The organism is Pseudomonas sp. Colony2 (assembly GCF_019382755.1).
Taxonomy (GTDB): Bacteria; Pseudomonadota; Gammaproteobacteria; order Pseudomonadales; family Pseudomonadaceae; genus Aquipseudomonas.
Window position 1 is genome coordinate 1800847 of the sequence record NZ_CP080030.1, and the last position, 57001, is coordinate 1857847.

52 protein-coding genes and 1 other RNA gene (2 of these 53 running past the window's edge) are annotated in these 57001 nt (G+C 61.4%); 23 read left to right on the plus strand and 30 right to left on the minus strand.

The genetic code is table 11. The features are described from left to right. Nucleotides 1-1279, minus strand: the 5' portion of a protein-coding gene (xdhA, locus tag JV201_RS07705) for a xanthine dehydrogenase small subunit (protein WP_219406704.1). 170 nt of this gene lie to the left of the window's left edge; 1279 of the gene's 1449 nt are visible here — the first part of the coding sequence; the start codon lies at nt 1277-1279; its stop codon lies off the left edge, out of view. A 280-nt stretch (nt 1280-1559) separates the two neighbouring features. On the opposite strand from xdhA, the gene JV201_RS07710 reads away from it, so the two are divergent. From JV201_RS07710 to ffs, 6 genes are all read left to right on the plus strand, one after another. Beyond that, a complete protein-coding gene (locus JV201_RS07710) occupies nt 1560-2219 on the plus strand; it encodes a GntR family transcriptional regulator (RefSeq protein WP_003219085.1) in 660 nt (219 codons plus the stop codon). Nucleotides 2220-2221: 2 nt separating this feature from the next. Continuing rightward, the gene (smc, locus tag JV201_RS07715) at nt 2222-5710 is read left to right on the plus strand and encodes a chromosome segregation protein SMC (RefSeq protein ID WP_003219082.1); all 3489 of its coding nucleotides are present in this window, start codon (nt 2222-2224) and stop codon (nt 5708-5710) included. A 259-nt stretch (nt 5711-5969) separates the two neighbouring features. After that, the gene (zipA, locus tag JV201_RS07720; protein ID WP_219406705.1) at nt 5970-6821 is read left to right on the plus strand and encodes a cell division protein ZipA; all 852 of its coding nucleotides are present in this window, start codon (nt 5970-5972) and stop codon (nt 6819-6821) included. Nucleotides 6822-6908: 87 nt separating this feature from the next. Further along, on the plus strand, nt 6909-9266 hold the full coding sequence (gene ligA / locus JV201_RS07725; protein WP_008437559.1) for an NAD-dependent DNA ligase LigA: 2358 nt from the start codon (nt 6909-6911) through the stop codon (nt 9264-9266). 161 nt (nt 9267-9427) lie between these two features. Beyond that, a complete protein-coding gene (locus JV201_RS07730; RefSeq protein WP_003219075.1) occupies nt 9428-10591 on the plus strand; it encodes a putative zinc-binding metallopeptidase in 1164 nt (387 codons plus the stop codon). 132 nt (nt 10592-10723) lie between these two features. Continuing rightward, nucleotides 10724-10820, plus strand: an RNA gene (gene ffs, locus JV201_RS07735) — signal recognition particle sRNA small type. 104 nt (nt 10821-10924) lie between these two features. Here ffs and JV201_RS07740 read toward each other — a convergent pair. Both JV201_RS07740 and JV201_RS07745 read right to left on the minus strand, forming a co-directional pair. Continuing rightward, nucleotides 10925-11512, minus strand: a complete 588-nt coding sequence (locus JV201_RS07740) for a hypothetical protein (protein WP_087694831.1) — start codon at nt 11510-11512, stop codon at nt 10925-10927. A 14-nt stretch (nt 11513-11526) separates the two neighbouring features. After that, nucleotides 11527-12060 carry a hypothetical protein gene (locus JV201_RS07745; RefSeq protein ID WP_003219072.1) on the minus strand — a complete coding sequence of 178 codons (534 nt, stop codon included), beginning with the start codon at nt 12058-12060 and terminating at the stop codon, nt 11527-11529. Between the two features lie 283 nt (nt 12061-12343). Between JV201_RS07745 and JV201_RS07750 the strand changes: the two genes are divergently transcribed. Both JV201_RS07750 and JV201_RS07755 read left to right on the plus strand, forming a co-directional pair. Then, complete coding sequence (locus JV201_RS07750) at nt 12344-13390, plus strand: N-acetylmuramidase family protein (RefSeq protein ID WP_219406706.1); 1047 nt, start codon at nt 12344-12346, stop codon at nt 13388-13390. Between the two features lies 1 nt (nt 13391). Then, complete coding sequence (locus tag JV201_RS07755; RefSeq protein WP_177028708.1) at nt 13392-14006, plus strand: hypothetical protein; 615 nt, start codon at nt 13392-13394, stop codon at nt 14004-14006. A gap of 39 nt (nt 14007-14045) precedes the next feature. Here the strand turns inward: JV201_RS07755 and JV201_RS07760 are convergent, their stop codons facing one another. Beyond that, nucleotides 14046-14909 carry a LysR family transcriptional regulator gene (locus JV201_RS07760; protein ID WP_003219067.1) on the minus strand — a complete coding sequence of 288 codons (864 nt, stop codon included), beginning with the start codon at nt 14907-14909 and terminating at the stop codon, nt 14046-14048. A gap of 97 nt (nt 14910-15006) precedes the next feature. Here JV201_RS07760 and JV201_RS07765 point away from each other — a divergent pair, with 97 nt between their 5' ends. Further along, nucleotides 15007-15975: a DMT family transporter gene (locus JV201_RS07765; protein WP_102368374.1), complete on the plus strand. Its 969-nt coding sequence runs from the start codon at nt 15007-15009 to the stop codon at nt 15973-15975. On the opposite strand, the gene JV201_RS07770 is transcribed toward JV201_RS07765, so the two are convergent. Continuing rightward, nucleotides 15889-16260 (minus strand): VOC family protein, encoded by a 372-nt coding sequence (locus tag JV201_RS07770; protein ID WP_003219063.1) that lies wholly within the window; start codon nt 16258-16260, stop codon nt 15889-15891. The genes JV201_RS07765 and JV201_RS07770 overlap by 87 nt on opposite strands. 151 nt (nt 16261-16411) lie before the next feature. Continuing rightward, complete coding sequence (locus tag JV201_RS07775) at nt 16412-16726, minus strand: helix-turn-helix domain-containing protein (RefSeq protein ID WP_003219061.1); 315 nt, start codon at nt 16724-16726, stop codon at nt 16412-16414. A gap of 460 nt (nt 16727-17186) precedes the next feature. On the opposite strand from JV201_RS07775, the gene JV201_RS07780 reads away from it, so the two are divergent. After that, complete coding sequence (locus JV201_RS07780; RefSeq protein ID WP_177019535.1) at nt 17187-18752, plus strand: PAS domain-containing methyl-accepting chemotaxis protein; 1566 nt, start codon at nt 17187-17189, stop codon at nt 18750-18752. An 18-nt stretch (nt 18753-18770) separates the two neighbouring features. Next, nucleotides 18771-20462, plus strand: a complete 1692-nt coding sequence (locus JV201_RS07785) for a bifunctional diguanylate cyclase/phosphodiesterase (protein WP_219406707.1) — start codon at nt 18771-18773, stop codon at nt 20460-20462. Between the two features lie 171 nt (nt 20463-20633). On the opposite strand, the gene JV201_RS07790 is transcribed toward JV201_RS07785, so the two are convergent. Further along, nucleotides 20634-21383 carry an ABC transporter substrate-binding protein gene (locus tag JV201_RS07790; protein WP_219406708.1) on the minus strand — a complete coding sequence of 250 codons (750 nt, stop codon included), beginning with the start codon at nt 21381-21383 and terminating at the stop codon, nt 20634-20636. A gap of 133 nt (nt 21384-21516) precedes the next feature. Between JV201_RS07790 and dnaX the strand changes: the two genes are divergently transcribed. The 5 genes from dnaX (at nt 21517) to JV201_RS07815 (ending at nt 27285) form a co-directional block, all read left to right on the plus strand. Beyond that, nucleotides 21517-23580: a DNA polymerase III subunit gamma/tau gene (gene dnaX, locus JV201_RS07795; protein ID WP_008430186.1), complete on the plus strand. Its 2064-nt coding sequence runs from the start codon at nt 21517-21519 to the stop codon at nt 23578-23580. Between the two features lie 43 nt (nt 23581-23623). Further along, complete coding sequence (locus JV201_RS07800; protein WP_003193199.1) at nt 23624-23962, plus strand: YbaB/EbfC family nucleoid-associated protein; 339 nt, start codon at nt 23624-23626, stop codon at nt 23960-23962. 271 nt (nt 23963-24233) lie between these two features. Further along, nucleotides 24234-25268, plus strand: coding sequence for an NADP-dependent oxidoreductase (locus tag JV201_RS07805; RefSeq protein WP_003219050.1), 1035 nt, complete (start codon nt 24234-24236; stop codon nt 25266-25268). A 65-nt stretch (nt 25269-25333) separates the two neighbouring features. Then, nucleotides 25334-25936, plus strand: a complete 603-nt coding sequence (gene recR / locus JV201_RS07810; protein ID WP_003219049.1) for a recombination mediator RecR — start codon at nt 25334-25336, stop codon at nt 25934-25936. Between the two features lie 200 nt (nt 25937-26136). Next, nucleotides 26137-27285 carry an acyl-CoA dehydrogenase family protein gene (locus JV201_RS07815; protein ID WP_219406709.1) on the plus strand — a complete coding sequence of 383 codons (1149 nt, stop codon included), beginning with the start codon at nt 26137-26139 and terminating at the stop codon, nt 27283-27285. Between the two features lie 131 nt (nt 27286-27416). Here JV201_RS07815 and JV201_RS07820 read toward each other — a convergent pair whose 3' ends face one another. Then, complete coding sequence (locus tag JV201_RS07820) at nt 27417-27965, minus strand: adenine phosphoribosyltransferase (RefSeq protein WP_219406710.1); 549 nt, start codon at nt 27963-27965, stop codon at nt 27417-27419. Between the two features lie 80 nt (nt 27966-28045). Next, nucleotides 28046-28780: a fumarate/nitrate reduction transcriptional regulator Fnr gene (gene fnr / locus JV201_RS07825; RefSeq protein ID WP_003219044.1), complete on the minus strand. Its 735-nt coding sequence runs from the start codon at nt 28778-28780 to the stop codon at nt 28046-28048. 154 nt (nt 28781-28934) lie between these two features. On the opposite strand from fnr, the gene JV201_RS07830 reads away from it, so the two are divergent. After that, nucleotides 28935-29411, plus strand: a complete 477-nt coding sequence (locus tag JV201_RS07830; protein ID WP_003219041.1) for a hypothetical protein — start codon at nt 28935-28937, stop codon at nt 29409-29411. Nucleotides 29412-29418: 7 nt separating this feature from the next. Here JV201_RS07830 and hemN read toward each other — a convergent pair whose 3' ends face one another. The 8 genes from hemN to JV201_RS07870 form a co-directional block, all read right to left on the minus strand. After that, nucleotides 29419-30801 carry an oxygen-independent coproporphyrinogen III oxidase gene (hemN, locus tag JV201_RS07835; protein WP_177028711.1) on the minus strand — a complete coding sequence of 461 codons (1383 nt, stop codon included), beginning with the start codon at nt 30799-30801 and terminating at the stop codon, nt 29419-29421. A 103-nt stretch (nt 30802-30904) separates the two neighbouring features. Further along, nucleotides 30905-31588: a sulfite exporter TauE/SafE family protein gene (locus tag JV201_RS07840; protein WP_177049212.1), complete on the minus strand. Its 684-nt coding sequence runs from the start codon at nt 31586-31588 to the stop codon at nt 30905-30907. Further along, the gene (gene ccoS, locus JV201_RS07845) at nt 31581-31799 is read right to left on the minus strand and encodes a cbb3-type cytochrome oxidase assembly protein CcoS (RefSeq protein ID WP_003219033.1); all 219 of its coding nucleotides are present in this window, start codon (nt 31797-31799) and stop codon (nt 31581-31583) included. The genes JV201_RS07840 and ccoS overlap by 8 nt, the downstream gene beginning before the upstream one ends. 22 nt (nt 31800-31821) lie before the next feature. Next, nucleotides 31822-34272, minus strand: coding sequence for a heavy metal translocating P-type ATPase (locus JV201_RS07850; RefSeq protein ID WP_219406711.1), 2451 nt, complete (start codon nt 34270-34272; stop codon nt 31822-31824). Between the two features lie 135 nt (nt 34273-34407). Then, on the minus strand, nt 34408-34947 hold the full coding sequence (locus tag JV201_RS07855) for a FixH family protein (protein ID WP_008437568.1): 540 nt from the start codon (nt 34945-34947) through the stop codon (nt 34408-34410). Nucleotides 34948-34961: 14 nt separating this feature from the next. Then, nucleotides 34962-36377, minus strand: coding sequence for a cytochrome c oxidase accessory protein CcoG (gene ccoG, locus JV201_RS07860; protein WP_003219028.1), 1416 nt, complete (start codon nt 36375-36377; stop codon nt 34962-34964). A 207-nt stretch (nt 36378-36584) separates the two neighbouring features. Beyond that, complete coding sequence (locus JV201_RS07865; protein WP_003219026.1) at nt 36585-36995, minus strand: type II toxin-antitoxin system VapC family toxin; 411 nt, start codon at nt 36993-36995, stop codon at nt 36585-36587. Then, nucleotides 36995-37249, minus strand: coding sequence for a type II toxin-antitoxin system Phd/YefM family antitoxin (locus tag JV201_RS07870; protein WP_003219024.1), 255 nt, complete (start codon nt 37247-37249; stop codon nt 36995-36997). The genes JV201_RS07865 and JV201_RS07870 overlap by 1 nt, the downstream gene beginning before the upstream one ends. A 634-nt stretch (nt 37250-37883) precedes the next feature. Between JV201_RS07870 and JV201_RS07875 the strand changes: the two genes are divergently transcribed. Next, nucleotides 37884-38564 (plus strand): hypothetical protein, encoded by a 681-nt coding sequence (locus JV201_RS07875; protein WP_023659084.1) that lies wholly within the window; start codon nt 37884-37886, stop codon nt 38562-38564. 93 nt (nt 38565-38657) lie between these two features. On the opposite strand, the gene ccoP (JV201_RS07880) is transcribed toward JV201_RS07875, so the two are convergent. The 8 genes from ccoP (JV201_RS07880) to ccoN (JV201_RS07915) all read right to left on the minus strand — a co-directional run bounded on the left by ccoP (JV201_RS07880) (nt 38658) and on the right by ccoN (JV201_RS07915) (nt 45543). Further along, nucleotides 38658-39635, minus strand: coding sequence for a cytochrome-c oxidase, cbb3-type subunit III (gene ccoP / locus JV201_RS07880; protein WP_003219020.1), 978 nt, complete (start codon nt 39633-39635; stop codon nt 38658-38660). Beyond that, nucleotides 39632-39817 carry a CcoQ/FixQ family Cbb3-type cytochrome c oxidase assembly chaperone gene (locus JV201_RS07885; RefSeq protein ID WP_008437575.1) on the minus strand — a complete coding sequence of 62 codons (186 nt, stop codon included), beginning with the start codon at nt 39815-39817 and terminating at the stop codon, nt 39632-39634. Before JV201_RS07885 ends, ccoP (JV201_RS07880) begins: the two co-directional genes overlap by 4 nt. A 5-nt stretch (nt 39818-39822) precedes the next feature. Then, a complete protein-coding gene (ccoO, locus tag JV201_RS07890; RefSeq protein WP_003193167.1) occupies nt 39823-40431 on the minus strand; it encodes a cytochrome-c oxidase, cbb3-type subunit II in 609 nt (202 codons plus the stop codon). After that, nucleotides 40431-41873 (minus strand): cytochrome-c oxidase, cbb3-type subunit I, encoded by a 1443-nt coding sequence (gene ccoN, locus JV201_RS07895; RefSeq protein ID WP_003219015.1) that lies wholly within the window; start codon nt 41871-41873, stop codon nt 40431-40433. Before ccoN (JV201_RS07895) ends, ccoO (JV201_RS07890) begins: the two co-directional genes overlap by 1 nt. Nucleotides 41874-42345: 472 nt before the next feature. Then, entirely contained in the window at nt 42346-43293 is a 948-nt protein-coding gene (gene ccoP / locus JV201_RS07900; protein WP_177008125.1) for a cytochrome-c oxidase, cbb3-type subunit III, read from the minus strand. Beyond that, the gene (locus tag JV201_RS07905) at nt 43290-43496 is read right to left on the minus strand and encodes a cbb3-type cytochrome c oxidase subunit 3 (protein ID WP_003219012.1); all 207 of its coding nucleotides are present in this window, start codon (nt 43494-43496) and stop codon (nt 43290-43292) included. Before JV201_RS07905 ends, ccoP (JV201_RS07900) begins: the two co-directional genes overlap by 4 nt. A gap of 3 nt (nt 43497-43499) precedes the next feature. Beyond that, nucleotides 43500-44108, minus strand: a complete 609-nt coding sequence (ccoO, locus tag JV201_RS07910; RefSeq protein ID WP_003219010.1) for a cytochrome-c oxidase, cbb3-type subunit II — start codon at nt 44106-44108, stop codon at nt 43500-43502. A gap of 10 nt (nt 44109-44118) precedes the next feature. Beyond that, nucleotides 44119-45543, minus strand: a complete 1425-nt coding sequence (gene ccoN / locus JV201_RS07915; RefSeq protein ID WP_003219009.1) for a cytochrome-c oxidase, cbb3-type subunit I — start codon at nt 45541-45543, stop codon at nt 44119-44121. 79 nt (nt 45544-45622) lie between these two features. Here ccoN (JV201_RS07915) and JV201_RS07920 point away from each other — a divergent pair, with 79 nt between their 5' ends. Continuing rightward, nucleotides 45623-46312, plus strand: a complete 690-nt coding sequence (locus tag JV201_RS07920) for an alpha/beta family hydrolase (RefSeq protein ID WP_219406712.1) — start codon at nt 45623-45625, stop codon at nt 46310-46312. Nucleotides 46313-46393: 81 nt separating this feature from the next. Here JV201_RS07920 and JV201_RS07925 read toward each other — a convergent pair whose 3' ends face one another. The 3 genes from JV201_RS07925 to acnA form a co-directional block, all read right to left on the minus strand. Continuing rightward, entirely contained in the window at nt 46394-47959 is a 1566-nt protein-coding gene (locus tag JV201_RS07925) for a PAS domain-containing methyl-accepting chemotaxis protein (RefSeq protein ID WP_003219005.1), read from the minus strand. Between the two features lie 85 nt (nt 47960-48044). Next, entirely contained in the window at nt 48045-48836 is a 792-nt protein-coding gene (locus JV201_RS07930) for a CPBP family intramembrane glutamic endopeptidase (protein WP_003219003.1), read from the minus strand. 111 nt (nt 48837-48947) lie between these two features. After that, complete coding sequence (gene acnA, locus JV201_RS07935; RefSeq protein ID WP_219406713.1) at nt 48948-51689, minus strand: aconitate hydratase AcnA; 2742 nt, start codon at nt 51687-51689, stop codon at nt 48948-48950. A 191-nt stretch (nt 51690-51880) separates the two neighbouring features. On the opposite strand from acnA, the gene rlmM reads away from it, so the two are divergent. Beyond that, nucleotides 51881-52954: a 23S rRNA (cytidine(2498)-2'-O)-methyltransferase RlmM gene (gene rlmM / locus JV201_RS07940; RefSeq protein WP_003219000.1), complete on the plus strand. Its 1074-nt coding sequence runs from the start codon at nt 51881-51883 to the stop codon at nt 52952-52954. Nucleotides 52955-53062: 108 nt separating this feature from the next. Further along, the gene (gene tusA / locus JV201_RS07945; protein WP_003218998.1) at nt 53063-53314 is read left to right on the plus strand and encodes a sulfurtransferase TusA; all 252 of its coding nucleotides are present in this window, start codon (nt 53063-53065) and stop codon (nt 53312-53314) included. On the opposite strand, the gene JV201_RS07950 is transcribed toward tusA, so the two are convergent. Next, nucleotides 53311-54699: an MATE family efflux transporter gene (locus JV201_RS07950; RefSeq protein WP_032899660.1), complete on the minus strand. Its 1389-nt coding sequence runs from the start codon at nt 54697-54699 to the stop codon at nt 53311-53313. The genes tusA and JV201_RS07950 overlap by 4 nt on opposite strands. A 327-nt stretch (nt 54700-55026) precedes the next feature. Between JV201_RS07950 and pdxB the strand changes: the two genes are divergently transcribed. After that, complete coding sequence (gene pdxB / locus JV201_RS07955; RefSeq protein ID WP_087694847.1) at nt 55027-56169, plus strand: 4-phosphoerythronate dehydrogenase PdxB; 1143 nt, start codon at nt 55027-55029, stop codon at nt 56167-56169. A gap of 51 nt (nt 56170-56220) precedes the next feature. Here pdxB and JV201_RS07960 read toward each other — a convergent pair whose 3' ends face one another. Then, nucleotides 56221-56394, minus strand: coding sequence for a PA1571 family protein (locus JV201_RS07960; RefSeq protein WP_003218992.1), 174 nt, complete (start codon nt 56392-56394; stop codon nt 56221-56223). A gap of 216 nt (nt 56395-56610) precedes the next feature. Between JV201_RS07960 and JV201_RS07965 the strand changes: the two genes are divergently transcribed. Continuing rightward, a protein-coding gene (locus tag JV201_RS07965) for an ABC transporter transmembrane domain-containing protein (protein ID WP_219406714.1) crosses the window boundary here: on the plus strand, nt 56611-57001 show its 5' portion. It continues 1418 nt past the right edge of the window; 391 of the gene's 1809 nt are visible here — the first part of the coding sequence; it begins with the start codon at nt 56611-56613; its stop codon lies beyond the right edge, outside the window.

The window sequence follows — 57001 nt, forward strand, 5'->3', positions numbered from 1 at the left end:
AGTTCCAGGTGGCGCCGTTCAGTACGGCTTCGCAGTTCTTCGCGCGTTTCGGGGTGGCGGCCATGCCGCCGAACGCCACGCGGGCATCGTCGATCACACCGTTAGTGATCTTCAGGTTGAAGGCCGCGCAGACGGCAGAGATGTCATCGTCCAGGCGCTTGGAAACCTTGTAGGCGCGGAACAGCGGCACGCCTTTGGGCACGATGATTTTCTCGATGAATTCGCTGTCCTGGCGGGCAGTGACGCGGTAGTCGATGAAGTAGTCTTCCAGCGCCAGGGTACGGCGGGTGTTGCCCTTGCACAGCACGATCTGCGCGCCGAGGGCGATCAGCAGTGGCGGCGAATCACCGATGGGCGAGGCGTTGCCGATATTGCCGCCCAGGGTGCCCTGGTTGCGGATCTGCAACGAGGCGAAGCGGTGAAGCAATTCGCCGAAGTCCGGGTATTCGTTGTTGAGTGCGGTGTAGCAGTCGGAGAGTGAGGTGGCGGCGCCGATTTCCAGGCGGTCGTCGAAGCTTTCGATGCGCTTCATCTCTTCGATATTGCCGACGTAGATCATCACCGGTAGCGTGCGGTGGAACTGGGTGACTTCCAGCGCCAGGTCGGTGCCGCCGGCCAGCAGCCGGGCTTGTGGGTAAGCGTCGTAAAGGTCCGCCAGGTCGGCGACGGTCAGCGGCACCAGGCAGCGTTTGTCGCCGCTGTTCAACTCGCCGGTTTGCGTCGGGGCGATGGCTTTCAGGCGGGCGATGGTGTCGGCCTGGCGACTGTCGAACTGGTCCTGGGGCTTGTTGCAGCAGGCCTGTTCGGCGGCGGCAAGAATCGGGCGATAGCCGGTGCAGCGGCAGAGGTTGCCAGCCAGGGCTTCGTGGGCCTTTTGGCTGTCGGGTGCATCACTGTTCTTTTGCAGGGCGAACAGCGACATCACAAAGCCCGGGGTGCAGAAGCCGCATTGCGAGCCGTGGCACTCCACCATGGCCTGTTGCACGCTGTGGAGTTGGCCCTGGTGCTTGAGGTCTTCGACGCTGATCAGTTGTTTACCGTGCAGGGACGAGACAAACGTCAGGCACGAATTGAGGCTGCGATAGCGAATCTGCTCGGCGCCCTGATCGTCGGTGTGCAACTCGCCGACTACCACGGTGCAGGCGCCACAGTCGCCGCTGGCGCAGCCTTCCTTGGTGCCGGATTTGCCCAGGTGCTCACGCAAATAGTTGAGCACGGTCAGGTTCGGGTCCAGGGCGTGCTCGCTACGGAGCTCCTGGTTTAGTAAAAACTGGATCACGGAAGGCCTCGCAGACTCATTATTGTTGTTAACCGCTTTGCGCCGAATCTAGTCATGTCTGACTTTTCGGTCAACGATTTTCTGACCGAAAGGTCAAGAAAATGCGATATCAACATCCTTAATTATGGTCCAGTTCTCTGGAACCGCCGTTTTTGGGGGCTTCTGGACTTTAATGGCTGCTTATTTCATGCCAAATTCCGCTCTGTGGGCCGTACGCCATCAACCGGCAAGTGCGCTACACTGCCGCGCTTGTACCGATAGAAGATTTTGAAGGGAAAACATGACGTTCAAGGCGCCGGATAGTCTTGCCGAGCAAATCGCTCACCACCTCGCCGAACGTATCATTCGCGGCGATCTCAAGCCTGGGGAGCGGATCCAGGAGCAGAAGGTCACACTGGCGCTGAATGTCAGTCGTGGTTCCGTGCGCGAAGCCTTGCTGATCCTCGAGCGCCGGCACCTGATTGCGATCCTGCCGCGCCGTGGCGCCCACGTCACCGAGCTGACTGCCCACAAGGTGCAAAGCCTGTGCACGCTGATGGGCGAGCTGTACATCCTGCTGGGCAATGCGGTCGCCGCCGGCTGGCAGACCCAGGCCGACATGGCGCCGTTCGTGCAAATCCAGCAGCGCCTGATCGCCAGCTTCGAACGCCAGGACATCCGCGCCTTCGTCGAAGAGAGCTTCAACGTGATGCGTGCCGCCTATCCGTTCGCCAACAACCCGTACCTGCAGGAAACCGTCGAGAACCTGCAGCCGGCGATGAACCGCGCCTATTACCTGGCGCTGGATCAGCGCAAGGCGTCCATGAGCGAGTACCTGGTGCTGTTCGAGCAATTGCTCGCCGCCGTGCTGGCCCGTGACCTGCCGCAGATTCGCCTGGTGCTCTCGGCCTACGGCGAGCGCAGTTGCTCGCTGGTCATTGCTGCGTTGGCGGAAGCCTAAGCGTGCGGCTCAAGTGCATCAAACTGGCGGGGTTCAAATCCTTCGTCGACCCGACCACGGTGAACTTCCCCAGTAACATGGCGGCAGTGGTCGGGCCCAATGGCTGCGGCAAGTCGAACATCATCGACGCCGTACGCTGGGTGATGGGCGAGAGCTCCGCAAAAAACCTGCGTGGCGAGTCGATGACCGACGTCATCTTCAACGGCTCCACCAGCCGCAAGCCGGTGAGCCAGGCCAGCATCGAACTGGTGTTCGACAATTCCGACGGCACCCTGGTGGGCGAGTACGCGGCCTATGCGGAAATCTCCATTCGCCGCAAAGTGACCCGCGACAGCCAGAACAGCTACTTCCTCAACGGCACCAAGTGTCGCCGCCGGGACATCACCGACATCTTCCTCGGTACCGGCCTGGGCCCGCGCAGCTATTCGATCATCGAACAGGGGATGATCTCCAAGCTGATCGAAGCCAAGCCCGAAGACCTGCGTAACTTTATCGAGGAAGCGGCCGGCATCTCCAAGTACAAGGAGCGCCGCCGCGAGACCGAAAACCGTATCCGCCGTACCCATGAAAACCTTGCCCGCCTGACTGACCTGCGTGAAGAGCTGGAGCGCCAGCTGGAGCGCCTGCACCGCCAGGCCCAGGCCGCCGAGAAGTATCAGGAATACAAGGGCGAGGAGCGTCAGCTTAAGGCGCAACTGTCGGCCCTGCGCTGGCAGGCGTTGAATGACCAGGTGGGCCAGCGCGAAGCAATCATCGGCACCCAGGAAATCAGCTTCGAAGCCCTGGTGGCCGAGCAGCGCAATGCCGACGCCAGCATCGAACGCCTGCGGGACGGTCACCATGACCTGTCCGAGCGCTTCAATCTGGTGCAGGGGCGCTTCTATTCGGTGGGCGGCGATATCGCCCGGGTCGAGCAGAGCATCCAGCACGGCCAGCAGCGTTTGCGCCAGTTGCAGGACGACTTGAAAGAAGCCGAGCGTGCGCGCCTGGAAACCGAATCGCACCTGGGCCACGACCGCACCTTGCTGCTGACCCTTGGGGAGGAGCTGGACATGCTCACTCCCGAGCAGGAAGTCACCAGCGCCGCTGCCGAGGAAGCCGCTGCGGCCCTGGAAGAATCCGAAACCACCATGCACGCCTGGCAGGAGCAGTGGGACACGTTCAACCTGCAATCTGCCGAGCCGCGCCGCCAGGCTGAGGTGCAGCAGTCACGCATCCAGCAACTGGAAACCAGCATGGAGCGCCTGGCCGAGCGTCAGCGGCGCCTGGTGGAAGAGCGCGTGCTGCTCGCTGCCGACCCGGAAGATGCAGCGATCCTCGAACTGAGCGAGAAACTCGCCGAAAGCGAAATGACGCTGGAAGAGCTGGAAGCCAGCGAAGAACAACAAGTGGAGCGCCTCGAGCAATTGCGTCAGCAACTGCAGCAGGCGACCCAGGCACAGCAGCAGGCCCAGGGCGATTTGCAGCGGCTCAACGGCCGGTTGGCTTCCCTGGAAGCCTTGCAGCAAGCGGCGCTTGACCCGGGCACCGGCACGGCTGAATGGCTGCGTGACCAACACCTGGCCGAGCGTCCGCGCCTGGCCGAAGGCCTGAAGGTTGAAGCCGGTTGGGAGCTGGCGGTGGAAACCGTGCTCGGCGCCGACCTGCAAGCGGTGCTGGTGGATGATTTTGGCGGGTTTGACCTGGCGGGTTTTGCCCAGGGCGATCTGCGTTTGCTCAGCCCGGCGGCGGACGGCACTCGCGTGCCGGGCAGCCTGCTGGATAAAGTGGAGGCGGCGATTGACCTGTCGCCCTGGCTCGGCCAGGTCAAGCCGGTCGACAGCCTTGAGCAGGCCCTGGCCCAGCGCGGGCAGTTGGCCGCCGGGCAAAGCCTGATCAGCCGTGATGGCTTTTGGGTCGGCCGGCACTTTTTGCGGGTACGGCGTGCCAGCGAAGCGGAAAGCGGCGTATTGGCCCGTGGCCAGGAAATCGTCAACCTGACCGCCGAGCGCGAAGAGCGCGAAGCCACACTCGAGTCCCTGGAAAACCAGCTGCAAACCCTGCGCGCCACCCAGCGCCAGCAAGAGACCGGCCGCGAACACCTGCGCCGGCTGTTGCAGGACGAAGCGCGCCAGCAGGGCGAATTGAAAGCCCAGCTCTCGGCGAGCAAGGCCAAGGTCGAGCAACTGACCCTGCGCCGCACCCGGCTCGACGAAGAAGTGGCCGAGATGGGCGAGCAACGCGCCCTCGAACACGAACAAGTCGGCGAAGCACGCCTGCAATTGCAGGAAGCCCTCGACAGCATGGCCCTGGACACCGAGCAGCGCGAGTTGCTGCTGGCCCAGCGCGACAGCTTGCGCGAGCGCCTCGACCGGGTGCGCCAGGAAGCTCGCCAGCACAAGGATCACGCCCATCAATTGGCCGTGCGCCTCGGCTCCCTGCGGGCGCAGCACGACTCCACGCGCCAGGCCCTTGAGCGCCTGGAAATGCAGTCCGAACGCCTGACCGAAAAACGCGAGCAACTGAGCCTCAACCTGGAGGAGGGCGAGGCCCCGCTGGAAGAGCTGCGCCTGAAGCTTGAAGAGTTGCTCGACAAGCGCATGACCGTCGACGAAGAGCTCAAGACCGCCCAGATCGCCCTGGAAGACGCCGACCGCGAACTGCGCGACGCAGAAAAACGCCGGACCCAGGCCGAGCAACAGTCGCAACTGATCCGAGGCCAGCTCGAACAGCAGCGCATGGAATGGCAGGCCCTGACGGTGCGCCGCAAAACCCTGCAAGACCAGTTGCTGGAAGACGGCTACGACCTGCACGGCGTGCTCAATACCCTGACCGCCGAGGCCAACGAGAAAGAAGCCGAAGAAGAACTTGAGCGGATTGCCGCGCGCATTCAACGACTCGGCGCGATCAACCTCGCGGCCATCGACGAGTACCAGCAGCAGTCCGAGCGCAAACGTTATCTGGATGCGCAGAACGCCGATCTTGTCGAAGCGCTGGACACCCTGGAGAACGTGATCCGCAAGATCGACAAGGAAACCCGTAATCGCTTCAAAGATACCTTTGATCAGATTAATGGCGGTTTACAGGCGTTATTCCCGAAAGTTTTCGGTGGTGGCAGCGCTTACTTGGAACTGACGGGCGAAGATCTACTCGATACAGGGGTAACGATCATGGCGCGGCCTCCGGGCAAGAAGAACAGCACCATCCATTTGTTGTCTGGTGGCGAGAAGGCACTGACCGCATTGGCCCTGGTATTTGCGATCTTCAAGTTGAACCCGGCGCCGTTTTGCATGCTCGACGAAGTTGACGCCCCGCTGGATGACGCTAACGTTGGACGGTACGCCCGACTGGTTAAAGAGATGTCCCAGACGGTGCAGTTCATCTATATCACCCACAACAAGATCGCCATGGAAATGGCCGATCAATTGATGGGCGTGACGATGCACGAGCCGGGCTGTTCGCGATTGGTGGCGGTGGATGTCGAAGAGGCGATGGCGCTGGTGGAATCCTGAGCCGCAGGTCGAAGGAGGATTTTCAGCAGGACGTAAGGTGATTTACCGGTCTGGGAAAAGTGGCAAATGGACATATTTGTTCAAGGCATTTTGACAGACGGTGTAAAGTTATCTTTGGTCGTGCTAGTTTAATGTCAAATTTTCGTATGCGTGGGCAAAACGTCATTCAGAACATAGAGTTGGCGCCACGTTTTAAAGCGGTTTGCACGGTGCTAAACCCCTTATTTTTCAGCATTTTTTATTAGAGGCACGGGATTACATGGAAATCGGTCTGCGCGAGTGGCTGATCGTCATCGGCATTATTGTCATTGCCGGTATTCTTTTTGATGGCTGGCGCCGGATGCGTGGCGGCAAGGGCAAGTTGAAATTTCGCCTGGACCGCAACCTGTCCAATTTGCCGGACGACGACGGCAGCGCCGAGCTGCTGGGGCCACCGCGTGTCCTGGACAACCATAAAGAACCGCACCTGGACGAGCACGACCTGCCGTCGATGAGCGCACCGGTGCGTGAAGCCCGTGAACCCAAGCGCGGCAAGCGCAGCGCGGCCAGCGAGCCATCCCAGGGCGACCTGAACCTGGACCTGGAAGAAGGCCCGAGCTTCAGCAGCCGTGATGACGACTTCCCGGATGAGTCCCCGGCCAAGGGCGCCCATAAAGAATCCGTCAAGGACCAGCCGGCTGCCGAAGAGGTGCTGGTGATCAGCGTGATCTGCCGTGACGCCGCCGGCTTCAAGGGCCCGGCCCTGCTGCAGAATATTCTGGAAAGCGGCCTGCGCTTTGGCGAGATGGATATTTTCCATCGCCACGAAAGCATGGCCGGCAACGGTGAAGTCCTGTTCTCCATGGCCAATGCGGTCAAGCCGGGCATCTTCGATCTGGACGACATCGACCATTTCAGCACTCCGGCGGTGAGCTTCTTCCTCGGCTTGCCGGGCCCGCGTCACCCGAAACAAGCGTTCGACGTGATGGTGGCGGCAGCTCGCAAGCTGTCCCAGGAACTCAACGGCGAACTCAAGGACGATCAACGCAGCGTCCTGACCGCCCAGACCATCGAGCATTACCGTCAGCGCATCGTCGAGTTCGAGCGTCGTGCCCTGACACAGAAGCGCTAAGGTCCAAGCTTAAGCGTTGCCTGTAGAATCCATGCACTAACATATTGAGCAGCTTCGGCTGCTCTTTTGCTTTATGAGAGAACACCCATGACCGCCGCCCACACCCGCATCCTCGAACTGCGCGCTGAACTGGATCAGCACAACTACCGTTACCACGTCCTCGACGAGCCGAGCATTCCGGACGCCGAGTACGACCGTTTGTTCCACGAGCTCAAGGCGCTTGAAGCCGAGCACCCGGAGCTGGTAACCCGTGATTCACCGACGCAGCGGGTCGGCAGTGCGGCATTGTCTGCGTTCACTCAGGTACGCCACGAAATCCCGATGCTCAGCCTCGGCAACGCCTTCGATGAAAGTACCATGCTGGAATTTGATCGCCGGGTGACCGAAGGCCTGGATCTGCCGGTGGGAGACTTGTTTGGCGGCGGCGCGGCGGTGGAATACAGCTGTGAGCCGAAGCTCGATGGCCTGGCGGTCAGCCTGCTGTATCAGGACGGTGAGCTGGTGCGTGGCGCCACCCGCGGCGATGGCACCACTGGCGAAGACATCAGCGTCAACGTGCGTACCGTACGCAACATTCCTTTGAAACTGCACGGCACCGGCTGGCCGGCGACCCTCGAAGTGCGCGGCGAAGTATTCATGTCCAAGGCCGGTTTCGAGCGGCTGAACGCCACCCAGCTGGAAGTTGGCGGCAAGACCTTCGCCAACCCGCGCAACGCGGCGGCGGGTAGCCTGCGTCAGCTGGACTCGAAGATCACCGCCAGCCGTCCGCTGGAGTTCTGCTGCTATGGCGTGACCACGGATATCAGCGACACCCACATCGGCAACCTGCAACAGCTGAAGAAGTGGGGCATGCCCATCAGCCATGAGCTGAAGCTGGCCAAGGGGATTCAGGATTGCCTCGACTACTACCGCGATATCGGTGAGCGCCGCAACGCCTTGCCCTATGAAATCGACGGCGTGGTGTTCAAGGTCAACAGCATTGCCTACCAGCGGGAGCTGGGCTTTCGTGCCCGCGAGCCGCGCTGGGCAATTGCCCATAAATTCCCGGCCATGGAAGAGCTGACCGAGCTGCTTGACGTTGAATTCCAGGTCGGCCGCACCGGCGCTGTGACACCCGTGGCACGCTTGAAACCTGTCAAGGTCGCGGGTGTGACCGTGTCCAACGCCACACTGCACAACATGGACGAGGTGGCACGCCTGGGCCTGATGATCGGCGACACGGTGATCATCCGCCGTGCCGGTGATGTGATTCCGCAGGTGGTGTCGGTTGTCACCGAGCGTCGCCCGGAAAACGCCCGTGCGGTGCAGATCCCCGAGAGTTGCCCGGTGTGCGGTTCCCACGTTGAGCGTACGCAACTGGTCAAGCGCAGCAAGGGCAAGGAAACCGTCAGTGAAGGCGCGGTGTACCGCTGCGTCGGGCGTCTGGCCTGTGGTGCGCAGCTCAAGCAGGCGATCATCCATTTCGTTTCGCGCCGGGCCATGGACATCGATGGCCTGGGCGACAAGACCATCGAGCAACTGGTGGACGAAAAACTCATCGGCTCGCCGGCGGATCTCTACAAGCTCAAGTACGAACAGATCATCGACCTGGAAGGTTTTGCCGACGTTTCCAGCAAGAAGCTGATTGCCTCTATTGAAAACAGCAAGACGCCAACCCTCGCACGGTTTATCTACGCTCTGGGCATTCCCGATGTGGGCGAGGAGACGGCCAAGGTGCTGGCGCGCTCGCTGGCATCCCTGGAGCGCGTGCAGCAGGCCTTGCCGGAAGTGCTGACGTACTTGCCGGACGTTGGCCTGGAAGTGGCCCACGAGATTCACAGCTTCTTTGAAGACAGCCATAACCAGGATGTGATTGGCGCCCTGATCTCGAAGGACGAGTGCGGCCTGGAGTTGCAGGAACAGGGCGACCTGAGCGCCGAGTTTGCGGCCAGCACCACGTTGGGCGGCTTGCTCGACAAGCTGCACGTGCCGTCCGTGGGCCCGGGCGCCGCGCAGAAACTCGCCGACAAATTCGGCTCCCTCGAAGGCGTGATCAAGGCCGACTGGCTCGACATGCGCCAGGCTTTGCCGGAGAAGCAGGCCAAGGCCGTCCGGGACTTTTTCGATATTGAAGAAAACGCCCGGCGTGCGCTGGCCATCGAGCAACAGCTCAAGGACTTCGGCATGCACTGGCAGAGTGAGAAGAAAGTCGTCGAAGGCTTGCCCGAGGCCGGTCACACCTGGGTGCTCACCGGCTCCCTGGAACTGATGAGCCGCGATGTTGCCAAGGAAAAACTCGAAAGCCTGGGCGCCAAGGTCGCGGGCTCGGTGTCGGCGAAAACCCATTGCGTGGTCGCCGGGCCGGGCGCGGGGTCGAAGCTGGCCAAGGCCACTGAGCTGGGCTTGAAAGTGCTGGATGAAGAGGCGTTCGTGGCATTTTTGGCCAAGCACAACATCACGGTCTGATGATCGTTCCCACGCTCTGCGTGGGAACGCCGCCCTGGACGCTCTGCGTCCGCTCTAAAGGTGCGACGCGGAGCGTCACTGGATGCATTCCCACGCAGAGCGTGGGAACGATCTCTCTCGGGCAATGCTCTAGTATTGGCAAGCCTCCCGGAGAGATCGCCATGTACCGCTTCTTCGAACAACTCAGTTCGCGCATCGCCGCACCGTTCATGGCCGAGACCTCGCGCAACAGCAAGGTCTGGCAGTGCCGCTGTGGGCAATCGCTGTTCTTTCGCAACAGCCAGTGCCTGGCCTGCTCGGCGCTGCTGGGCTATCAGCCGGAGCAGAGTCGCCTGTCCTCCCTGCAGCCCGGCCCGTATGCCGATACCTGGCTGCTGGACGCCGACCCTGAAGCCGGTGCCTTTCGCCGCTGCGCCAACCTCGACACGCCGGCCGCCTGCAACTGGCTGCTGCCCGCCGACAACGGCCAGGTCTTGTGCGTGGCCTGCAGCCTGAACCGCACCATTCCCGACCTGTCGATCCCCGAAAACCCCGAACGCTGGCGCAAGGTCGAAACCGCCAAGCGTCGTCTGGTGGCCCAACTCATCAGCCTGGGCTTGCAGGTGATTCCCAAGACGGTCGATGAAGACACCGGCCTGGCCTTCGATTTTGTCGGCATCGACCTGGAAGGCAACGCGCCCACCACCGGCCACGCCAATGGCCTGATCACCCTCGACATCAAGGAAGCCGACGACGCCCACCGTGAGAAAATTCGCGTACAGATGCGCGAGCCTTACCGCACCTTGCTCGGTCACTTCCGTCACGAGGTCGGCCATTACTACTGGGACCGCCTGATCGCCAACAGCCATTGGCTGGAGCCGTTCCGCACGCTGTTCGGTGACGAGCGCGCCAGCTACGCCGACGCCCTGGAGCAGCACTACCAGAACGGCCCGCGCCCGGACTGGCAGCAAACCTGCGTCAGCGCCTACGCCACCATGCACCCGTGGGAAGACTGGGCGGAAACCTGGGCGCATTACCTGCACATGATGGACGCCGTCGACACCGCGCTGGGCTTCGGCATGAGCGCCCGGGAGATGGACCTGGATTACCAGCCGTTCCCCCTCAGCACCCTCTACGACCCCGGGCATCCCGGCGGCACGGCGTTCCTGTCATTCGTCAATGCGTGGATCGAACTGGCCGGCATGCTCAACGAACTGTCCCGCAGCATGGGCCAGCCGGATTTCTATCCGTTCGTCCTGCCGCCGGCGGTGATTGCCAAGCTGCACTTCATTCACCTGGTGATCCAGCAAGAGGGCGGTCGGGCGGACGAGGTCGTGCTTTTGTAGGAGCAAGCTTGCTCCTACGGCCAAGTACTTGAACCATCAGATATTTTTAATCCCGCGCCAACGGTTGTAACTTCCGATGAGATCGGTACAATGGCGCGGCTTGCCGAGAGGCGAGCGTCGTTATGGTGACCCCATCGGTCCCCCCGCAACGATTACCCGTGAACCTGGTCAGAGCCGGAAGGCAGCAGCCACAGCGGGAACATTGTGTGCCGGGGTGTGGCTGGTGGGGTTGCCTCCATAACGCAACCCTCCTTGATTCAAAAAATACTTTTATGAAGCCCTTCGCTGACAATCGTCATCTGCGAAGCGATTTCTGCTGTTCGCTCATCAGGGTTACTGACGGTACAGCGGGAACTCTCCCATGGCCGGAATCACTTCTGCGCGCAACCTCGCCATGTGCCCGGGCAACTCCTGTCGTGCGGCAGGCGTGTCGGACGGGATGTTCTTGGCAAAATGGAAGCTGATGATTTGGCCGGTCCCGTTGTCCTTGTAGTATTTGAAGATATTGAACTCAAAGAAGCTGCCGTCCTTGCGTGTGGAGGTCGGATAAAACAGCAGCACGTAGATCGCATCGGTTTTCTCGTCTGAAAACATCTCCACCGGAAGGTTGGGGTATTCCTGTTTGTGGGCCTGCGCGGTCAGGTTGGCAAGATCCCGGGGCTCGTTGCCGGTGGTCTGGGGCGGCGCGAGGCGAAAATCCACCAGTTCGCTCCAGGCGTTGACGCTTTCTGGTGCGAGGAAATATTCCCAGAGCGGAACGTTGCCCCGGGCCTGGTATTTCAGGACGTATGTTTTCCCTGCAAACACCACCGACTTTGTCTCGGCGATCGACGGGCGGGACAGGTCCGGCGGCGCCACAGGCGGTTTGGATGCACAGCCGAACAGCAGCAGGACAGTCGATACCACGATTAGCCAACGCATGGGCACCTCCTGTGTCACGGCTTAGTGCTGTTGATGTGGTCGGCGATGCTGGCGAGCGTTGCGCTCCATTGTGCAACGGTTTGTTCTGAAGGCATTTCTCTCCAGGTCCTGGAGACCTTGTACGTGTCGCCCCCCAATTGATAGGCAAAATGCCTCAAGGTCATGACGTTGCCGTTCGCCTGTGTGCAGATCACCGACCAGCCCATATACGGGGTGCTGGTATCTCCCATGTCAGTCTGGCTGATATGTGTTTTGCAGTTCTTCTCGGCGGCCCGGGTATCGGAATCACGGGCCGCGCTTGGCGGTTGATTCTGGCCCGGCAACACAAACAGGGTGATCTCGTCTTTTCCGGTGTCGGCAGACCACTTGTATCGTTTTACCCCGGCATTCGCGAACGCTGATGCCATCTCGTCATCGTTTTTGGTTTGCCATTGCGGACCTTTTGGCGTTACCGCCTTGAGCAAGTAGCCCGCAAAATCTTCTGCGTGGGTGTTTGGCGAGACGAAGAGCAATCCGCTGATGGCACAGGCAATAAAGGTCGATTTCATGTCAGTCCCTGGACGTCATTGTTAGATGTCAGGACGACAATGCATCCTGCGAAACAGACAGTAGCGCAGGTGGTGGCAAAGTGCCCAGTCCGTTTAAAAATTATTCCCAGGGACGACGTCAGTGAGGGATTGCTCACATCCTTAAACCTTGCGCTGGACAAGCCAAATTCGCCTTGTTAGTTTGCGCCAGCGGCATATTTCTAAATATGTCGGTGGCACATGGATGATATTAAAGTGATGGCGCTTTATGGCTCATCTACTCCAACTAACAAGGATGTCAGTAATGAAAAGCCTGCAAGGGTTGCCCACTCTCATCAGCGCTTCCGTCGGTGCGCCGGGCAAAGCCCGCAACTTGCCCGCCGATGTTCAATGCATCCAGTATTTATTCAACTTGATCATTCCCAAGTTGGGTTTCCCCCTGGCGGAAAATGGCAAATGCGACGGCCAGTTGGTGCAGTGCATCAGCCAGTATCAGTTCCGCCACCTTAAATACGCGCATCCCGATGGTGTTATCGACCCCACCGGGCGCACCTTCAATAGCCTGATCGAAGAGGCGGTGAAGGTGCCGGTCAAGCCGAACCCGACCCTGCGTATTCCGACGTTCCTCAATGTGTTCGGCAACACCGGCACGGACATGGTCCAGGCCACGGTCGACCACTATCTGGACCGCATGCGGGCAATGATCGAGGCTGAGCGGCGCAACCGGCAGATGATGCTCCAGGCCACGTGCGACGGCGGCACGACGCTGACGGATACGGACTTCCAGAACGCTGCCGCGCAGTTGGGTAACGGGATTTCGGTCAATATCATCAAGGCCTTCGCCACGGTGGAGTCGGGCGGGCGCTCCGGGTTCGGCCCGGCCAAGTTGCCGGTGATCGCCTTTGAAGGGCACCATTTTCGCAAGTACACCAAGAGTAAATACGACCAGACCCACCCGCTGTTGTCGTACCCCTACGTGAAGAAGGCCGGGCCCCAGTGGAAGGCCAATAACAAGGACCAGACCAAGGCCTGGGAAACCATGGCCATCGCCTTTGCGCTGGATCAGGAAGCGGCCTTGAAGTCGGCCTCCTGGGGCATGTTTCAGATAATGGGCTCCAACTTCACGGCATGCGGTTATAAAACGGTGTTTGAATTTGTGGTGGCCATGAAGATTAATGCCGGGCATCAACTAAAGGCCTTCCTTGGTTTTTGCAGCCAGAGCCCGGCCCTGGTCAAGGCCATGAAGAACAAGGATTACGCCGCCATGGCGCTGAACTATAACGGCAAGGATTATGGCGACTATGACCAACGCATCAAAAAAGCCTACGAAGCACTTGAAGGGAAAAAATAGAATGCCGTTCAAACGTTGCGTGTCCCGATTGCTGGTTGCCTCTTTCGTGTGTGTTGCTGCAGGTGCGCCGGCGTTTGCCGCTACGCTGCACTCGGGCAAGTACGAAGGGCTGATGCTGGCCGTGACGCCCGAGCATCAGGTGGAGGGGTTTTATGCCGAGGAAATGGGCGAGGGCGTGACCCGCTCATGCACGTTCTTCCTGCAGGGCAAGGTCGACGGTGCGAAGGCATCGGTGTCGACATGGCTGGATGAGGCCTATCCGGGTACCGTCGCGGCTTCCTCGGACGGTGTGACGCTGACCGTGGAGAAGGGCCGCGAACATCCCGGCTGCATCAACGTGTTGATGCCGGAAATTGCCACCGGCCTGGACCTGACCCAAACCGCTGCCAAGAAGTGGATCGGCCTGGTGACCGTTTCGTCCGACAAGGCCTTCCTGCAGAAGACCCCGGACGCCAAGGCCAGTCATCGTGCCTACGTGGTCAAGGACGATGTGGTCGCGGTACTGGCGTTCAAGGATGGCTGGGCCCAGGTCGAGTTCATCAATGGCGAAGGCCGCTCTTCCAAGGGCTGGATCAGCCAGGACCAGTACGCCAGGCTGGCCCCCGCAAAAGGCTGAAGATGCTGCTGCGCCCGCGCACAGCGGGGCGAAAACCGGTTAGCCGAAAGTTTCCCGCAACAGCCCCGCAAAGGCATCCCGCGCCAGATGGCGTTGGGTGTCTTTGTGCCAGAACAGCAGGTTATCCACCGCCGCCAATTCGTCGAAGCGGTAGGACGTCAATTGGTTGGCCTGCTCGTAGCGCGCCAGGATGCCTTCCGGCGCCAGTGCCACGCCAATCCCCGCGCTGACGCAGCCAATGATCGTGCCCCAACTGGCATAACTTGCGATGGCAGGCTTGATGTCGTGGGGCTTGAGCCAGTTCTCCAGGGCTGCGCGATACGGGCAGCCGGGCGGCCACACCAGCAGCGTGCGGCCGGCCAGGTCCCGGGCGTCCTCGATGGGTGCGCTGGAGGCGCTGGTAATCAGCACCAGGCGCTCGCTGTAGACCACGCTTTGTTCGAGCTTCGGGCGTTTGCCGCCGGCGGCCACCAGCGCGGCGTCGATGCGGTGATGTTGCAGGTCATCGAGTAACTGCGCCCAGGCACCGGTCACCAGTTCCAGCTCCACTTGTGGATAACGTCGATGGTATTCGGCCAGCAGCGGCGGCAGGCGGCCACTGGCGCTGGATTCCACTGCGCCGATGCGCAGCTTGCCGCGGGGAATCGCGTTGCTGTCGACGGCACGCTTGGACTCTTCCACCAGCGCGAGGATGCGCTCGCAGTAGTCGAGAAACACTTCCCCTGCGGCACTGATCGCCAACCCGCGCCCGGCGCGAATGAACAGCGGGGTACCCAACTCGCTTTCCAGTTGCTTAATGCGTGTGGTGATGTTGGACGGCACGCAGTGCAGTTGCAGGGCGGCCTGGGCCACGCTGCCGGTTTGTGCCACGGCTTTCACCATTTTCAGTTGGGCCAGTTCCATCGCTCAGTTCCAGTGATTACAGAAGTCAGAAACGGTTAATTGTCCTGCGCCTTGCCGGGGCCAAGACTGACGGCATTCCCACTGCTGGACGCCGTTCATGAAAGCCCCGTCACCTGTAAAGCTTACGCTAGTCACTGCCAGCGTCATCCTCTGTTGGGCGTATTCGCCGATTGGCGTGCATCTGGCCTTGCACAGCTACAGCCCTGGCCAGTTGGCCTTGGGGCGGTTCCTGATTGCTTCGGTATTGATGGCCGGCGTCGCGTTGGTCATGAGGATCGAGCGGCCACGTCTGCGGGACCTGCCGTGGTTGCTGGTGCTGGGCTTCTTCGGGATTTTCCTGCATCACCTGACGATCAATTTCGGCCAGCAATTTGTCACGGCCGCTGCCTCCAGTGTGCTGGCGCAGTCGGTTCCGCTATTTACGGTGCTGGTGGCGTTTTTCGGCTTGAAGGAGCGAGTTACCGGCTGGCGCTGGGGTTGCGTGCTGCTGGGCTTGAGCGGGGTGCTGGTGGTGATCTGGGGCGAGCATGGCCTGGGGCAGATTGATCCCCGTGGACTGATGATCCTGCTGGCGGCGTTGTCGTGGAGCCTTTATTTCACCATCCAGAAACACTATTCCCGGCGCTACAGCCCGCTGACCACGGTGTGCTACACCGTGTGGTCGGGCACCTTGCTGTTGTGTGTGTATTTGCCGGGTTTGCCGGCGGTGGTGTCGCAATCATCAACCCAAGCCAACTGGGCGGTGTTGTTGCTCGGCGCCTTTCCCAGCGCCCTGGCGTACCTGGCCTGGGCCTATGTGTTGCGGCATGTCGAGGTCAGCCGCGCGTCAGTGGCGTTGTACCTGGTGCCGCCGGTGGCGATGGTGATGGCCGCCACGCTGCTGGGCGAGCAGGTTTCGCTGCGCGTGGTGCTGGGTGGCCTGATCGTGCTGGCCAGTGTCGGCGCCATCAGCCTCGAAGGGCGCTGGCGCCGCAAGCCGTTACGGGTTCACGGTGAACACCCGCAGGCGGTGACCGTCGGGGTCCTGGGCGACAAAGGTGTAGCCGAAGTCCGCCTCGACCGGTGACTGGATGATGCTCATCCCGAGTTGCACCCAGCGTGTGTGCAAATCGTCGACCGTTGCGATATCAGCGACGCAGAAACCCGCCTCGCTACCGCCAACCGAGGCTTGGGCCGCAGGCTCCACGGTATGGCGCGACCACAGGCCGAGTTTCACCCCGTTGTCGAGGATGAACAGCGCAAAGGTCGGCCCCAGCTCCACCGGCGGCTTGTCCAGCAGTCGGCTGTAGAGGTTGGCGCTGGTGGCCGGGCTGTCGACGTACAACAAAAAGTAATGGGCAATGCTATTCATGATGACTCCGTGGAATGACGCAGCAATGGCGCGGCTCAGTCCCTAGTCTAAGGGGCTGTCCTGTCAGTTCATGTCAGGAGTCATCAAGCAAAGAGCAGACAGTCAATCTGGCTGTCTGCTCTTTTTATTGCGTGCACGTGTGTTGCGAGCTCTAAGGCTTGGACAAGGCCTGGTCTACCGCTGCGATCAGCTTTCCCAGATCCTTCGGGGTGGCTTTGTGAATGACACCGAACAGATAAGCGCGCTGTTCCTCCTCGTCGACCAGGTCTGCGAAAAAGACTTTCAGCTTCACTCCCAGCGCCTCTGCGAACAAGAACAGTGCCTCGACGCTGGGTGTATAGGTGCCGGTTTCGAAGCGGCTGATGGTTTTAGGGTCAAAACCGGTTTTTTCACCTAGTTCAGCCTGAGTAAGCCCTGCGACCTTGCGGTAACGTCTGATGGCTGGACCCAAACTTGAAATGTGCATCGCTCAATTCCCATTTAGAATCAAGAACTTAACGATAAATCTTAAAATTAGACAACCGCATGTACCATCACCTTTTCTTGCAAAATGTGATGTAATTCGTAGAATCGGCATCTAGGACAAGTATTTGGTGGTCTCGTTTCAGAAGGCAGGTTTATGAAACAGGAAATCATTGCTCTCTCCTTACTCTCATAAATGTGCCCATAAAACGGACGCCTGGCAGGGACTGAAATGTCGCTCGTCAGTGCCACGCTTCATTGCGCCTCACGTGCCGGATACCCGAATTCAAGCCTAGTTGATCATCACTGAATGGATGATGAATTGCTGTGCAAAATCGTGGGTTTGCGTACCTTTGCGGCCAACCAGCCGATCGACGGCGCAGCCCGACTGGAAATACGAATCCGCCTGTCCTGCCTACCCGGTGGTCGAGAGGGCGATCGAATGCTGTCCATGGAGCTTTAACGTGCGTCTCAATTTGCCGGTCACTGCTGTTGAACAGACTTTTGGGGAGCAGCAACGGCTAATTTCCGCAACTGACGTCAACAGCCATATTACCTACTGCAACGCCGAGTTTGCCGCCATGAGCGGCTTTACCCAGGCCGAGCTGATCGGCAGCACCCACAACCTGGTGCGCCACCCGGACATGCCGCCTGCCGTGTTCCAGCTGATGTGGAGCTACCTCAAGGCCGGGCAGAGCTGGATGGGTGTGGTGAAGAACCGCTGCAAGAACGGCAACTATTATTGGGTCAGCGCCTATGTGACGCCGATTCTCGAAGACGGGCGGCTGATGGGCTACGAGTCGGTGCGGGTCAAGCCCACCCGCGAACAGGTGCGCCGCGCAGAAGCGCTGTACGCGCGGTTGCAGGCAGGTGGTGCGGCGGTCTCGCCGGTGCGGCGTGTGGCGTCTGTGTCCCGGGCCATGGCGTTGCCACTGGCGGCTGCCGTTGCCAGTGTCGCCGCCTTCCAATGGGTTCCGGGTGTATGGGCCCAGGCGTTGACTGTCGGCTTGTTTCTCGGCCTGGGCGTCTGGGGGCATCAACGCTTGGGGCTGCAGCTCAAGCAGATTGTGCAGAACACGCCCAATACCTTTTCCGACCCCATCAGCGCCATGACCTACAGCGACGCGCTGGGGCCGACCGCGCAGCTCGAAATGATCCTGATCAGCGAAGAGGCGCGACTTAAAACCGCCCTGACGCGCCTCAGCGACCTGGCCAACCAGATGGCCGAAGCAGCCGCCCATTCCAGCGTGTTGTCGAGCACCACCGAATCGGCGTTGCTGGAACAGCGCGCCGAGACCGACATGACCGCCGCCGCCATGACCGAGATGGCTGCGTCCATCGCCGAAGTGGCGGTGCACGTGCAGCAAACCGCCAGCGAAGCTCACACCGCCAACACCCTCGCCGAGCAGGGCAGCCAGGTGGCCGGCACGTCCCGCGAGGCGATCCAGCTGCTGGCCGGCACCGTCACCCAGATCAACCAGGCGGTGGGCAACCTGGCCGGGCAGACCCAGCAAATCCAGGTGGCCGCGAGCATGATCCAGGCAATCGCCGACCAGACCAACCTGCTGGCCCTCAACGCGGCCATTGAAGCGGCCCGCGCCGGCGAGCAGGGCCGTGGCTTTGCCGTGGTGGCCGACGAGGTGCGCGCCCTGGCGGGCAAGACGCGGGAGTCGACCCAGCAGATCCAGGGCATCATCCAGAACCTGCGGGCCGGCGCCGATGAGGCGGTCGAGATCGCGAGCCTGGGCATTCACGAGGCCGAGCAGGGCGTGCAGCAAGTACTTGAGGCGCAGCAGGCGCTGCAAGGTATTCGCCACGCGGTGGAGCGTATTACCGGTATGAGTCAGCAAATGGCTGCTGCCTCACAGGAACAATCCCACGTCGCCGAGGAAGTTTCACAGCAGATCAATAACGTTGCCGCCACGGTGCAAAAGACAGCGGGCAATGCCAACGCTGCAGTCACCCGTGGCCGGGAACTCGAAAGCATCTCTTCCGGGTTGCGCGCCCTGGTCGAGCGGTTCAACCGCTAGCCACAGTGAGCCTGACTCATGGACGAGAAATACCGCAGGGCCGTGGATGCAGCCGCCATTTTCTCCGAGACTGACCTGGCGGGCTGCATCACTTACGTCAATGACCAGTTCTGCGGCATGTCCGGCTACGGGCGTGACGAGTTGCTGGGGCAAAATCACCGCATTCTGAGCTCGGGACTGCACCCTGCGGGGTTCTTCCAGGGCATGTGGCAAGCCATCAGCGAAGGCCGGGTGTGGCGTGGGGAAATCTGCAACCGGGCCAAGGATGGGACGTTGTATTGGGTGGACAGCACCATGGTGCCGCTGCTCGATGAGAAGACCGGGCGCGTGCAGAAGTACGTGTCGATCCGCTTTGATGTCAGCGAAAAGCGCCAGCTGTTGCACACCCTGCAATGGCGGGTCGGCCACGATGTGCTGACCGGCTTGCCGAACCGCGCCTATCTGTCCGAGTTGCTTAACCAGTCCCTGGAGTTCTCCCGCAGCGAAGACATCCCGTTGGCGTTGTGCATGCTCGACCTGGACGGCTTCAAGGCGGTCAACGACGGGTATGGGCATGCCTGTGGGGATCTGTTGTTGGTGGAAGTGGCCACTCGGTTGCGGGAGATCATCCGCGGCGAGGACGTGGTCGCCCGGCTCGCCGGTGACGAATTTGTACTGATCCTGCGTTATGTGCGCGATATCGACGAGCTGAACGGCGCCTTGCTGCGCATCCTTAAGGCGATTTCCGAGCCGTACTCGATCCAGGGGGCGGAGCTGAATGTGTTCGCCAGCATCGGCGTCACGCTGTTCCCCCTGGACGACGAGGACGCCGACACCTTGCTGCGCCATGCCGACCAGGCGATGTATGTGGCCAAGCAGAGCGGGCGCAACCGCTACCAGTTGTTTGATGTATCCCTGGAACAGGAGGTCAAGGCCAGCCACCAGACCGTGGAGCAGATCCGCCAGGCCCTGGCGGCGGGCCAGTTGTGCCTGCATTACCAGCCCAAGGTCAACTTGCGCTGCGGCACGGTGGTGGGGTTCGAAGCATTGTTACGCTGGCAGCACCCCGAGCGTGGCCTGGTGAAGCCGGGGGATTTCCTGCCACTGATCGAGCAGACCGACCTGATTGTCGATATCGGCGAATGGGTGATCGCCCAGGTGTTGGGCCAGATGCATCGCTGGCAGGTGCATGGGCATTGGTGGTCGGTGAGCGTGAACATCGCGGCGCGGCACTTCCAGCGCGAGGATTTTGTCGAGCGCCTGCGAGACTTGCTGGCGCAATACCCGCAGGTGGAGCCGCACCGGCTGGACCTGGAGATCGCCGAGTCGGTGGCCATCGACAATATCCAGCGTGTCACCCAGCACCTGGAGGCCTGCCAGGCCTTGGGCGTGCAGTTCTCCCTGGATGATTTTGGCACCGGCTATTCCTCCCTGAGCTACCTCAAGCGCCTGCCGACCCAGACCATCAAGATCGACAAGTCGTTCGTGCGCGACATCCTGCACGACAAGGACGACCTGGCGCTGACCAAGGCCGTGATCGGCCTGGCCCGTGCGTTTGGCCGCGAAGTGATTGCCGAAGGCCTGGAAACCCTGGAGCACGGCCAGCTGTTGATGCGCATGGGCTGCGAAGTGGCCCAAGGCTATTTCATCGCCCGGCCGATGCCTGCAGAAGACGTGCCGGGTTGGGTCGAGGAATTTGCACCGCCGCCGCAGTGGCAAAAGCTTGAGTGATGTTTATTGTGGCGAGGGAGCTTGCTGTGGCGAGGGAGCTTGCTCCCGCTGGGCTGCGTAGCGGCCCCAAGATCTTTGGGAGCGCTGCGCACTCCAGCGGGAGCAAGCTCCCTCGCCACAGCAAGCTCCCTGGCCAGCAAGCTCCCTCGCCACAAGGACAATCAGGTGATCTTAAGAGGCAGGGGCGCTGTTCCCGATATACAGCTGGATGATTTCATCAATCTCCCCGGACATTTTCATCCGCAGCAACGTGCGCAGGATCTGCTGCCCCGGCACCTGCGGGTCGTTGCGCACATAGCAGCCCAGGCGTTGCTCCTCGATCACGGCCACCGTATGCAGGCGCTGTGTGGGCGGTAATTGCTGATTGAAGCGGTCAAGGATCCATTCGTTGATCACTGCATAGTTGAAGCGTCCGGCCACCAGTTTTTGCAGCACTTGCTCTTCACTGCGGCTGTCGTCGCGGCTGAACTGGCCGCTGGCGAAGCGCGCCTCCAGGGTCGGGTAGCTGTAGCCGAGTACCGTGCCGATGTGTTGCGGCGCAAGGCTGTCCAGTGCCACTGACGTTGAGGGCACGCGCCCGGCGGCCAGCACATTGCGCTGGACCAGCAGCGGGATGCTCCAGGTGTAGTCCCCCGACAGGTTGTTCAGCCACGCCGGTGTCACGTAGCAGCGCACGTCCACATCCCCGCGCTCCATGGCGGTGTCGATGCGCGCACGCGGCAGCACATGGAATTTCGCAGGACGGCCGACCTGGGTGGCCAGGCTCAACATCAGGTCATACAAAATCCCCTGGGTCGGCTGGCCCTGGTCAAGTTGCACCATGGGCATGGTCCAGCTGTCGGAAATGGAGAATCGCAGAGGTGCGGGTGCCGCCAGGCTGACCGTGGCAATCATCCACAAGGCGCCCAGGACTGCGCGCATAAATTCTCCGGGTTCAGCCTTTTACAGGCTTGGTCAGACCAGCTTAGTCAGATTAGACGAGCGTGCCGGATGCAATTTCCCCCTTGCTCCGCTAGCATTACCCGCTTCCGCTTCCCAGTTGCGACGGTTTTCGATGAGTTATCAGGTTCTTGCACGTAAATGGCGTCCGCGCTCGTTCCGCGAAATGGTCGGCCAGACCCATGTGCTCAAGGCTCTGATCAATGCCTTGGACAGCCAGCGGCTGCACCACGCTTACCTGTTCACCGGTACCCGCGGGGTGGGCAAGACCACCATTGCCCGCATCATTGCCAAGTGCCTGAACTGTGAAACCGGCATCACCTCGACGCCGTGCGGTACCTGCTCGGTGTGCCGGGAAATCGACGAAGGGCGTTTTGTCGACCTGATCGAGATCGACGCCGCGAGCCGCACCAAGGTCGAAGACACCCGCGAGCTGCTCGACAACGTGCAGTACGCACCGAGCCGTGGCCGCTTCAAGGTCTACCTGATCGACGAAGTGCACATGCTGTCCAGCCACTCCTTCAACGCCTTGTTGAAGACCCTGGAAGAGCCGCCGCCCTACGTCAAATTCATCCTGGCCACCACCGACCCGCAGAAACTTCCTGCAACGATTTTGTCGCGGTGCCTGCAGTTCTCCCTGAAAAACATGACCCCGGAGCGTGTGGTCGAGCATTTGACCCACGTGCTGGGTGTCGAGAACGTACCGTTCGAAGACGACGCCCTGTGGTTGCTGGGGCGTGCCGCCGACGGCTCGATGCGTGATGCCATGAGCCTTACCGATCAGGCCATCGCCTTCGGTGAAGGCAAGGTGCTGGCCGCCGACGTGCGGGCGATGCTCGGCACCCTGGACCACGGCCAGGTGTTCGACGTGCTGCACGCGCTGATCGAAGGCGACGCCAAGGCGTTGCTCGAAGCCGTGCGCCACCTGTCCGAGCAAGGCCCGGACTGGAATGGCGTGCTGTCGGAAATCCTCAATGTGCTGCACCGCGTCGCCATCGCCCAGGCCCTGCCCGAAGGTGTCGACAACGGCCACGGCGACCGCGACCGCGTGTTGGCCCTGGCCCAGGCGCTGCCGGCCGAAGACGTACAGTTCTACTACCAGATGGGCCTGATTGGGCGACGTGACCTGCCGTTGGCACCCGATCCGCGGGGCGGCTTCGAAATGGTCCTGCTGCGGATGCTGGCCTTCAGGCCCGCCGACACGGCGGATGCGCCGAGACAGCCGCTAAAGCCAGTGGGGATCAGCCAGGCCACAGTTGATTCCGCCAAACCAGTGGCTGGCCCGGCTGTTGTCGCGCCAGTGGTTGCGCCGCCTGCGCCGGTTGCACAGGCCGCCGCCCCGGTTGTCGCCGAGCCCGTGGCGCCTGTGGTGGTGCCGGAGCCGGTGGTTGAGCCTGCGCCCGTGCCTGAAGTCGATCTGCCGTGGAACGACCCGGTAGAGGTCGAGGTCGAGGTCGAGCTGCAGCCTGCCGTCGAGCCGGTGCTGGAAACCACCAGCGAGCAGCCTGAACTGACACCCATGCCCGCGCCGACCCCGGACAGCGTGGTGCCGGACGCCCCCGAGTGGGTTTCGGCCCCGGTGCCGGAGCCGACCGTTGCGCAAGTGGACGCCGCCACCCCGGGCACCGACCTCGACGACGAGCCACCGCTGGACGAAGATTACATCGAGCCGGACATGGATTCGGCCTACAGCTACCTGGACGACCTGGCCAGCGAACACACCGCCGAGCCTGCCCCGGAGCCTGAACCCGAACCTGCCGCGATGCCGGCCACCGGCCTGGCGTTGCAATGGCTGGAGCTGTTCCCGAAACTGCCGATCTCCGGCATGACCGGCAGCATCGCCGCCAACTGCACCCTGATTGCCGTTGATGGCGACCACTGGCTGCTGCACCTGGACCCGGCCCACAGCGCCCTGTTCAACGCGACCCAGCAGCGCCGGCTCAACGATGCCCTGAACCAGTTCCACGGGCGCACGCTGACCATCAGCATCGAGCTGATCAAGCCCGAGCAGGAAACCCCGGCCCAGGCGGCGTCCCGTCGCCGGGTCAACCGCCAGCGCGAGGCTGAAGAGTCGATCCACGGTGATCCGCTCATCCAGCAGATGATGCAGCAGTTTGGCGCGGTGGTGCGGCACGATACTATTGAACCTGTAGAAGCCCCGGTACCCCAAGCGTCATAACCCGGGGCCAATAATTGATCCACGTACTTTTGAGGTGATTCCCATGATGAAAGGTGGCATGGCCGGCCTGATGAAGCAGGCGCAGCAGATGCAGGAAAAGATGGCCAAGATGCAGGAAGAACTGGCCAACGCCGAAGTCACCGGTAAAGCCGGTGGCGATATGGTCAGCGTGGTGATGACCGGTCGTCACGACATCAAGCGCGTGAGCATCGACCCAAGCGTATTGCCGGGCGTCGGCGAAGACGACCTGGAAATGCTCGAGGCGCTGTTTGCCGCGGCCGTCAACGACGCCGTGCGCAAGATCGAAGCCAACAGCCAGGACAAGATGTCTGGCGTGACCGCTGGCATGCAACTGCCACCGGGTATGAAGCTGCCGTTCTGATCGGCAAGCGCAGCACCGAAAATGCCAGGCCCCGCGCCTGGCATTTTTTTGTCCGGCTATTTTCCATACCCGTAGCAGCTGTCGAGCGCCAGCGAGGCTGCGTCGGCAGCGACTCGGTCCCACGTCTGGCATGAAAGCAGCGGTGCGGCTAACGTAGCCTCGCTGGCGCTCGACAACGGCTACTGCGAGAGTTTTGTCGAACCCTGGACCCTGTGTTGGGGTCTGCACCCTATACCGTTGAATTCAATCACCGATAGAAGGAGCCTCGCTGATGTCCGAAGCATTGACCCTCAACCAGCGCATTGTGCTGGTCTCACGCCCCCACGGCGCACCGGTGCCGGAAAACTTTCGCCTGGAGCGCGTCGCGCTGCCGGAACTGGCCGACGGCCAGGTTTTGCTGAAGACCCTTTACCTGTCCCTGGATCCCTACATGCGCGGGCGCATGAGTGATGCGCCGTCCTACGCTGCGCCGGTAGAAATCGACGAAGTGATGACCGGTGGCGCTGTCAGCCGCATCGAACAGTCCCGCAATCCGAAGTTCGAGGTGGGTGACCTGGTGGTCGGTTCCACCGGCTGGCAGAGCCACAGCATCTCCGATGGGCGCAACCTGATCCCGGTACCGAAGGGACTGGCCAGCCCGTCCATGGCCCTGGGTGTGCTGGGTATGCCCGGCATGACCGCCTATATGGGCCTCACCGATATCGGCCAGCCCAAGTCCGGGGAAACCCTGGTGGTGGCGGCCGCTTCCGGTGCGGTGGGCTCGGTGGTGGGCCAGGTGGCGAAGATCAAGGGCCTGCGGGTGGTCGGTGTGGCGGGCGGCGCCGACAAGTGCCGCTATGTGGTGGACGAGCTGGGCTTTGATGCCTGTGTCGATCACAAGAGCGACAACTTTGCCGAGGAGCTTGCCCAGGCCTGCCCCAAGGGCATCGATATCTACTTTGAAAACGTCGGCGGCAAGGTATTCGACGCGGTCGTGCCGCTGCTGAATGCCAAGGCGCGCATTCCCTTGTGTGGCCTGATCGCCGGCTATAACGCCCACGAAGCGCCCAGCGGTCCCGACCGGCTGCCGGCGTTGCAACGTACCTTGCTGACCAAGCGTGTGCGGATCCAGGGCTTTATCGTGTTCGACGACTATGGCGACCGCCAACCGGAATTCCTCAGTGCCATGGCGCCGTGGGTGCGGGACGGCAAGATCAAGTTCCGCGAGGACGTGGTGGAAGGCCTGGAGCAGGCACCTGAAGCCTTTATCGGTTTGCTGGAGGGGCGCAACTTCGGCAAGTTGGTGGTGCGGGTCGCACAAGATTGAGCATTTGACGCTAATCCGAGGCGCGGGTATAAACCGCGTCTCGTTGTTTTGTCGGACCTTTCCCCATGAGCTTCAGCCCCCTGATTCGTCAACTGATCGACGCCCTGCGCACTTTGCCGGGCGTGGGCCAGAAAACCGCCCAGCGCATGGCGCTGCAACTGCTGGAGCGTGATCGCAGCGGCGGCTCCCGACTGGCCCAGGCCCTGAGCCAGGCGATGGAAGGGGTCGGCCACTGCCGCCAGTGCCGCACCCTGACCGAGGAAGAGCTGTGCCCGCAATGCGCCGACCCGCGTCGCGACGACACGCTGCTGTGCGTGGTCGAAGGGCCGATGGATGTCTACGCGGTGGAGCAGACCGGTTACCGCGGGCGCTACTTTGTGCTCAAGGGCCACCTGTCGCCGCTGGACGGGCTGGGGCCGGAGGCGATTGGTATTCCGCAACTGGTGACGCGAATCGAGGAGCAGGGCACGTTCGTCGAGGTGATCCTGGCCACCAACCCTACGGTGGAAGGCGAAGCGACGGCCCATTACATCGCCCAGTTGCTGACCAACAAAGGCCTGATTACCTCGCGCATCGCCCACGGCGTGCCGTTGGGTGGCGAGCTGGAACTGGTGGATGGCGGGACCCTGGCGCATTCGTTTGCCGGGCGTAAGCCGATCGCCCTATAACAAACACCGCAGAACAAAATGTGGGAGCGGGCTTGCTCGCGAATGCGGTGGTTCAGTCAATGCATCTGGCGACTGATACACCGCATTCGCGAGCAAGCCCGCTCCCACATTTGTTTTGTGGCGTTCACGAGTCTTTCCTCTTGCTTGATAACCAAGCAAGCGCTTGGTAAGTTCGCTCTACCGTCCCGTGGAGCTTGCCGATGTCTGCCTATCAGGAATACTTCGACCCCAGCCACCAATTGGTCCGCGACAGCGTGCGTCGTTTCGTCGAGCGCGAGATGTTGCCGGGCATCGAGCAGTGGGAAGAAGCGGAAAGCTTCCCCCGGGAGCTGTACCTCAAGGCCGGCACGGCGGGGATCCTGGGGATCGGTTACCCCGAAGCCCTTGGAGGCAGCCACGAAGGTGACCTGTTCGCCAAGGTCGCCGCCAGCGAAGAACTGATGCGCTGCGGCTCCGGCGGGGTAGTGGCAGGGTTGGGCTCGCTGGATATCGGCTTGCCGCCCATCGTCAAATGGGCCCGGCCCGAGGTGCGCGATCGTGTGGCGCCGCAGGTGTTATCCGGCGAGAAGATCGCCGCCCTGGCCGTCACCGAGCCCGGTGGCGGCTCCGATGTCGCCAGCCTGCAGACCCGTGCTGTGCGCGACGGCGACCATTACCGCGTCAGCGGCAGCAAAACCTTTATCACCAGCGGCCAGCGTGCCGACTTCTACACCGTCGCCGTGCGTACCGGTGGGCCGGGCTTTGCCGGCATCAGCCTGTTGTTGATCGAAAAGGGCACGCCTAGTTTCACCACCGGTACACCGCTGAAGAAAATGGGCTGGTGGGCGTCGGACACTGCCGAATTATTCTTCGATGATTGCCGCGTACCCGTAGGCAATCTGATCGGCGCCGAGAACATGGGTTTCGCCTGCATCATGGGCAACTTCCAGAGCGAGCGCCTGGCCCTGGCCCTGATGGCCAATATGACTGCGCAGATGGCCCTGGAGGAAAGCCTGAAGTGGGCGGCCCAGCGCGAGGCCTTCGGCAAACCCATCGGCAAGTTCCAGGTGCTCAAGCATCGCCTGGCGGAAATGGCCACGGCGGTGGAGGTCTCGCGGGAATTCACCTACCGCCAGGCCGCCAAGATGGCCGCGGGCAAGAGTGTGATCAAGGAGATTTCGATGGCCAAGAACCTCGCCACCGACACCGCCGACCGCGTGACCTTTGATGCCGTGCAGATCCTCGGCGGCCAGGGCTACATGCGCGGAAACCTGGTGGAGCGGCTGTATCGCGACAACCGCATCCTGTCCATCGGTGGCGGGACTCGGGAAGTGATGAACGAAATCATCAGCAAGCAGATGGGCTTGTAGAAAGCGCTTTTGTGGCGAGGGAGCTGTGGCGAGGGAGCTTGCTCCCGCTGGGCTGCGTAGCGGCCCCAAGATCTTTGGGAGCGCTGCGCACTCCAGCGGGAGCAAGCTCACTCGCCACACGAGTCCCGGGGTTATTGGTCTGTCAGGGCAAACTGCGTCAGGCAGAACGTCGCAATGCCCATGTCTTCCAGGCGCTGGGAACCACCCAGCTCCGGCAGGTCAATGATCGCCGCCGCTTCGAAAATCCGTGCGCCCATGCGCCGGGCCAGGTTGGCCGCCGCGATCAGCGTGCCGCCGGTGGCGATCAGGTCATCGAACATCAGCACCGAGTCACCTTCGCACAGGCTGTCGGCGTGCACTTCCAGGAGGGCTTCGCCGTATTCGGTCTGGTAACTCTCGGTCAGCACGTCAGCCGGCAATTTGCCTTGCTTGCGGAACAGGATCAGCGGTTTGTTCAGCTGATAGGCAATGATCGAACCGATCAAGAAGCCTCGGGCATCCATTGCGCCGATGTGGGTGAAGTCGGCTTCGACGTAGCGGTGTACGAAGGTGTCGGCCACCAGGCGCAAGGCCTTGGGCGACTGGAACAGCGGCGTGATATCGCGAAAGATCACCCCAGGCTTGGGGAAGTCGATGACTGGGCGAATCAGGGATTTGATGTCGAACGAATCGAAGACCATCGTCGAGGAGTCCTGGGGAGGAAAGCGGACTCGAAGTATACCTGCGGCCCAGCCGATTGGCTCGGCCGCAAGCGTCTGGATCAACCGTCGAGCGAACCGCCAGCCAATGCGCAGAGCTGGATCGGGTCGAGGATATGCACTTCCTTGCCTTCGGCCGCAATCAACTCGTTCTGCTGGAAGCGGGTGAATACCCGGGACACGGTTTCCACCGCCAGGCCCAGGTAGTTGCCGATTTCGTTGCGCGACATGCTCAGGCGGAACTGGTTGGCCGAGAAACCCCGCGCGCGGAAACGTGCGGAAAGGTTGACCAGGAAAGTGGCAATACGCTCGTCGGCGGTTTTCTTCGACAACAACAGCATCATCTGTTGGTCGTCGCGGATTTCCCGGCTCATCACGCGCATCAACTGGCGACGCAATTGCGGCAGCTGCAGGGCCAGTTCATCCAGGCGTTCGAACGGGATTTCACACACCGATGTGGTTTCCAGGGCCTGGGCCGACACGGGGTGAATCTCAGTGTCCATGCCCGACAGTCCGACCAGTTCGCTCGGCAGGTGGAAGCCGGTGATCTGTTCTTCGCCGCCATCGCTCAGGCTGAAGGTTTTCAGCGCGCCAGAACGTACTGCATAAACGGAGTCAAACTTGTCGCCCTGGCGAAACAGGAACTCGCCTTTTTTCAGTGGGCGACCGCGTTTAACGATCTCGTCCAGCGCTTCCATGTCTTCCAGATTCAACGAAAGTGGCAGGCAGAGGGGGGCCAGGCTGCAATCCTTGCAATGAGCCTGGCTATGAGCGCGCAGTTTAACTGGCTCGGACATTTCTTAAATCCTTGTGGGAAAACACACATAAGACGTAAGGGTAACGCACCGGGGGGCAATCAGGCCAGCGTGTACAGAAAAGCAGCAGCGGTATAAAGAATTTTGTATCGAGGTCGATACAAGATTGTCACTCCTAGAGCTGGAGGCTCAGATCATGCTTTCCATTGGCGCAACCAACCCTGCCATTGTTTCTTCGCTAACCGTGCCTGATGCGAAAAAAGACCCCGCTGCAGACGATAAAGACCAAGCGTCTTCTACCGATCGGGCCACTGACACCAAGCCCCAAGGACTGGTGGTGGATATCTCGGGGGCGGGGCTGAAAGCCTCCAAGGCCAGCACCAACTCCAACAAGGACATTGACGACAGCAACCTGAAAGACAACATCAAGCAGCTGTTGAAAATGATTCGCGAGATGAGAAAACAGCTCGCCGAGAAGATGGCTCAGCTCTCAGCTGCCATGTCCGACGCCTCAAAGACCCCGCAGGCAAGGCAGGCCAGAGTGGCCGCCTTGCAGAGTGATATCGCGACATTGCAGGCCGGCTTGATGACGGCCCAATCGCAGTTGACCAAGGCCTTGAAGGACGAGTCTCCCGAGTCGCAGCTGGAAGCGATGGCCCTGCTGGCGAAGTAGGACAGGTTCAGATTACCCGCGAAAATCGTTGCCGATTCTGGTGCTCCAGATAGGCATCGAACACCATGCACACCGAGCGTACCAGCAGGCGTCCCGCCGGCAATACGCGGATGCCCTGTGGGTCGAGTTCGATCAGTCCGTCCTCGGTCATCGCCTCCAGTTGCGGCCAGAGCTCGTCGAAATAGCCGCGAAAATCGATGTTGAAGGCCTGTTCGATCTTCTCGAAATTCAGGCTGAATGTGCAGATGAGCTGCTGGATCACTTCCCGTCGCAACCGGTCATCCGTGGTGCATAACAACCCACGGCTGGTGGCCAGTTGCGCGCCGGCGAGGGCGTTCTGGTAGTGGTTCAGGTCGCTGCTGTTCTGGCAGTACAGGTCGCCGATCTGGCTGATCGCCGACACCCCAAGCCCGATCAAATCGCAATGCCCGTGGGTCGTGTAGCCCTGGAAGTTGCGTTGCAGCGTGCCTTCTTCCTGGGCGACGGCCAATTCGTCGTCCGGCAGGGCAAAGTGGTCCATGCCGATGTAGCGGTAGCCCGCCCGGGTCAACTGCTCGATGGTGGTTTGCAGCATCAGCAGTTTTTCCGCCGGGGAGGGCAGGTCGTCGGTGTTGATCCGTCGCTGGGGCATGAACCGTTCCGGCAGGTGTGCGTAGTTGAACACCGAGAGGCGGTCCGGTTGCAGGCTGATGACTTCTTCCACGGTGCGTGCGAAATTCATCGGTGTCTGCTTGGGCAAACCGTAGATCAGGTCGATATTGATCGAACGAAACTGCAGGGTGCGCGCTGCGTCGATCACTGCGCGGGTTTCTTCCAGGCTTTGCAGGCGGTTCACCGCACGCTGCACTTCGGGGTCCAGGTCCTGCAGGCCGATACTGACGCGGTTGAACCCCAGTTCACGCAGCAGGCCCATGGTCGCCCAATCGGCTTCCCGCGGGTCGATTTCAATCCCGTAGTCGCCGGAGTCATCGTCCAGCAGGTTGAAGTGCTGGCGCAGGCGGCCCATGACCTGACGCAGCTCGTCATGGCTGAGAAAGGTCGGGGTGCCGCCGCCGAAGTGCAGCTGCTCCACCGGCTGTTTGGGGTCGAGGTGGCACGCCACCAACTGGATTTCCTGCTCCAGGCGTTGCAGATAGGCGTGAGCCCGGCCGCGATCCTTGGTGATGACCTTGTTGCAGGCGCAGTAGTAGCAAATGTTGGCGCAAAACGGCACATGCACATACAGCGACAGGGGCCGTACGGCCTTGCGGCTGTCGCGCAGGGCGTGGAGCAGGTCGAAGGTGCCGACCTGGCTGTCGAATTGTACGGCGGTGGGGTACGAGGTGTAGCGTGGCCCCGCCAGGTCGTAGCGGTGAATCAGATCAGTGTCCCAACGAATGGCGTCGAGCATGCGGGCGTTCCCCCGGATAGGCTAGTGGGCCGAGTCTAGGGGCTGGGTGGGGAAGCCATCTTGATTTGCATCAACGGGGAGCGGCGCTATGCCACATGGCGATCTAGTGGCCCATCAGCCAGTGCTGGTGCGGCCCGGGCAAGGTCCAGATGCCGAACAGCATGACCAGCAGGCCACCGGCCATCCGCACGCTGCGTTTGCGCAATAACGCGGTGACTCGATCAGCGGCTAAGCCCGTGGCCAGCAGTACCGGCCAGGTGCCAAGGCCGAACGCGAGCATCAGCACCGCACTGTCCAGCGCATTGCCCTGGCTGGCCGCCCACAGCAACGTGCTGTAGACCAACCCGCACGGCAACCAGCCCCAGAGCGCACCCAGCAGCAACGCCCGGGGCAGGCTGGACACCGGCAGCAAACGGTTGGCAACCGGCTGGATATGCCGCCACAGGCCGCGCCCGAGGCTTTCGATACGGGTCAGGCCGCTCCACCAGCCAGCCAGGTACAAGCCCATGCAGATCAGCAACAGCCCGGCGACGATGCGCATGAACATCGCTGCCGGACTGTTGGCCACGGCCCAGCCGGCCAGGCCGATCAGCAAGCCGGCGGTGGCGTAGCTGAGGATGCGCCCCAGGTTGTAGGCCAGCAGCAGGCGAAAGCGCCGACTGCGTTGCTCCTTGGGAATCGCCAGGGTCAGCGCGCCCATCAGGCCGCCACACATACCCAGGCAATGGCCGCCGCCCAGCAGGCCGAGGATCACCGCCGAGACCAGCAGGGGCGCCAGTTCAAGCATGGGGCGGATCTTTCGGCTTGGGCGGTTGTTCAGGGCCGTTGGCTTCATCGACGGCCGCCAGGTGGTTCGGGTCCTGGTCATCGAACAGCACGCTGTGGGCCGGGCCATCGAGGTCGTCGTACTGGCCGCTGTCCACCGCCCAGAAGAAGATGTAAATGGCGATGGCCACGATCAACAGCGCCGCCGGGATCATCACGTAAAGAGCTGGCATCTGCACTCCATGCCCGCGCGACTCAAGCCGGCAGCGGGCGGGTTACGGGGGCGGGGCTCACGGCTGGCGTGCTCGGCATGCGAGTCAGGCGCAGGGCATTGAGCACCACGGTCAACGAACTGAGGGACATGCCGATCGCCGCCCAGATGGGAGTGATCCAGCCGAGGGCGGCAAACGGCAACATCAGGCCATTGTACAGCCCGGCCCACAGCAGGTTTTCAATGATTACCCGGCGGGTGCGCCGGGCCAGGGTAAAGGCTTGCACCAGGGCGTCGAGGCGGTTCGACAGCAACACCGCGTCGGCGCTGGTCTTGGCCAGGTCGGTGGCCGAGCCCATGGCCACGCTGATATCGGCGGCGGCCAGCACCGGCACATCGTTGACGCCATCGCCGAGCATCAGCACCTTGCGGCCTTCCTTGTGCAGCTGTTGCAGCATTTGCAGCTTGTCATCGGGGCGCAGGCCGCCATGGGCTTCGTCGATGCCCAGCTCGGCGGCGACACTGGCAACCATCGGCGAGCTGTCTCCCGACAGCAGCAACGTGCGCCAGCCGCGTGCCTTGCAGGCGGCGAGCAAGGCGGGCGCGTCGCTGCGCAGGCGGTCATCCAGGACAAACCAGGCCAGGGCGCCGTCGGTGTCGCCCAGCAGCAGCCATTGGCCGGCTTCCTTCGGTGAGGCGGGGAGGGCGCAGCCGCTCAGTTCGCAGACAAAACCCGGCTGGCCAATGCGCAACCGGCGGTTACCGACGCGGCCTTCCAGGCCCAGGCCCGGCGTGCTGAGCACTTCATCCGCCGCCAACGGCGCGCGGCCGAATGCGCGGGCGATCGGATGTTCCGAACGTTGCTCCAGCGCCGCCGCAAGGCTCAGGCACTCGTCGCTGCCCAGCAGGCTCAACGGGCGGATCGCGCGCAACGCCAGGCGACCTTCGGTAAGGGTGCCGGTCTTGTCGAAAATCACCGTGTCGATCTGGTTCAGGCCTTCCAGCACGTGGCCGCGGGTCAGCAGCAGGCCGAGTTTGTGCAGGGTGCCGGTGGCTGCCGTCAGGGCGGTGGGTGTTGCCAGTGAGAGGGCGCAAGGGCAGGTCGCAACCAGCATCGCCAGGACGATCCAGAACGCCCGTGACGAATCCAGCTCCCACCACACCAGGCCGATGACCGCAGCGGCGACCAACGAGCACAACAGGAACCATTGGGCGGCGCGGTCGGCGATCTCCGCCAGCCGGGGTTTCTCCGCCTGGGCCCGCTCCAGCAGGCGCACGATGGCCGACAGGCGCGTGTCGTGGCCCAGGGCGCGGACTTCGACGGTCAGCGCACCTTCGACGTTGAGGGTGCCGGCAGTGACGGCATCGCCGACCTGGCGTGGTTGCGGCAGGTACTCGCCGGTCAGCAGCGATTCGTCGATGCTCGAGTGGCCGTCGAGGATGATGCCGTCTGCCGGCAGCACCGCCCCCGGATGCACCAGTACCCGGTCGCCCAGGGCCAGTTCGCTGAGCAGGATCCGTTCACTTTGCCCGTCGGCACTCATGCGCAGGCACGAGGCTGGCAACAGGTTGACCAACTGCGCGGTGGCTGCCGCCGTACGTTCCCGGGCGCGACGCTCCAGGTAGCGCCCAGCCAGCAGGAACAGGGCAAACATGCCGACTGCATCGAAATACAGTTCGCCGGTGCCGGTGATGGCGGTCCAGATTCCGGCCAGGTAGGCACCGCCAATGGCCAGGGACACCGAAACATCCATGGTCAGGTGGCGGGTGCGCAGGTCGCGCATCGCCCCCTTGAAAAACGGTGCGCAGCTGTAGAACACGATGGGCGTTGTCAGAAACATCGCGACCCAGCGCAGGATCACGTGCAGCTCCGGGCTCAGGTCGATATTGAATTCCGGCCAGGTGGCCATCGTCGCCATCATCGCCTGGAACCACAGCAGCCCGGCCACCCCCAGTTGACGCAGGGCCAGGCGGTTTTCGCTGGCCAGTTGTTCAGCGGCACGGTCGGCTTGATACGGGTGGGCGGCGTAGCCGATGTGACGCAATTCGCCGAGCAGTTGGCTCAGGGGCAATTGCCCGTCGGCCCAGCGCACGTGCAGGCGGTGGTTGGACAGGTTCAGCCGCGCCTCGGCCACGGCGGGCAGGCTGCGCAGGTGTTTTTCGATCAGCCAGCCACAGGCGGCGCAACTGATGCCTTCCATCAACAGTGTGGCTTGCGACAGGTCACCGTCGTGGCGCACGAAAGGCTTTTGCACATCGGCACGGTCATACAGCGCCAGCTCGTCCACCAGTTGCACCGGCAGCGCCTCGGGGTTGGCCGAGGCTTCGCTGCGGTGCTGGTAATAGCTTTCCAGGCCACCGGCGACAATCGCCTCGGCCACCGCCTGGCAGCCCGGGCAGCACAGCTCGCGGGGCTCGCCGAGGATCACGGCAGTGAACCGGCTGCCGGGCGGCACGGGCAGGGCGCAGTGGTAGCAGGGGATCGGGGTGGTCATGGCTCAGTTCCGATGATCGTTCCCACGCTCTGCGTGGGAACGCTTCGCTGGACGCTCCGCGTCCGCTCTTGTGACGCGGAGCGTCACGGGATGCATTCCCACGCAGAGCGTGGGAACGATCAAACAGGTGACGCTCTATTTTTTCAGGTCTTCAGCACCCTGCAGCGGCTCGTCGCCCAGCAGCAAGTCCTTGTCATGGCTGACCTGTTCTTCTTCAAACATACGCCAGGTCCGGTCGCCTTCCACCCCCAGCAGCTCGACGAAGCGGCGGCCTTCGACCTTGTCGGTCACCTGGCCGATGTAGCGGCCGGGTTCGCTGTCGCTGCGGGTCAGGATGATCTTGCGATCCTTCTCCGGCTGGGTCGGCGAAATCAGGTTCAGCTCCAGGGTGCCGGGCCCGCTGTTGCCGGTCAGGTGCAATTCGACTTCGCCGGTCAACTCGTCCAGGTGCACCTTGGCCCGCAGTTGCAGAGTCTGGGCCAGCAGTTCGCGGTCCAGGGAACGGTTGATGCCTTTGCCGGCCTCGTAATAGTTGTCGTTGACCAGGTTGTCGGGGTTGTTCACCGCGATGGTCACCATGGACAAGGTCAACGTCACCGAGCAGGTCAGGATCCCAATGATGATCCAGGGCCAGAGGTGCTTGTACCAGGGGCTTGCGGCAGTAGCTGCGGGCATTGTTCGGCTCTCTATTAACGGACTTGTGGGCCGATGAATCGGCTCTTGGCTTCAATGTGGACGCTGTCGTCATCGGCATCCCTGAGGATGAATTTCACCTCGTTGGTGCTCGACGGCAGTTGTTCCGGTGCGCTCGACAACTCCACCGGCATGCTGAAGATTTCCCCGGCCGCTACCTTGATCTCGCGCCGGCCTTGCAGCTTGAGGTCTGGCAGGCCTGCGGCGTCAAGCACGTAGGTGTGGTCGCGCTGGTCCTTGTTCATGATCTTCAGGCTGTAGACGTTTTCGATCCGGCCCTCGGCGTTTTCGCGGTACAGCACGCGGTCCTTGCTGACGTCGAAACCCACCAGCGAGCGCACGAAGAAGGCGGCCACCAACAGGCTGATCATCGCCAGCAGCACCAGGGCATAACCGATCAGGCGCGGGCGCAGCTTATGGGTTTTCTGCCCGGACAGGTTGTGCTCGGTGGTGTAGCTGATCAGCCCGCGCGGGTATTCCATCTTGTCCATGATGTTGTCGCAGGCGTCGATGCAGGCAGCGCAGCCGATGCATTCAATCTGCAGGCCGTCACGGATGTCGATGCCGGTAGGGCACACCTGTACGCACATCGTGCAATCGATGCAGTCCCCCAAGCCCTGGGCCTTGTAGTCGATACCTTTTTTGCGCGGCCCACGGACTTCGCCACGGCGCGGGTCGTAGGAAACGATCATCGTGTCCTTGTCGAACATCACGCTCTGGAAACGCGCATACGGGCACATGTAGATGCACACCTGCTCGCGCAGCCAGCCGGCGTTGCCGTAGGTGGCGAGGGTGAAGAAGCCGACCCAGAAATACGACCAGCCATCCGCCTGGCCGGTGAAGAAATCGAACACCAGTTCACGGATCGGCGAGAAGTAGCCGACAAAGGTCATGCCGGTGACGAAGCCGATGATCAGCCACAGGCTGTGCTTGCCGAACTTGCGCAGGAACTTGTTGGCGCTCATCGGCGCCTTGTCCAGCTTGATGCGTTGGTTGCGGTCGCCTTCGGTGACCTTTTCGCACCACATGAAGATCCAGGTCCACACGCTTTGCGGGCAGGTGTAGCCGCACCAGACGCGGCCGGCATACACGGTGATGAAGAACAGGCCAAACGCCGCCACGATCAGGATGCCCGACAGCAGGATGAAATCCTGGGGCCAGAAAGTCGCGCCAAAAATGAAGAATTTACGCTCCGGCAGGTTCCACCAGACAGCCTGGTGGCCACCCCAGTTCAGCCACACGGTGCCGAAGTAGAGCAGGAACAAACCGGCACCCCCGAGCATCCGCAGATTGCGGAACAAGCCGGTGAAGGCACGGGTGTAGATTTTCTCCCGCGATGCGTAGAGATCGACGGTGTTATTCGAATTTTTGGCAGGCGGGGTAACGTCATGTACCGGAATCTGGTTGCTCATCATTGCATCCCACGGCAGTGGAGATTTGCCTCGGCCAGTACGTGCCAGCCGGGGTCAAAATAGGGGTGTTGCAGTGGCCTAATGATACGCCCCTGATACCCTTCGACGGGTGCGACCTTTGGTCGCGTTGGGGGAAATCAATTGATGGTGTACGTGATCTGGGTCAATTGACTTGTGAAGTATGGACGGTTTTTTTAGCCTTACCGGTCATTCGTCCCATGGATTGATCAGCGCGACGCCGCTGGATTGAAAGTCGCCAGTGTTGCGCGTGACCACTGTCAGCCCATGAACCAGCGCGGTTGCAGCGATCAGCGCGTCACTTTCGTTGGCTTGGTCTGGCACATGCAAGCTGGCACAGCGCAGGGCAACTGCTGCATCAATCGGCAGGATTCTGGCATCAAACGCCGGTATGACATGGCGCTTGAGCCATGTGCGCAAAACCTTCCCCTGGGCGGGATCACGCCGCTCCATTCGCAGGACTCCTGTTTCCAGTTCCTTCAAGGTAATGGCTGAAATATACATCCGTGGCGCGATGACACTTTTGGCCCAGGCGACGACCTTGGCATCGGCCTGGGGTTTGCGCAGTTCAGAGATGACGTTGGTGTCGAGTAGATACATCAAGTGAAGTCCACGGGTCGATGAGTGATCACGGCGCGTTCGGTTTCGAACTCGATATCTGCCGCTTCTGGCATCACCAACAGGTCAACGATGTCGGCATTGAGGCCTGTCAGTTTTTGGTAGTCCTCAATGCTTAGCAGTACATGGGCAGGCTTGCCCCGGTCAGTGATAAAAACCGGGCCTTGGCGGGCGGCTTTTTTGGCACCGCTTGTGTCTTGATTGAATTCACGGCTGGAAATGGTGGTGATGGTCATGGGGGCTAACCTCCGTATGGAGTACGAATGTAGTCACGTTACTACCTGCGGTTTTCTTGATCAATCTCAAATGTAGATGCGTTGCTGGCGGTGACGACTTTTTCGACTTGAAAACAAAACGGCCCCGCCAATCTCCACTGGCGGGGCCGTTTTTTTTCACCGCTTTTCCTCACACGGCGTCTGGCGGCTTGTTCCCATGGGACAGTCCGAAACATACGCCGCCAGCAAGTGCACCTTGCCGTTTCCCTTGCGACTTCCTGGTGTTGAGTAAGTAAATCAGGAGAGGTCTACGGGCCGGTGTGGTGGCGTTTTTATAACTGCTTTTTGCGCTGTTAAATAACCTACAACGATTGGTTAGGAAGCTGACGCTTCTGCGATATCAGTTCTTAGGCCCAAACGAGCCTTTGTTTACACAGAATGAAACGTTTGTTGTAGGAACGCTGATCGCGTTATTGCCACGCAGGAAATGCCGACGTTGAGATCAAGTCTGGATCAGTGTTCGGCAATGTTTTGTAGCAGCGCGCAGCGTTACCACGATGAAACCTTTGATGAGCAATTGTTGAACGTTATGCCTAGGTCTCTTGCGCGCCGATAAATTTATTTTGTTTTGACGTTATTCAAATCGAGGAAACCAATGACCATTCAACGTGCTAATGACACGCATAATGTTGGAGCCGTTCCACCATCGGCTTCGACGCTGCCAGTATCCTCTGGCATCAGCGTAGAGCAATTCAGTAGTTGGAATGATTATCGGGTGGCCGACCGTCTACTCAGAAACTTTGATAAGTATGCCGACCCTGCGCAACCAGACTACATCACCCGCGACTCTCTACGACAGGTTGCGTATGCCTCTGCGCAGAGTGGCTACAGCAGTGACGACATGAATTTTGCCCGTTCGCTGCTGGAAAATCCTGTACTCATGGAGAAACTCGATGGGTACGGAAAGCATAAGCACGATGGCAAAATCGATCGTGAAAGTATCATAACCGTGGGTCAGAATATGGGGTTTCCCCTGGCCACGATGAGTGATAAAGAACTGGCGCAAAAGCTCCTGAATGAATATGACACCTATTACCCGGAGCGCGGTTGGGGTGGGATTGATCGCAGGGAGGGTGTGACTTACGCTTCACTGAAGAACATCGCGGATGGGACGCGTCATGATCGCGGCCCAGATGAAGCGATGGTCGCGCGGGAAATCTTGAGTCGTCCTGAGTTAGTGGCACAGTTAGGACTGACGGATTGGTCTAAATCGGCTGATCGGGGGGCGATCAACGCTGCTATTAAAAGAATGGACCAAGTGCATGAAGAACGGTAACGCCTCGTCCTCGGGGTAAGTTGAGTTCCACCAATGCCCCATTACCAAAGCCCCGCGCAGCATTGGCTGCGCGGGGCTTTTTGGTTTTAATGCTTACTGCTCCTCAGCTGCCTTGTCTCCATGGGACAGGCTGTAAACATAGGCCGCCAGCAAGTGCACCTTGTCATTGCCCTGCAACTGCTCCTGCGCAGGCATCTGGCCTTGACGGCCATAACGGATGGTCTGCTGCAGTTGCGCGAAGCTCGAACCGTAGATGAACGCGCCAGGGTGGGTCAGGTCAGGCGCGCCCATGGCGGGTGTACCTTTACCGGCGGGACCGTGGCACGCCACGCAGTTGGCGGCGAAGAGTTTCTCGCCGTTGGCCACGTCTGCCTTCGCGCCTTCCGGCAATTTGCGGCCATCGAGGTTGGTCACCACAAAGCCGGCCACATCGGCCACGCCTTGCTCGCCAATGACTTCGGCCCACGCCGGCATCACCGCGTGGCGGCCCTTCATGATGGTTTCCTTGATGGTGGCCGGGTCGCCGCCCCAGCGCCAGTCGGCGTCGGTCAGGTTGGGGAAGCCGTAGGCACCCTTGGCGTCGGAACCGTGGCACACCGAGCAGTTGGAGGCGAACAGGCGGCCACCCATCTTCAAGGCTTGCGGGTCCTTGGCCACTTCTTCGATCGGCATGGCGGCGAACTTGGCGAAGATCGGCCCGAACCGGGCGTCCGACTTGGCCATTTCCTTTTCCCATTCGTGCACGCCGGTCCAGCCGGTCTGGCCATTGGCAAATGGGGTTTGCTTGTCGTTGTCGAGGTAGTTGTAGCCCGGCAGCAGGCCTTTCCAGTTGCCCAGGCCAGGGTACAGCGCCAGGTAACCGAGGGCGAAGATGATGGTGCCGACGAACAGCATGAACCACCATTTGGGCAGCGGGTTGTCGTACTCCTCGATGCCGTCGAACGAGTGGCCGACGGTTTCATCGGTTTGCTCGGCGCGCTGGCCCTTGCGGGTCGACAGCAGCAGCCAGGTCAGGGCGAAAATGGTACCCAGACTGAGGACTGTGACGTACAGACTCCAGAACGTAGTCATTCTTTGTTACTCCTAGACGCTTCCACGACGTGCTTGATGGCTTCGGGATCATCCGCGAAGGGCAGCAACGTCGCGTCTTCAAACTCCGACTTGCGCTTGGGGCTGAACACCCACAAGGCCAGGCCGATAAAGGCCACCATCACGACAACGGTGCCCAGGCCTCGAATCATCCCGATATCCATCCAGATCACCGTTTGCTTTTGATGATGGTGCCAAGGCCTTGCAAGTAGGCCACCAGTGCGTCCATTTCGGTCTTGCCCTTCACGGCCGCTGCCGCACCGGCGATGTCTTCGTCGGTGTAGGGCACGCCCAGGGTGCGCAAGACTTCCATCTTCTTGGCGGTGTCCTTGCCGTCGAGTTTGTTTTCGACCAGGAACGGGTACGCCGGCATTTTCGATTCGGGCACCACGTTGCGCGGGTTGTACAAGTGCGCACGCTGCCAGTCATCGGAGTAACGACCGCCGACCCGGGCCAGGTCCGGGCCGGTACGCTTGGAACCCCACAGGAATGGGTGGTCCCACACGCTTTCACCGGCGACCGAGTAGTGGCCGTAGCGTTCGGTTTCGGCGCGGAACGGGCGGATCATCTGCGAGTGGCAGCCGACACAACCGTTGGCGATGTAGACGTCGCGGCCTTCCAGTTCAAGGGCGGTGCGCGGCTTCATGCCTTCCACCGGCTTGTTGGTCACGTCCTGGAAAAACAGCGGAACGATCTGGGTCAGGCCGCCGATACTCACGGCGATGACCATGAAGAAGGCCAGCAGGCCGATATTCTTCTCGACTACTTCATGCTTCATCAGTGAGCTCCCACAACGGCGATCTTGGTAGCGGCTTCGGCTTCTACAGGGTCGGAGGCACGCACGGTGCGCCACACGTTGTAGGCCATGAACAGCATGCCGCTGGCAAAGATCGCACCGCCCAGGGCGCGCACGATGTAACCCGGATGGCTGGCTTGCAGCCCTTCGACGAAGGAGTAGGTGAGGGTGCCGTCATCGTTGATTGCACGCCACATCAGGCCCTGGGTGATGCCGTTGACCCACATCGAGGCGATGTAGAGCACGGTACCGATGGTGGCCAGCCAGAAGTGGGTGTTGATCAGGCTGACGCTGTGCATCTGCGCACGGCCGAACAGTTTCGGGATCATGTGGTACAGCGCGCCGATGGAAATCATCGCTACCCAACCGAGGGCGCCGGCGTGTACGTGGCCGATGGTCCAGTCGGTGTAGTGGGACAGCGAGTTGACCGTCTTGATGGCCATCATCGGGCCTTCGAAGGTCGACATGCCGTAGAACGCCAGGGAGACCACGAGGAACCGCAGGATCGGGTCGGTGCGCAATTTATGCCAGGCGCCCGACAGGGTCATCATGCCGTTGATCATGCCGCCCCAGCTTGGCGCGAGCAGGATGATCGACATCGCCATGCCCAGGGACTGGGCCCAGTCCGGCAATGCGGTGTAGTGCAGGTGGTGCGGACCGGCCCAGATGTACAGGGTGATCAGGGCCCAGAAGTGCACGATGGACAGGCGATAGGAGTAGATCGGACGCTCGGCCTGTTTCGGCACGAAGTAGTACATCATCCCCAGGAAGCCGGTGGTGAGGAAGAAACCTACGGCGTTGTGGCCGTACCACCACTGGATCATTGCGTCCGTCGCACCGGCGTAGGCCGAGTAGGACTTGAAGAAGCTGACCGGCAAGGACGCATGGTTGACGATATGCAGCATCGCCGTCACCAGGATAAACGCCCCGTAGAACCAGTTGCCGACATAGATGTGCTTGGTCTTGCGCTTGACGATGGTGCCGAAGAACACCACTGCGTAGGTCACCCAGACAATCGCCAGCAAAATGGCGATCGGCCATTCCAGCTCGGCGTATTCCTTGGTGGTGGTGTAGCCCAGCGGCAGGGTGACGATCGCGCCCACGATGACCGCTTGCCAACCCCAGAAGGTAAAGGCCGCCAGTGCATCGGAAATCAGTCGCGTTTGGCAGGTTCGCTGCACGACGTAGTAAGAAGTGGCAAACAGTGCACATCCACCGAAGGCGAAAATCACCAGGTTGGTGTGCAACGGGCGCAGGCGTCCAAATGTCGTCCATGGCAGGCCAAAATTCAACTCTGGCCAAACCAGTTGCGAGGCAATGAAAACGCCGAGCCCCATGCCAAGGATCCCCCAGACCACCGTCATGATGGCGAACTGGCGGACTACCTTATAGTTATAAGCAGTCGGACTGATTGCTGTGCTCATTCTAAGGTTCCACGGTTTAGTTTTTTTATAGGGTAAAAATCGGTCGCAAGTATGGAGAAAGCAAGATTCCATTGCAACGCAAGGTGACCTGCGTCAATGCGTTCCAAACCAGATTCTGCGCCCTTTCCATGTTTGGCGTAAGGACAAAATTCAGGGTTAAAAGCTGACGACTTGGACAGGATTTTAAACGGGTCGAAGGTACTTGTAACTGAGTGTGTGTAAACAAGCAGCTCGGGTGACGAATGGCCAGTGGCACGACAGCCGGTAAGTACCAGCCTTTGCGCCTGTCATCGAGCAGAAATGTTTCAACCCATCGAGTGCAAGTCGGCCGTCGACCGGCCAATGCCAGTCCACTGTGCAAACAAGCGTAGACCCGAATGGCAGGAGGGGAAAGTCAGCGATCGGAAGGGTGCGACAATGGGTCGCAAAAAAGCCGCGCCTGAATCAGGCGCGGCTTTTGGGTGGTGCAGGATTACTCGGGTTGGCTGTCAGGCGTTGCGCCATCAGCATTGTGGGACAGGCTGTAAACATAGGCGGCCAGCAGGTGCACCTTGTCATTGCCTTGCAGTACTTCCTGCGCAGGCATCTGGCCCTGGCGGCCGTGGCGAATGGTCTGCTGCAACTGCGCCAGGCTGGTGCCGTAGATAAAGCCGCCTGGCTGCGTCAGATTCGGCGCGCCCATGGCTTCCACGCCATGGCCTTCCGGCCCGTGGCAGGCGACACAGGTGGTGCTGAATGCCACCTGGCCCGCGGCGACATCCGCACTGCTGTCCGCCGGCAGCGGCAGCCCCGCCAATTCATGGCGCACGTAGGCTGCGACGTTCTTCACACCGTCCTCACCCAGCACTTCACCCCAGGCCGGCATCGCGGCATGACGGCCATTCATGATGGTCATCTTGATTGCATCCGCCGAACCGCCCCAGCGCCAGATGTTGTCTGCCAGGTTCGGGAAGCCGTAGGCGCCCTTGGCGTCCGAGCCATGGCACACCGCGCAGTTGGAGGCGAACAGGCGGCCGCCCATTTTCAGCGCCTGCGGGTCCTTGGCAACTTCTTCCACCGGCATGGCCGCGAATTTGGCGAAGATCGGTCCGAATTTGGCGTCGGCCTTGGCCATTTCCTTGTCCCATTCCTTGGTCTGGGTCCAGCCATCTTCATAGCCCGGCAACACGCCTTTCCAGTTGCCCAGGCCCGGGTAGAGGATCAGGTAGCCGACGGCAAACACCAGGGTGCCGGCGAACAGCATGAACCACCATTGTGGCAGCGGGTTGTCGTACTCCTCGATCCCGTCGAAGGCGTGGCCCATGGTCTGGTCCACGCTGCCCTTGGTCTCGCCCTTGCGGGTGCCGATCAACAGCCAGGTCAGGCCGATCAGGCTGCCGAGGGTCAGTACACAGATCCATGTACTCCAGAAGGTAGTCATGGCCGGTTGCTCCTTGTTGCAGGCTCTTCTTGAGCGTCGGGGGTTGGCGGTAGCGGTTCATCGGCAAACGGCAGCAGGCACGCCTCGGCGAACTCTGCGTTGCGCCGGGAGTTGAACACCCACAGCGACAGGCCGATGAAGGCGATGGCCACGACCAGCGTGCCAAGGCCGCGGATGGTTCCAGCATCGAATTCAAATCCCATGGCTCACCTCTTGCTCTTGATGGCAGTGCCGAGCACTTGCAGGTACGAAACCAGCGCGTCCATCTCGGTCTTGCCCTTGAGGGAGGCCACGGCACCGGCGATGTCGTCGTCGGTGTACGGCACGCCGAGGGTGCGCATCACCTTGAGCTTGGTCTCGGTGTGGCTGCTGTCGACCGGGGCGGTGACCAGCCATGGGTACGCCGGCATCTTCGATTCCGGTACCACGTTGCGCGGGTTGTACAAGTGCGCGCGGTGCCAGTCGTCCGAGTAGCGCGCGCCGACGCGGGCCAGGTCCGGCCCGGTACGCTTGGAGCCCCACAGGAAGGGGTGATCCCACACGCTTTCACCGGCCACCGAGTAGTGGCCATAACGCTCTGTTTCGGCGCGGAACGGGCGGATCATCTGCGAATGGCACTGTACGCAGCCTTCGCGGATATAGATGTCGCGACCTTCCAGTTGCAGCGCGGTGTAGGGCTTCATGCCTTCCACCGGCTTGTTGGTCACATCCTGGAAGAACAGCGGCACGATCTGGGTCAGGCCGCCGATGCTCACGGCGAGCACCATCAGCAGCATCAGCAGGCCGACGTTCTTTTCAATGGTTTCGTGTTTCATCATCGACTCCTCAGGCCATCTGCGCCGCAGCGGCGACTTCGGCGGGTTGTGCCGAACGCACAGTGCGCCAAGTGTTGTAAGCCATCAGGAACATGCCGCTGAGGAAGATCGCCCCGCCCACCAGTCGCACGATGAAGCCTGGGTGGCTGGCCACCAGGGTTTCGACGAAGGAGTAGGTCAAGGTGCCGTCTTCGTTGACTGCACGCCACATCAGGCCCTGGGCGATGCCGTTGACCCACATCGAGGCGATGTAGAGCACGGTGCCGATGGTGGCCAGCCAGAAGTGCGCGTTGATCAGGCCGAGGCTGTACATCTGCTCGCGACCGAAGATTTTCGGGATCATGTGATACAGCGCGCCGATGGAGATCATCGCTACCCAACCCAGCGCCCCGGCGTGTACGTGGCCGATGGTCCAGTCGGTGTAGTGGGAGAGGGCATTGACCGTCTTGATCGCCATCATCGGCCCTTCGAAGGTCGACATGCCGTAGAAGGCCAGGGAAACCACCAGGAATCGCAGGATCGGGTCGCTGCGCAACTTATGCCAGGCGCCCGACAGGGTCATCATCCCGTTGATCATCCCGCCCCAGCTCGGTGCCAGCAGTACCAGCGACATCACCATGCCCAGGGACTGTGCCCAGTCCGGCAGCGCGGTGTAGTGCAAGTGGTGCGGGCCGGCCCAGATGTACAGGGTGATCAGTGCCCAGAAGTGCACGATGGACAGGCGATAGGAATACACCGGGCGTTCGGCCTGTTTCGGCACGAAGTAGTACATCATCCCCAGGAAGCCGGCGGTGAGGAAAAAGCCTACCGCGTTATGCCCATACCACCACTGCACCATGGCATCCGTCGCACCGCCGTACAGCGAGTAGGACTTGGTCAGGCTGACCGGGATTTCCAGGTTGTTGACGATATGCAGGATGGCCACGGTGATGATGAACGCACCGAAGAACCAGTTACCGACGTAGATGTGCTTGGTGTTGCGCTTCATCACCGTGCCGAAGAACACGATGGCATAGGCCACCCAGACGATGGTGATCAGGATGTCGATCGGCCATTCCAGCTCGGCGTATTCCTTGGAGCTGGTGTAGCCCAGCGGCAAGGTGATCGCGGCCAGCACAATGACCAGCTGCCAGCCCCAGAAGCAGAACTGCGCGATCTTTGGCGCGAACAATTGGGTCTGGCAGGTGCGTTGCACCGAGTAGAAGGAGCTGGCAAACAGCGCGCAACCGCCAAAGGCAAAGATCACCGCGTTGGTGTGCAGCGGGCGCAAGCGGCCGAAACTGGTCCAGGGCAAATTGAAGTTGAGTTCGGGCCATACCAACTGGGCAGCGAGAAAAACCCCGAGCCCCATGCCGACGATGCCCCACACCACCGTCATAATGGCGAATTGGCGGACCACCTTGTAGTTATAGGCGGTACTTAAAGTAGTGTTCATGGTTCCCCATCCACGGTTCAACCCAAGCAAATGCGGCACTTGGGCTGGAGTTATAGGCAGACTAAAAAGCGAGGCAAGCATGGGCAAAGAGCACAAGGCCAGTATTGACGGGGATCAATGGGCGCAGTGTGTGCGGGAACGCGGCTGGTTGTGGGATGTCGCCACAGGGTCTATGGCGCGTACGCCCACGACGTTGATCCTGGCCCACGGCGCGGGTGCGCCGATGGACTCGGGCTTCATGAACGACATGGCTGCACGCCTTGCCGGGCATGGCGTGAACGTGTTGCGCTTCGAGTTTCCCTACATGGCCCAGCGTCGTGTGGATGGCGGTAAACGTCCGCCGAACCCGGCGCCGAAACTGCTGGAATGCTGGCGTGAGGTGTATGCCGAGGTGCGACGTCATGTCGCTGGGAAACTGGCGGTGGGCGGCAAGTCGATGGGCGGGCGGATGGCCAGTTTGTTGGCGGATGAATTGGGTACGGACGCGCTGGTGTGCCTGGGTTATCCGTTCTATGCGGTGGGCAAGCCGGAGAAGCCACGGACCGAGCACCTGGCCGGGCTGAAGACGCCGACGTTGATCGTGCAGGGCGAGCGGGATGCTCTGGGCAATCGGGCGGCGGTGGAAGGGTATGTGTTGTCGCCGAGCATCGAGGTGATGTGGCTGGTGGCGGGGGATCATGATCTGAAGCCGTTGAAGGCTTCGGGGTTCAGTCATGAGCAGCATCTGGAGGCTGCGGCGGTGAAGGTGGCCGGGTTTCTCGGCGCCTGATAGGGCCCTTTCGCGAGCAAGCCCGCTCCCACATTTGAAATGCATTCCAAATGTGGGAGCGGGCTTGCTCGCGAAAGCGGTTTACCGGTTAAAGCGTTCTACCAGCGAATACTGAGTATTGGCGGTATGCGTCAGCTCTTCACTCAACTGCGCCGAATTCAACGCCTGTTCCGACGTCTGGTCCGCCAGCAGCGCAATGGTGCTGATGTTACGGCTGATCTCTTCCGCCACCGAGCTCTGCTCTTCGGTCGCCGCCGCAATCTGCGCCGTCATATCAGTGATGTGCGCCACCGCCTCGCTGATCCCGATCAGCGCCTGATCCGCTTCCATCACCCGTGCCACACCTTCTTCCGCCTGGCGATGCCCGGCGTCCATGGTCTGTACGGCCGCACTGGCGGTCTGTTGCAGCTTGGCGATCAGCGCGTGAATCTGCCCGGTGGACTCGCTGGTGCGCTGGGCCAGTTGCCGCACTTCGTCGGCCACCACCGCAAAGCCGCGACCCATCTCCCCGGCACGGGCCGCTTCGATGGCCGCGTTCAGCGCCAGCAGGTTGGTCTGGTCGGCGATGCCTTTGATCACATCCACCACGCCACCGATTTCGTCACTGTCCTTGGCCAGTTGGGTCACGGTCACGCCGGTCTCGCCCACGGCCACCGACAGGCGCTGAATCGCCTCGCGGGTTTCGCCGGCGATATCACGGCCACGCCCGGTCAGGCGATTGGCTTCCTGGGTGGCATCGGCGGTGCGTTGCACATGGCTGGCGACTTCCTGAGTCGTCGCGGCCATCTGGTTGACCGCGGTGGCCACCTGTTCGGTTTCCACGCGCTGGCGTTCAAGACCGCTGGAGCTGTTATGCGCCAGGGTATTGGACTGCGCCGCCTGGGAGTTGAGGTGTTCAGCCGTGTCCTGCAAACGGGTAAGACACGTCTTCAGGCGCGCCTCCTGGCTGAGGATCGACATTTCCAGGCGCGCCTGGGCGCCGCGGCTGTCGGTGTACATCTGCGCGATCAGCGGGTCTGAGGTGGTCTGTTCGGCCAGGCGCAGCAAGCGCTTGAGCCCGCGTTGTTGCCAGCTCAGGCCCAACAGGCCCAGCGGTACCGACAGCGCCGCTGCCAGGGCAAAGCCCCAGTGGGAATTGAGCCAGACGCCAATCAGGAAGCTCAACTGGCTGACCAGGATAAACGGCAGCCAGTCCTGCAACACCGGCAGCCACTTGTCGCGGCGCGGGATGGCCGGCTTGCCCTGGTTGATGCGCTGGTAAAGCGCTTCGGCACGGCGGATCTGCTCGGCGGTGGGCTTGACCCGCACCGACTCGTAGCCGATCACCTGGTTGCCGTCGAAGACCGGTGTCACATAGGCGTTGACCCAATAGTGATCACCGCTCTTGCAGCGGTTCTTGACGATGCCCATCCATGGCAAGCCTTGTTTGAGCGTGGACCACATGTGTGCGAACACTGCCGCCGGCACATCCGGATGACGAACCAGGTTGTGCGGGGCACGCAGCAGTTCGTCATGGGAAAACCCACTGATCTCGACGAAGGCGTCGTTGCAGTAGGTGATCACGCCTTTGGCATCCGTGGTGGAGATCAACCGTTGCTGAGCGGGGAAGGTACGTTCGCGCTGGGTAACGGGTTGGTTATTACGCATGATTGTTCAATCCGCAAGGCTTTGACAGGTTGTCGACCGTCGCGGGGTTTTATTTAACTTATTTTTTGCAACAATCGGCGCAGCCTCAGCCCGCCAGCATCGGATAGGTAAACAACCCGAAATGCAGCAGGTTCAGCCCGAAGTGCGTAACGATCGCCGCGCCCAATCCGCCAAAGCGATACGCCAGGCCGTAGCCCAGGCCTGCGATGGTCGCCAGCAGGGTCCACTGCCAGCCTGCGCCCAGGTGTACCAGGCCGAACAACAGGGCGGCCAACAGCAGGGCGAGGTTTTCACCATAGGGCAATTGCTTGAACCGTCGGCTCAGGCCGCCCTGGATATAACCGCGGAACAGCGCTTCCTCCACCAGGGTCACCAGCAGCAGGTTATTCAACACCCACAGCCAGGCCTGCTCCGGCCACTTCGGGGCCCAACTGATGACGCCCAGCAACGCAGCGCCGCCCAGGGCGGCAATCGCCGTCAGTGTCAACGCCAGGGCGGTGGCGTAGATCGACAGGCGCAGGGACCGGCGCGCAACAATCCACGGGCATGCCAGCAGCAGCCAGAAGCCAATCAGCGGTTTGTCCTGGTTCAGGTACATCGAGAAAGGCACGGCGTCGTCCGTAAAGCGCTGCGGGGCGATCCCGCGACCGTTGTAGAACCCCGGCAGCCAATGCATCGCCAGCCCCAGCGCCAGCACGATAAACAGCCCGTGGCCCAGATAGCGTACCCACGGGTTTCGCTGTTGCCGCACGGCAAACCCGGCCAACAGCAGCATGGCGACGGAAAGCGCCGCCATTAACCCCAATTGCCCGTAGCTCAAGGCAAGTACATAGCCGATGGAAAGAAGCGCCAGGTACAGCCATGGCAATGCAAGCATGGGGAATCCTTGTGACAGTCAAAATCTGAGGGCGGCAGTATACCGAGCGTCACCGACGGTAAAAATGAAAACACCGCCAGGGAAGGCGGTGTTTTGGGTAGCGCGTGTCAGTTACGAGGCAATCAGCTGCCGCAACACGTAGTGCAGGATCCCGCCGGCCTTGAAGTATTCGACCTCATTGAGGGTGTCGATGCGGCACAGCACTTCGACCTTCTCGCTGCTGCCATCCTCACGGGTGATCACCAGCGTCAGGTTCATGCGTGGCTCGATCTCGGCGTTGGTCAGCCCGAGGATGTCGATCTTCTCCTTGCCGGTCAGCTTGAGTGCCTTGCGGTTCTGGTCCAGCTTGAACTGCAGGGGCAGCACGCCCATGCCCACCAGGTTGGAGCGGTGAATCCGCTCGAAACTCTCGGCAATCACCGCCTTTACCCCCAGCAGGTTGGTGCCCTTGGCCGCCCAGTCACGGCTTGAGCCGGTGCCGTATTCCTGGCCGGCGATCACCACCAGCGGGGTGCCCGAGGCCTGGTATTTCATGGCGGCGTCATAGATCGGCATTTTCTCGCCGGTAGGGATGTAGATCGTATTGCCGCCTTCCTCACCGCCGAGCATTTCGTTGCGGATGCGGATGTTGGCGAAGGTGCCGCGCATCATCACTTCATGGTTGCCGCGGCGCGAGCCGTAGGAGTTGAAGTCCCGCGGTTCGACGCCTTGCTCGCGCAGGTATTTGCCGGCCGGGCTGTCGGTCTTGATGTTACCGGCGGGAGAGATGTGGTCGGTGGTCACCGAATCCCCCAACAGTGCCAGCACGTTGGCGCCCTTGACGTCTTCGATCACCGGCAGCGGGCCGCCAATGTCGTCGAAGAAGGGTGGATGCTGGATGTAGGTGGAATCTTTCTGCCACACGTAGGTCGCGGCCTGCGGCACTTCAATGGCTTGCCACTGTTCGTCGCCGGCAAACACCTCGGCGTATTCCTTGTGGAACATCCCGGTGCTGACTTGGGCGACGGCGTCGGCAATTTCCTTGCTGCTGGGCCAGATGTCCCGCAGGTACACAGGTTTTCCGTCAGAGCCGGTGCCCAGTGGTTCGCTGCTGATGTCCATGCGCACGGTGCCGGCCAGGGCATAGGCCACCACGAGGGGCGGGGAGGCCAGCCAGTTGGTTTTCACCAATGGGTGCACCCGGCCTTCGAAGTTACGGTTGCCCGAGAGCACCGAGGCCACGGCCAGGTCGGCTTTCTGGATGGCTTTTTCGATCGGCTCGGGCAGCGGCCCGGAGTTGCCGATACAGGTGGTGCAGCCATAACCCACCAGGTCGAAGCCCAGCTTGTCGAGGTAGTGGGTCAAGCCTGCCGCTTTGTAGTAATCAGTCACGACTTTGGAGCCCGGCGCCAGGGAGGTTTTCACCCAGGGCTTGCTCTTCAGTCCTTTCTCCACGGCCTTTTTCGCCACCAGGCCCGCCGCCATCATCACGCTCGGGTTGGAGGTGTTGGTGCAGGAGGTAATGGCCGCGATCACCACCGCGCCGTTTTTCAAGCGATAGGTCTGGCCTTTGAAGTCGTAGTCGGCTTCACCGATCAGGTCGGCGTTGCCCACCGCAACACCGCCGCCGCCTTCGCTTTCCAGGCGGCCTTCTTCCTTGTTGGTGGGCTTGAATTGCAGGTCGAGGAAGTCGCTGAAGGCTTGGCCGACGTTCGGCAGGGAAACGCGGTCTTGCGGACGTTTTGGCCCCGCGAGGCTGGCTTCGACGCTGCCCATGTCCAGCGCCAGGCTGTCAGTGAAGATGGGCTCCTGACCGGCGTTGCGCCATAGGCCCTGGGCCTTGGTGTACGCCTCTACCAGCTTGACGGTTTCCGCAGGACGGCCTGACAGGCGCAGGTAGTCCAGAGTCACGTCGTCCACCGGGAAGAAGCCGCAAGTGGCGCCGTATTCCGGGGCCATGTTGGCGATGGTGGCGCGGTCTGCCAGGGGCAGGTCAGCCAGGCCATCACCATAGAATTCGACGAATTTCCCGACCACGCCTTTTTTGCGCAACATCTGGGTGACGGTCAGCACCAGGTCGGTGGCGGTGATGCCTTCTTTCAGCTTGCCGGTGAGCTTGAAGCCGATCACTTCCGGGATCAGCATCGACACCGGCTGCCCGAGCATCGCGGCTTCCGCTTCGATCCCGCCCACTCCCCAGCCCAATACGCCGAGGCCGTTGATCATGGTGGTGTGGGAGTCGGTGCCTACCAATGTGTCGGGGAAGGCGTAGGTGCGGCCGTCTTCATCCTTGGTCCACACGGTGCGGCCGAGGTATTCCAGGTTGACCTGGTGGCAGATGCCGGTGCCCGGTGGCACTACGCTGAAGTTGTCGAAGGCGCTCTGGCCCCAGCGCAGGAAGGCGTAGCGTTCGCCGTTGCGCTGCATTTCGATGTCGACGTTTTCCTGGAAGGCGCCGGTGGTGGCGAACTTGTCGACCATCACCGAGTGGTCGATCACCAGGTCCACCGGTGACAGCGGGTTGATGCGTTGCGGGTCACCGCCGGCCTTGGCCACGGCGGCGCGCATGGCGGCCAGGTCGACCACGGCGGGCACGCCGGTAAAGTCTTGCATCAGCACACGGGCGGGGCGGTATTGGATCTCGCGGTCGGAGCGGCGCTCCTTGAGCCAGGCGGCAATGGCCTTGAGGTCGGCGCCGGTGACGGTCTTTTCGTCCTCCCAGCGCAGCAGGTTTTCCAGCAGCACCTTGAGGGACATCGGCAGCTTGTCCAGATCACCCAGGCTCTTGGCGGCTTCGGGCAGGCTGAAGTAGTGATAGGTCTTGTCGTCGATCTGTAAGGTTTTAAGGGTTCTCAGACTATCAAGGGATGACATTACATGACTCCTTATGGTCCGCACGGCTACGGACCTGACGGGACGAACAGAGCTTACAAATTAGCCCTGTTTTAAGTAGCTGGCTAATTACTGGACTCTATCAATAAGTCCAAGGTTCCGAACTCGGCTATCATGCGCGCGTTTTCATGACAGGCATTGCGCTATAGCAAGCCCGTGATCCAGGAGAGTTGATGAACACCCTTTTTATGCACTGCCGCCCGGGTTTTGAAGGCGAAGTCTGTTCCGAGATCGCGGAACACGCCGCACGCCTGAACGTTTCGGGCTATGCCAAGGCCAAGACCGGCAGCGCCTGCGCCGAATTTGTCTGCACCGAAGAAGACGGCGCCCAGCGCCTGATGCGCGGCCAACGCTTTGCCGAGCTGATCTTCCCGAGGCAGTGGGCGCGCGGGGTGTTCATCGACTTGCCGGAAACCGACCGTATCAGCGTGATCCTCGCGCACCTGCGGGATTTCCCGGTGTGCGGCAGCCTGTGGCTGGAAATGGTCGACACCAATGACGGCAAGGAGCTGTCGAACTTCTGCAAGAAATTCGAAGTTCACTTGCGCAAGGCGCTGATGGCCGCCGGCAAACTGGTGGAAGACGCCAGCAAGCCGCGCCTGCTGTTGACCTTCAAGAGCGGCCGCGAAGTGTTCATGGGCCTGGCCGAGTCGAACAACTCGGCCATGTGGCCGATGGGCATCCCGCGCCTCAAATTCCCGCGGGACGCGCCAAGCCGCTCGACCTTGAAGCTGGAAGAGGCCTGGCACCACTTTATCCCCCGAGACCAGTGGGACGAGCGCCTGCACAGCGACATGACCGGCGTCGACCTCGGCGCAGCGCCTGGCGGCTGGACCTGGCAACTGGTCAACCGCGGCATGCTGGTGACCGCCATCGACAACGGCCCGATGGCCGAAAGCCTGATGGACACCGGGCTGGTGCAGCACTTGATGGCCGACGGCTTTATCTACACCCCCAAGCAGCCGGTGGACTGGATGGTCTGCGACATCGTCGAAAAACCGGCGCGCAATGCGGCCCTGTTGGAAACCTGGATTGGCGAGGGACACTGCCGCGAAGCGGTGGTCAACCTGAAGTTGCCGATGAAGCAGCGTTATGCCGAAGTGAAGCGCCTGCTTGAACGCATCGCGGAAGGCTTCAAGGAACGTGGCATCCGGGTGGAGATCGGCTGCAAGCAGCTGTACCACGACCGTGAAGAAGTGACCTGCCATTTGCGCCGGTTGGATGTGAAGAAGCCAAAGGCCCGGTAAACGCTGCTCAATGTAGGAGCGAGCTTGCTCGCGAAAAAACCGAGGGCGCCGCTGGCTACCTGGCGCCCCGCGTTACCGTTAAAATGCCGGCCTGTTTAGGAGTAAACCATGAGCCTGACCCCTGATTTACCCGTCGATGCCGTCCTCGACGCCACCGGCCTCAACTGCCCGGAGCCAGTGATGATGCTGCACCAGCACATCCGCGACCTGGCGCCCGGTGGCTTGCTCAAGGTGATCGCGACCGATCCGTCGACCCGTCGCGACATCCCCAAGTTCTGCGTGTTTCTCGACCATGAACTGGTGGACCAGCAGGAGCAGGCCGGTACCTACCTATACTGGATCCGCAAGAAATCGGCTTAAGCCCGGCGAATCCGCTTGCGTGCGCTGCGCACCAGGCGGATCACCAACATCGCCGCGGCACAGCTCAGGCCCACGATCAGCCCCTGCCACAAGCCGCTCGGGCCGCGGGCGTCGCCCAGCCACTCGGTCAGCCCCAGCGCGTAGCCCACCGGCAAGCCCACGCCCCAATACGCAAACAGCGTCAGCACCATGGTCACCCGAGTATCCTGGTAACCACGTAGTGCGCCGGCGGCCGTGACCTGGATCGCGTCCGAGAACTGAAACAGCGCCGCAAACACAATCAGCATCGCCGCCACTTGGATCACCAGCGGATCCTGGGTGTAGATGGTGGCGATCTGTTCGCGAAACAGCAGCATCAGGCTGCAGGACAGGCAGGCATACACCAGCGCGGTGCCCATTCCGACACCTGCGGCAAAGCGCGCCTCACGGGGTTCTCCTCGGCCCAGAGCCTGGCCCACGCGCACGGTGACCGCCATGCTCAGGGAATAGGGAATCATGAACACCAGCGAACTGAAGTTCAGCGCGATCTGGTGTCCGGCCACCACCGTGGCACCGAGGCTGCCGATCAGCAGAGCGATCACCGCAAAAATGCTCGACTCGGCAAACACCGCGATCCCGATGGGCAAGCCAATGCTCAACACACGCTTGATCACCGACCATTGCGGCCAGTCAAAGCGCTTGAACAGCTCGCTGCTCTGATACACCGGTGCCCAGCGGGTCCAGGCGGCCAGGCCAAGCATCATCACCCACATCACGATCGCCGTGGCCCAGCCGCAACCGATGCCGCCCATGGCCGGCACGCCGAAGTGGCCGTAGATGAACACATAGTTCAGCGGAATATTCAGCGCCAGCCCGCACAGGCCCATGACCATGCTCGGCCGCGTTCGCCCCAGCCCGTCGCTGAAGCAGCGCAGCACGTAATACAACGCAATGGCCGGCATACCCGAAGCGATGCCGTGCAGGTAGCCCATGCAGGGCTTGATCAACTCGGGATCGACCTTCATCAGGTGCAGGATCGGTTCGGCGCTGATCAGCAATAGCAGCGCGGTAATTCCCACCACCAGTGCCAGCCACATCGACTGGCGCACCAGCGGGCCGATTTCACCGTGGGTGCCGGCACCAAAGCGCTGGGCGACTTTCGGCGTGGTGGCCAATAGGGTGCCGGTCATCAGCAGGTACACCGGGATCCAGATGGAGTTGCCCAGGGCAACCGCCGCCAGGTCTCGGGAGCTGACACGCCCGGCCATCACGGCATCGACGAACCCCATGGCGGTGGTCGCCAGTTGCCCGATCATGATCGGCAGCGCCAGGGCCAGCAGGTTGCGCACTTCAAGGCTGACGCGGGCGGGGCGAGAAAGGGCGGTGGTGGTTGTGGCAGTGTTCACGTACAGATGTCCGATAGGGGGAGCGCAGGACGGCGCATTCTACGCCTTGACGTGTTGGTCAGGAAAAAACCTGTGTTGTGGATTTGTAAACACATCCCCGCGCAAATGCAGCGTTTTGTGGCGAGGGCGCTTGCTGTGGTGAGGGAGCTTGCTGTGGCGAGGGAGCTTGCTCCCGCTGGGCTGCGCAGCAGCCCCAGAACGGGCAACCGATGTGTACCTGAAAAAACACGGTGCTGCATTTGGGAGCGCTGCGCACTCCAGCGGGAGCAAGCTCCCTCGCCACAAGGAAAACCGCTGTACACTGCTGATCCGCGAAAGGAGCCTGCCATGCTGATTGTTGCCGACGAAAATATCCCGCTGCTCGATGCATTCTTCGAAGGATTTGGCGAGATTCGCCGGGTTCCGGGCCGGTCCATTGACCGCGCGACGATCGAGCAGGCCGATGTGCTGCTGGTGCGTTCAGTGACCAACGTCAACCGGGCCTTGCTCGAAGGCACGCCGGTGCGGTTTGTCGGCACCTGCACCATCGGCACTGATCACCTCGACCTCGATTACTTCCAGCGCGCCGGCATCCAGTGGTCCAGCGCCCCCGGCTGCAATGCCCGTGGCGTGGTCGACTATGTACTGGGCAGCCTGCTGACCCTGGCCGAGATCGAAGGCGCCGACCTGGCCCAGCGCACCTACGGTGTGGTGGGTGCCGGTGAGGTCGGCGGGCGTCTGGTCAAGGTGCTCAAGGCGTTGGGCTGGAACGTGCTGGTGTGCGACCCGCCCCGGCAGATCGCCGAGGACGGTGATTACGTCAGCCTGGAGCAGATCGTCGAGCAGTGCGATGTGATCAGTCTGCACACGCCGCTGAACAAATCCGGCAACGGCTCCACCTGGCACTTGTTCGACCGCGAGCGCCTCAACCAGCTCAAGCCCGGTGCCTGGCTGATCAACGCCAGCCGCGGCCCGGTGGTGGACAACGCCGCCCTCAAGGAGGTGCTGCTGGCGCGCGAAGACCTGCAGGCCGTGCTGGATGTGTGGGAAGGCGAGCCGCAGGTGGACGTCGACCTGGCCGACCTGTGTGTGCTGGCCACCCCGCATATCGCCGGCTACAGCCTGGACGGCAAGCAGCGCGGCACGGCGCAGATCTATCAGGCGTTTTGCCGGCATCTTGGTCAGGACCCGACGATTCAATTGAGCGACTTGCTGCCGGAGCCGTGGCTGGCCGAAGTCAGCCTCAATGCCAATACCGATCCGGCCTGGGCCCTGGCGACCCTGTGCCGCAGCGTGTACGACCCGCGCCGTGATGACGCGGATTTCCGCCGCAGCCTGGTAGGCACAGTGGATGAGCAGCGCAAGGCCTTCGACCTATTGCGCAAGCACTACCCCGAGCGGCGTGAGATTGACGGCTTGAAAGTGCGGATCAACGGCGAGTCTGCCGCCTTGTCGAGCATCGTGGCAGCATTGGGCGCACAGGCAATCTGAAGGCATAAAAAACCCGGCCATCAAGGCCGGGTTTAAGAGAGCGTGGGCGAATCAGCCTCGCTTGGCAGGCTTGACCAATTTCTGTTCCAGTTCGGCGCACGCGCTCTGGATCATTTCTTCGGTGATTTGCACTTCGCGGCCCTGAGCGTCGATGTACGAGCAAGGCAACTGCTGCGGTTGGCGGATCACTTGAATTTTGGCGTTGCTGCTGTTTTGCAAGGACATGGCCCGTCTCCTCATCAGGTTGTGTACCTACTTTAAAACCCCCGCGTGACCGCGTTGTTACAACTCCTTGCGCGGCCCGCAGATCGAATGCCCAGTCCAGCAGAAACCGATACAAATTTCCAGCCGGTCCTTAGACCGATAGCCTCTAGGGCCTAGGTTCGGTGAGCATAATTATCCTGACTCATTGTGATTCGCTCAAGTTCCCCCCATGTAGCTATGCAGGTTCCCGTCTCCAACCTTCAGGTGAAACCCTCCATGCTCTCAGCCCGTCAACGCCGCGCGATTCGCCTGGCCAGTCGCTTCGTCGCTCCCTACCGCTGGCAGGCCCTGGGCGCCTTGTTGGCGCTGATCGTCACCGCCGGCATTACCTTGTCCATGGGCCAGGGTATTCGCCTGCTGGTGGACCAGGGGTTCATGACCCAGTCGCCGCACCTGCTCAACCAATCCATCGGTCTGTTCATGATCCTGGTGCTGGGCCTGGCGGTGGGCACCTTTGCGCGATTTTACCTGGTGTCGTGGATCGGCGAGCGGGTGGTGGCGGACATCCGGCGGCAGGTGTTCAACCACTTGATCTACCTGCATCCGGGCTTCTACGAAAACAACCGCA

Coding starts and splice junctions, on each gene's coding strand:
- fnr (WP_003219044.1), bottom strand. CDS start 28,780: ATGTCCGAGCCAGTTAAACTGCGCGCTCATAGCCAGGCTCATTGCAAG.
- rlmM (WP_003219000.1), top strand. CDS start 51,881: ATGAACACCCTTTTTATGCACTGCCGCCCGGGTTTTGAAGGCGAAGTC.
- JV201_RS07925 (WP_003219005.1), bottom strand. CDS start 47,959: ATGCGTAATAACCAACCCGTTACCCAGCGCGAACGTACCTTCCCCGCT.
- JV201_RS07840 (WP_177049212.1), bottom strand. CDS start 31,588: ATGCTTGAACTGGCGCCCCTGCTGGTCTCGGCGGTGATCCTCGGCCTG.
- JV201_RS07730 (WP_003219075.1), top strand. CDS start 9,428: ATGTACCGCTTCTTCGAACAACTCAGTTCGCGCATCGCCGCACCGTTC.
- recR (WP_003219049.1), top strand. CDS start 25,334: ATGAGCTTCAGCCCCCTGATTCGTCAACTGATCGACGCCCTGCGCACT.
- ccoO (WP_003193167.1), bottom strand. CDS start 40,431: ATGAAGCATGAAGTAGTCGAGAAGAATATCGGCCTGCTGGCCTTCTTC.
- ccoS (WP_003219033.1), bottom strand. CDS start 31,799: ATGCCAGCTCTTTACGTGATGATCCCGGCGGCGCTGTTGATCGTGGCC.
- JV201_RS07790 (WP_219406708.1), bottom strand. CDS start 21,383: ATGCGCGCAGTCCTGGGCGCCTTGTGGATGATTGCCACGGTCAGCCTG.
- ccoP (WP_003219020.1), bottom strand. CDS start 39,635: ATGACTACGTTCTGGAGTCTGTACGTCACAGTCCTCAGTCTGGGTACC.
- JV201_RS07760 (WP_003219067.1), bottom strand. CDS start 14,909: ATGGAACTGGCCCAACTGAAAATGGTGAAAGCCGTGGCACAAACCGGC.
- acnA (WP_219406713.1), bottom strand. CDS start 51,689: ATGTCATCCCTTGATAGTCTGAGAACCCTTAAAACCTTACAGATCGAC.
- JV201_RS07710 (WP_003219085.1), top strand. CDS start 1,560: ATGACGTTCAAGGCGCCGGATAGTCTTGCCGAGCAAATCGCTCACCAC.
- tusA (WP_003218998.1), top strand. CDS start 53,063: ATGAGCCTGACCCCTGATTTACCCGTCGATGCCGTCCTCGACGCCACC.
- JV201_RS07750 (WP_219406706.1), top strand. CDS start 12,344: ATGAAAAGCCTGCAAGGGTTGCCCACTCTCATCAGCGCTTCCGTCGGT.
- JV201_RS07775 (WP_003219061.1), bottom strand. CDS start 16,726: ATGCACATTTCAAGTTTGGGTCCAGCCATCAGACGTTACCGCAAGGTC.
- hemN (WP_177028711.1), bottom strand. CDS start 30,801: ATGCTCGACGCCATTCGTTGGGACACTGATCTGATTCACCGCTACGAC.
- JV201_RS07920 (WP_219406712.1), top strand. CDS start 45,623: ATGGGCAAAGAGCACAAGGCCAGTATTGACGGGGATCAATGGGCGCAG.
- dnaX (WP_008430186.1), top strand. CDS start 21,517: ATGAGTTATCAGGTTCTTGCACGTAAATGGCGTCCGCGCTCGTTCCGC.
- JV201_RS07800 (WP_003193199.1), top strand. CDS start 23,624: ATGATGAAAGGTGGCATGGCCGGCCTGATGAAGCAGGCGCAGCAGATG.
- JV201_RS07820 (WP_219406710.1), bottom strand. CDS start 27,965: ATGGTCTTCGATTCGTTCGACATCAAATCCCTGATTCGCCCAGTCATC.
- ccoN (WP_003219009.1), bottom strand. CDS start 45,543: ATGAACACTACTTTAAGTACCGCCTATAACTACAAGGTGGTCCGCCAA.
- JV201_RS07745 (WP_003219072.1), bottom strand. CDS start 12,060: ATGAAATCGACCTTTATTGCCTGTGCCATCAGCGGATTGCTCTTCGTC.
- JV201_RS07875 (WP_023659084.1), top strand. CDS start 37,884: ATGACCATTCAACGTGCTAATGACACGCATAATGTTGGAGCCGTTCCA.
- ligA (WP_008437559.1), top strand. CDS start 6,909: ATGACCGCCGCCCACACCCGCATCCTCGAACTGCGCGCTGAACTGGAT.
- JV201_RS07930 (WP_003219003.1), bottom strand. CDS start 48,836: ATGCTTGCATTGCCATGGCTGTACCTGGCGCTTCTTTCCATCGGCTAT.
- JV201_RS07830 (WP_003219041.1), top strand. CDS start 28,935: ATGCTTTCCATTGGCGCAACCAACCCTGCCATTGTTTCTTCGCTAACC.
- JV201_RS07740 (WP_087694831.1), bottom strand. CDS start 11,512: ATGCGTTGGCTAATCGTGGTATCGACTGTCCTGCTGCTGTTCGGCTGT.
- ccoP (WP_177008125.1), bottom strand. CDS start 43,293: ATGACTACCTTCTGGAGTACATGGATCTGTGTACTGACCCTCGGCAGC.
- JV201_RS07785 (WP_219406707.1), top strand. CDS start 18,771: ATGGACGAGAAATACCGCAGGGCCGTGGATGCAGCCGCCATTTTCTCC.
- ccoN (WP_003219015.1), bottom strand. CDS start 41,873: ATGAGCACAGCAATCAGTCCGACTGCTTATAACTATAAGGTAGTCCGC.
- zipA (WP_219406705.1), top strand. CDS start 5,970: ATGGAAATCGGTCTGCGCGAGTGGCTGATCGTCATCGGCATTATTGTC.
- pdxB (WP_087694847.1), top strand. CDS start 55,027: ATGCTGATTGTTGCCGACGAAAATATCCCGCTGCTCGATGCATTCTTC.
- JV201_RS07905 (WP_003219012.1), bottom strand. CDS start 43,496: ATGGGATTTGAATTCGATGCTGGAACCATCCGCGGCCTTGGCACGCTG.
- ccoG (WP_003219028.1), bottom strand. CDS start 36,377: ATGAGCAACCAGATTCCGGTACATGACGTTACCCCGCCTGCCAAAAAT.
- JV201_RS07815 (WP_219406709.1), top strand. CDS start 26,137: ATGTCTGCCTATCAGGAATACTTCGACCCCAGCCACCAATTGGTCCGC.
- JV201_RS07765 (WP_102368374.1), top strand. CDS start 15,007: ATGAAAGCCCCGTCACCTGTAAAGCTTACGCTAGTCACTGCCAGCGTC.
- ccoO (WP_003219010.1), bottom strand. CDS start 44,108: ATGAAACACGAAACCATTGAAAAGAACGTCGGCCTGCTGATGCTGCTG.
- JV201_RS07855 (WP_008437568.1), bottom strand. CDS start 34,947: ATGCCCGCAGCTACTGCCGCAAGCCCCTGGTACAAGCACCTCTGGCCC.
- JV201_RS07960 (WP_003218992.1), bottom strand. CDS start 56,394: ATGTCCTTGCAAAACAGCAGCAACGCCAAAATTCAAGTGATCCGCCAA.
- JV201_RS07770 (WP_003219063.1), bottom strand. CDS start 16,260: ATGAATAGCATTGCCCATTACTTTTTGTTGTACGTCGACAGCCCGGCC.
- JV201_RS07850 (WP_219406711.1), bottom strand. CDS start 34,272: ATGACCACCCCGATCCCCTGCTACCACTGCGCCCTGCCCGTGCCGCCC.
- JV201_RS07865 (WP_003219026.1), bottom strand. CDS start 36,995: ATGTATCTACTCGACACCAACGTCATCTCTGAACTGCGCAAACCCCAG.
- JV201_RS07805 (WP_003219050.1), top strand. CDS start 24,234: ATGTCCGAAGCATTGACCCTCAACCAGCGCATTGTGCTGGTCTCACGC.
- JV201_RS07885 (WP_008437575.1), bottom strand. CDS start 39,817: ATGGATATCGGGATGATTCGAGGCCTGGGCACCGTTGTCGTGATGGTG.
- JV201_RS07755 (WP_177028708.1), top strand. CDS start 13,392: ATGCCGTTCAAACGTTGCGTGTCCCGATTGCTGGTTGCCTCTTTCGTG.
- JV201_RS07870 (WP_003219024.1), bottom strand. CDS start 37,249: ATGACCATCACCACCATTTCCAGCCGTGAATTCAATCAAGACACAAGC.